The sequence below is a fragment of the Alloalcanivorax sp. C16-1 genome, from assembly GCF_046507805.1.
Lineage (GTDB): Bacteria > Pseudomonadota > Gammaproteobacteria > Pseudomonadales > Alcanivoracaceae > Alloalcanivorax.
This window is the reverse complement of sequence record NZ_JBKFTK010000005.1, coordinates 57,407-114,793: the sequence shown is the minus strand read 5'-3', so window position 1 is coordinate 114,793 and position 57,387 is coordinate 57,407. Positions and strand designations below refer to the sequence as shown.

General features: G+C 65.8%; 50 protein-coding genes and 2 tRNA genes (2 of these 52 only partly in view). 30 read left to right on the top strand and 22 right to left on the bottom strand.

The features are described from left to right. Positions 1-1,817 carry the 3' portion of a transporter substrate-binding domain-containing protein gene (locus ACLD0W_RS15875; protein WP_410308459.1) on the top strand. The gene continues 262 nt to the left of window position 1, outside the view, so 1,817 of the gene's 2,079 nt are visible here — the last part of the coding sequence; its start codon lies off the left edge, out of view; the stop codon is at positions 1,815-1,817. Positions 1,818-1,826: 9 nt separating this feature from the next. Here the strand turns inward: ACLD0W_RS15875 and ACLD0W_RS15870 are convergent, their stop codons facing one another. Further along, positions 1,827-2,741: an alpha/beta fold hydrolase gene (locus ACLD0W_RS15870; protein ID WP_410308458.1), complete on the bottom strand. Its 915-nt coding sequence runs from the start codon at positions 2,739-2,741 to the stop codon at positions 1,827-1,829. An 86-nt stretch (positions 2,742-2,827) separates the two neighbouring features. Between ACLD0W_RS15870 and ACLD0W_RS15865 the strand changes: the two genes are divergently transcribed. From ACLD0W_RS15865 to ACLD0W_RS15835, 7 genes are all read left to right on the top strand, one after another. Further along, positions 2,828-4,633, top strand: coding sequence for a M61 family metallopeptidase (locus ACLD0W_RS15865; RefSeq protein ID WP_410308457.1), 1,806 nt, complete (start codon positions 2,828-2,830; stop codon positions 4,631-4,633). Between the two features lie 11 nt (positions 4,634-4,644). Next, entirely contained in the window at positions 4,645-8,511 is a 3,867-nt protein-coding gene (gene hrpA, locus ACLD0W_RS15860) for an ATP-dependent RNA helicase HrpA (RefSeq protein WP_410308456.1), read from the top strand. Between the two features lie 86 nt (positions 8,512-8,597). Next, positions 8,598-9,728 (top strand): beta-ketoacyl-ACP synthase III, encoded by a 1,131-nt coding sequence (locus ACLD0W_RS15855; protein ID WP_410308455.1) that lies wholly within the window; start codon positions 8,598-8,600, stop codon positions 9,726-9,728. Between the two features lie 140 nt (positions 9,729-9,868). Beyond that, a complete protein-coding gene (locus tag ACLD0W_RS15850; protein ID WP_410308454.1) occupies positions 9,869-10,129 on the top strand; it encodes a hypothetical protein in 261 nt (86 codons plus the stop codon). A gap of 11 nt (positions 10,130-10,140) precedes the next feature. Further along, the gene (locus ACLD0W_RS15845; RefSeq protein ID WP_410308453.1) at positions 10,141-11,001 is read left to right on the top strand and encodes a DUF692 domain-containing protein; all 861 of its coding nucleotides are present in this window, start codon (positions 10,141-10,143) and stop codon (positions 10,999-11,001) included. Then, positions 11,001-11,792 carry a DUF2063 domain-containing protein gene (locus tag ACLD0W_RS15840; RefSeq protein ID WP_410308452.1) on the top strand — a complete coding sequence of 264 codons (792 nt, stop codon included), beginning with the start codon at positions 11,001-11,003 and terminating at the stop codon, positions 11,790-11,792. The genes ACLD0W_RS15845 and ACLD0W_RS15840 overlap by 1 nt, the downstream gene beginning before the upstream one ends. 105 nt (positions 11,793-11,897) lie before the next feature. Continuing rightward, entirely contained in the window at positions 11,898-12,770 is an 873-nt protein-coding gene (locus ACLD0W_RS15835; protein WP_410308451.1) for a VacJ family lipoprotein, read from the top strand. A 24-nt stretch (positions 12,771-12,794) separates the two neighbouring features. Here the strand turns inward: ACLD0W_RS15835 and ACLD0W_RS15830 are convergent, their stop codons facing one another. Genes ACLD0W_RS15830 through dusA form a run of 3 tightly spaced genes read right to left on the bottom strand, consistent with a single transcriptional unit; the run spans position 12,795 to position 15,249 of the window. Continuing rightward, positions 12,795-13,238: a TerB family tellurite resistance protein gene (locus ACLD0W_RS15830; RefSeq protein WP_410308450.1), complete on the bottom strand. Its 444-nt coding sequence runs from the start codon at positions 13,236-13,238 to the stop codon at positions 12,795-12,797. Further along, complete coding sequence (locus tag ACLD0W_RS15825; RefSeq protein ID WP_410308449.1) at positions 13,235-14,191, bottom strand: transaldolase; 957 nt, start codon at positions 14,189-14,191, stop codon at positions 13,235-13,237. The genes ACLD0W_RS15830 and ACLD0W_RS15825 overlap by 4 nt, the downstream gene beginning before the upstream one ends. Positions 14,192-14,229: 38 nt before the next feature. Then, positions 14,230-15,249: a tRNA dihydrouridine(20/20a) synthase DusA gene (dusA, locus tag ACLD0W_RS15820; RefSeq protein WP_410308448.1), complete on the bottom strand. Its 1,020-nt coding sequence runs from the start codon at positions 15,247-15,249 to the stop codon at positions 14,230-14,232. Between the two features lie 125 nt (positions 15,250-15,374). Here dusA and ACLD0W_RS15815 point away from each other — a divergent pair, with 125 nt between their 5' ends. The 4 genes from ACLD0W_RS15815 (at position 15,375) to ACLD0W_RS15800 (ending at position 17,406) form a co-directional block, all read left to right on the top strand. After that, positions 15,375-15,530, top strand: coding sequence for a DUF1328 domain-containing protein (locus ACLD0W_RS15815; protein ID WP_204427940.1), 156 nt, complete (start codon positions 15,375-15,377; stop codon positions 15,528-15,530). A 113-nt stretch (positions 15,531-15,643) separates the two neighbouring features. Further along, positions 15,644-17,134 carry a glutamate--tRNA ligase gene (gltX, locus tag ACLD0W_RS15810; RefSeq protein WP_410308447.1) on the top strand — a complete coding sequence of 497 codons (1,491 nt, stop codon included), beginning with the start codon at positions 15,644-15,646 and terminating at the stop codon, positions 17,132-17,134. A gap of 115 nt (positions 17,135-17,249) precedes the next feature. Beyond that, positions 17,250-17,325 (top strand) — tRNA-Ala (locus ACLD0W_RS15805). A 5-nt stretch (positions 17,326-17,330) separates the two neighbouring features. Beyond that, positions 17,331-17,406, top strand: a tRNA-Glu gene (locus tag ACLD0W_RS15800). 256 nt (positions 17,407-17,662) lie between these two features. Here the strand turns inward: ACLD0W_RS15800 and ACLD0W_RS15795 are convergent. Next, complete coding sequence (locus ACLD0W_RS15795; RefSeq protein ID WP_410308446.1) at positions 17,663-18,361, bottom strand: RES family NAD+ phosphorylase; 699 nt, start codon at positions 18,359-18,361, stop codon at positions 17,663-17,665. Continuing rightward, positions 18,358-18,756, bottom strand: a complete 399-nt coding sequence (locus ACLD0W_RS15790; RefSeq protein ID WP_410308445.1) for an antitoxin Xre-like helix-turn-helix domain-containing protein — start codon at positions 18,754-18,756, stop codon at positions 18,358-18,360. The genes ACLD0W_RS15795 and ACLD0W_RS15790 overlap by 4 nt, the downstream gene beginning before the upstream one ends. Before the next feature lie 276 nt (positions 18,757-19,032). On the opposite strand from ACLD0W_RS15790, the gene ACLD0W_RS15785 reads away from it, so the two are divergent. Beyond that, positions 19,033-20,079, top strand: coding sequence for an amidohydrolase family protein (locus ACLD0W_RS15785; protein WP_410308444.1), 1,047 nt, complete (start codon positions 19,033-19,035; stop codon positions 20,077-20,079). Here the strand turns inward: ACLD0W_RS15785 and ACLD0W_RS15780 are convergent, their stop codons facing one another. From ACLD0W_RS15780 to gltA, 3 genes are all read right to left on the bottom strand, one after another. Beyond that, on the bottom strand, positions 20,080-20,955 hold the full coding sequence (locus ACLD0W_RS15780; protein ID WP_410308443.1) for an NAD(P)-dependent oxidoreductase: 876 nt from the start codon (positions 20,953-20,955) through the stop codon (positions 20,080-20,082). A 4-nt stretch (positions 20,956-20,959) separates the two neighbouring features. After that, entirely contained in the window at positions 20,960-22,033 is a 1,074-nt protein-coding gene (locus ACLD0W_RS15775; RefSeq protein WP_410308442.1) for an SMP-30/gluconolactonase/LRE family protein, read from the bottom strand. A 123-nt stretch (positions 22,034-22,156) separates the two neighbouring features. Further along, positions 22,157-23,443 carry a citrate synthase gene (gltA, locus tag ACLD0W_RS15770; RefSeq protein ID WP_410308441.1) on the bottom strand — a complete coding sequence of 429 codons (1,287 nt, stop codon included), beginning with the start codon at positions 23,441-23,443 and terminating at the stop codon, positions 22,157-22,159. 573 nt (positions 23,444-24,016) lie between these two features. Here gltA and sdhC point away from each other — a divergent pair. From sdhC to sucD, 9 genes are all read left to right on the top strand, one after another. After that, a complete protein-coding gene (sdhC, locus tag ACLD0W_RS15765) occupies positions 24,017-24,391 on the top strand; it encodes a succinate dehydrogenase, cytochrome b556 subunit (RefSeq protein ID WP_410308440.1) in 375 nt (124 codons plus the stop codon). Further along, complete coding sequence (gene sdhD / locus ACLD0W_RS15760) at positions 24,385-24,756, top strand: succinate dehydrogenase, hydrophobic membrane anchor protein (protein WP_410308439.1); 372 nt, start codon at positions 24,385-24,387, stop codon at positions 24,754-24,756. The genes sdhC and sdhD overlap by 7 nt, the downstream gene beginning before the upstream one ends. Positions 24,757-24,759: 3 nt before the next feature. Continuing rightward, entirely contained in the window at positions 24,760-26,535 is a 1,776-nt protein-coding gene (sdhA, locus tag ACLD0W_RS15755) for a succinate dehydrogenase flavoprotein subunit (protein ID WP_410308438.1), read from the top strand. A 16-nt stretch (positions 26,536-26,551) separates the two neighbouring features. Next, complete coding sequence (locus ACLD0W_RS15750) at positions 26,552-27,268, top strand: succinate dehydrogenase iron-sulfur subunit (RefSeq protein ID WP_410308437.1); 717 nt, start codon at positions 26,552-26,554, stop codon at positions 27,266-27,268. A gap of 416 nt (positions 27,269-27,684) precedes the next feature. Further along, positions 27,685-30,522: a 2-oxoglutarate dehydrogenase E1 component gene (locus tag ACLD0W_RS15745; protein ID WP_410308436.1), complete on the top strand. Its 2,838-nt coding sequence runs from the start codon at positions 27,685-27,687 to the stop codon at positions 30,520-30,522. A gap of 35 nt (positions 30,523-30,557) precedes the next feature. After that, positions 30,558-31,817 (top strand): 2-oxoglutarate dehydrogenase complex dihydrolipoyllysine-residue succinyltransferase, encoded by a 1,260-nt coding sequence (gene odhB / locus ACLD0W_RS15740; RefSeq protein ID WP_410308435.1) that lies wholly within the window; start codon positions 30,558-30,560, stop codon positions 31,815-31,817. A gap of 15 nt (positions 31,818-31,832) precedes the next feature. Beyond that, complete coding sequence (lpdA, locus tag ACLD0W_RS15735; protein ID WP_410308434.1) at positions 31,833-33,272, top strand: dihydrolipoyl dehydrogenase; 1,440 nt, start codon at positions 31,833-31,835, stop codon at positions 33,270-33,272. Positions 33,273-33,368: 96 nt separating this feature from the next. Beyond that, entirely contained in the window at positions 33,369-34,538 is a 1,170-nt protein-coding gene (sucC, locus tag ACLD0W_RS15730) for an ADP-forming succinate--CoA ligase subunit beta (protein ID WP_204427923.1), read from the top strand. Further along, the gene (sucD, locus tag ACLD0W_RS15725) at positions 34,535-35,410 is read left to right on the top strand and encodes a succinate--CoA ligase subunit alpha (RefSeq protein ID WP_138771890.1); all 876 of its coding nucleotides are present in this window, start codon (positions 34,535-34,537) and stop codon (positions 35,408-35,410) included. The genes sucC and sucD overlap by 4 nt, the downstream gene beginning before the upstream one ends. Positions 35,411-35,502: 92 nt before the next feature. Here the strand turns inward: sucD and ACLD0W_RS15720 are convergent, their stop codons facing one another. The 6 genes from ACLD0W_RS15720 to ACLD0W_RS15695 all read right to left on the bottom strand — a co-directional run bounded on the left by ACLD0W_RS15720 (position 35,503) and on the right by ACLD0W_RS15695 (position 41,442). Continuing rightward, positions 35,503-37,197: a carbon-nitrogen hydrolase family protein gene (locus ACLD0W_RS15720; RefSeq protein ID WP_410308433.1), complete on the bottom strand. Its 1,695-nt coding sequence runs from the start codon at positions 37,195-37,197 to the stop codon at positions 35,503-35,505. Continuing rightward, positions 37,194-38,027: an ABC transporter ATP-binding protein gene (locus ACLD0W_RS15715; protein WP_410308432.1), complete on the bottom strand. Its 834-nt coding sequence runs from the start codon at positions 38,025-38,027 to the stop codon at positions 37,194-37,196. Before ACLD0W_RS15715 ends, ACLD0W_RS15720 begins: the two co-directional genes overlap by 4 nt. A gap of 14 nt (positions 38,028-38,041) precedes the next feature. Next, complete coding sequence (locus ACLD0W_RS15710) at positions 38,042-39,037, bottom strand: ABC transporter substrate-binding protein (protein ID WP_410308431.1); 996 nt, start codon at positions 39,035-39,037, stop codon at positions 38,042-38,044. Between the two features lie 45 nt (positions 39,038-39,082). Then, entirely contained in the window at positions 39,083-39,862 is a 780-nt protein-coding gene (locus ACLD0W_RS15705; RefSeq protein WP_410308430.1) for an ABC transporter permease, read from the bottom strand. 248 nt (positions 39,863-40,110) lie between these two features. Next, complete coding sequence (locus ACLD0W_RS15700) at positions 40,111-41,028, bottom strand: LysR family transcriptional regulator (RefSeq protein ID WP_410308429.1); 918 nt, start codon at positions 41,026-41,028, stop codon at positions 40,111-40,113. A 222-nt stretch (positions 41,029-41,250) separates the two neighbouring features. Continuing rightward, positions 41,251-41,442 (bottom strand): PA3496 family putative envelope integrity protein, encoded by a 192-nt coding sequence (locus ACLD0W_RS15695; RefSeq protein ID WP_410308428.1) that lies wholly within the window; start codon positions 41,440-41,442, stop codon positions 41,251-41,253. 408 nt (positions 41,443-41,850) lie between these two features. On the opposite strand from ACLD0W_RS15695, the gene ACLD0W_RS15690 reads away from it, so the two are divergent. From ACLD0W_RS15690 to sixA, 5 genes are all read left to right on the top strand, one after another. Continuing rightward, positions 41,851-43,407: a hypothetical protein gene (locus ACLD0W_RS15690; RefSeq protein WP_410308427.1), complete on the top strand. Its 1,557-nt coding sequence runs from the start codon at positions 41,851-41,853 to the stop codon at positions 43,405-43,407. Then, complete coding sequence (locus ACLD0W_RS15685; RefSeq protein ID WP_410308426.1) at positions 43,404-44,309, top strand: TIGR01777 family oxidoreductase; 906 nt, start codon at positions 43,404-43,406, stop codon at positions 44,307-44,309. Before ACLD0W_RS15690 ends, ACLD0W_RS15685 begins: the two co-directional genes overlap by 4 nt. Positions 44,310-44,376: 67 nt before the next feature. Beyond that, complete coding sequence (gene htpG, locus ACLD0W_RS15680) at positions 44,377-46,257, top strand: molecular chaperone HtpG (RefSeq protein WP_410308425.1); 1,881 nt, start codon at positions 44,377-44,379, stop codon at positions 46,255-46,257. Between the two features lie 100 nt (positions 46,258-46,357). Continuing rightward, on the top strand, positions 46,358-47,392 hold the full coding sequence (locus ACLD0W_RS15675; protein WP_410308424.1) for an NAD(P)H-dependent glycerol-3-phosphate dehydrogenase: 1,035 nt from the start codon (positions 46,358-46,360) through the stop codon (positions 47,390-47,392). Next, a complete protein-coding gene (sixA, locus tag ACLD0W_RS15670; RefSeq protein ID WP_410308423.1) occupies positions 47,389-47,850 on the top strand; it encodes a phosphohistidine phosphatase SixA in 462 nt (153 codons plus the stop codon). Before ACLD0W_RS15675 ends, sixA begins: the two co-directional genes overlap by 4 nt. Here sixA and ACLD0W_RS15665 read toward each other — a convergent pair. Both ACLD0W_RS15665 and xthA read right to left on the bottom strand, forming a co-directional pair. Further along, positions 47,847-48,857 (bottom strand): ion transporter, encoded by a 1,011-nt coding sequence (locus tag ACLD0W_RS15665; protein ID WP_410308422.1) that lies wholly within the window; start codon positions 48,855-48,857, stop codon positions 47,847-47,849. The two genes, sixA and ACLD0W_RS15665, sit on opposite strands and share 4 nt — an antisense overlap. Next, a complete protein-coding gene (gene xthA / locus ACLD0W_RS15660; RefSeq protein ID WP_410308421.1) occupies positions 48,854-49,678 on the bottom strand; it encodes an exodeoxyribonuclease III in 825 nt (274 codons plus the stop codon). Before xthA ends, ACLD0W_RS15665 begins: the two co-directional genes overlap by 4 nt. Before the next feature lie 114 nt (positions 49,679-49,792). Here xthA and ACLD0W_RS15655 point away from each other — a divergent pair, with 114 nt between their 5' ends. Continuing rightward, on the top strand, positions 49,793-50,635 hold the full coding sequence (locus ACLD0W_RS15655; RefSeq protein WP_410308420.1) for an alpha/beta fold hydrolase: 843 nt from the start codon (positions 49,793-49,795) through the stop codon (positions 50,633-50,635). After that, the gene (locus ACLD0W_RS15650; RefSeq protein ID WP_410308419.1) at positions 50,622-51,473 is read left to right on the top strand and encodes an alpha/beta fold hydrolase; all 852 of its coding nucleotides are present in this window, start codon (positions 50,622-50,624) and stop codon (positions 51,471-51,473) included. Before ACLD0W_RS15655 ends, ACLD0W_RS15650 begins: the two co-directional genes overlap by 14 nt. On the opposite strand, the gene ACLD0W_RS15645 is transcribed toward ACLD0W_RS15650, so the two are convergent. After that, on the bottom strand, positions 51,474-52,655 hold the full coding sequence (locus ACLD0W_RS15645; RefSeq protein WP_410308418.1) for a saccharopine dehydrogenase family protein: 1,182 nt from the start codon (positions 52,653-52,655) through the stop codon (positions 51,474-51,476). 136 nt (positions 52,656-52,791) lie between these two features. Here ACLD0W_RS15645 and ACLD0W_RS15640 point away from each other — a divergent pair, with 136 nt between their 5' ends. Next, positions 52,792-53,298 carry a DUF2505 domain-containing protein gene (locus ACLD0W_RS15640; RefSeq protein ID WP_410308417.1) on the top strand — a complete coding sequence of 169 codons (507 nt, stop codon included), beginning with the start codon at positions 52,792-52,794 and terminating at the stop codon, positions 53,296-53,298. 15 nt (positions 53,299-53,313) lie between these two features. Here ACLD0W_RS15640 and ACLD0W_RS15635 read toward each other — a convergent pair whose 3' ends face one another. From ACLD0W_RS15635 to ACLD0W_RS15620, 4 genes are all read right to left on the bottom strand, one after another. Further along, positions 53,314-54,120 carry an SDR family NAD(P)-dependent oxidoreductase gene (locus tag ACLD0W_RS15635; RefSeq protein ID WP_410308416.1) on the bottom strand — a complete coding sequence of 269 codons (807 nt, stop codon included), beginning with the start codon at positions 54,118-54,120 and terminating at the stop codon, positions 53,314-53,316. After that, a complete protein-coding gene (locus tag ACLD0W_RS15630) occupies positions 54,121-55,410 on the bottom strand; it encodes a dicarboxylate/amino acid:cation symporter (protein ID WP_410308415.1) in 1,290 nt (429 codons plus the stop codon). Positions 55,411-55,481: 71 nt separating this feature from the next. After that, positions 55,482-56,102 (bottom strand): hypothetical protein, encoded by a 621-nt coding sequence (locus tag ACLD0W_RS15625; protein WP_410308414.1) that lies wholly within the window; start codon positions 56,100-56,102, stop codon positions 55,482-55,484. Continuing rightward, a protein-coding gene (locus tag ACLD0W_RS15620; RefSeq protein WP_410308413.1) for an ammonium transporter crosses the window boundary here: on the bottom strand, positions 56,099-57,387 show its 3' portion. It continues 34 nt past the right edge of the window; the window shows 1,289 of its 1,323 coding nt (coding positions 35-1,323); its start codon lies off the right edge, out of view — the gene reads right to left on this strand; its stop codon occupies positions 56,099-56,101. The genes ACLD0W_RS15625 and ACLD0W_RS15620 overlap by 4 nt, the downstream gene beginning before the upstream one ends.

Sequence of the window (57,387 nt, the reverse complement as noted above, 5' to 3'; positions counted from 1 at the left end):
GCACCGGCGAGCTGGCGGACCTGGTCAACGACGGCGGCGCGGACATGATCGTCAGCAACTATTCGGTCACCGAGGCCCGTGGCGAGGCGCTGGCGTTCTGTACGCCGGTGGCGGTGATCGACGAGTACCTGGTGGTGCCGGACAGCCGTGAGGGCGACGACCTGGCCGACCTCGGCGCCATGACCCTGGCGGTACCGGAGGGCACCGCCTATGCGGAGACCGCCGAGGAACTGGCCGACCGATTCGACACCATCAAGGTGGAAACCCTGCCCGGCGACACCTCCGACGCCGGCCTGCTGGAGGCGGTGGCGGACGGGCGCTACGGCGCCACCATCGTGGACGGCAACATGCTCGAGAGCCTGCTGCTGGACTACGACGGCCTGCGCCGCGGGCCGGTGGTCAAGGAGCGCCGCCGCATCGCCTGGGCGGTACGCCAGGACAATCCGGTGCTGCGCGCGGCGATCAACGAATTCATCGTCAGCCATCATGTGAGCGCCTCGGTGCAGACCCGGGTGCAGCGCGACTGGGCCGCCATCAAGGAGGAAGGCGTGCTGCGCGTGATCACCTCCAACAACCCGGCCAGCTACTTTCTGTGGCGCGGCGAGCTGATGGGCTTCGACTACGATCTGATCCGCCACTTCGCCAAGCAGCACGGTCTGCGGGTGCGCATGGTGGTGCGCAACAGCGCCTCGGAAATGTTCCAGGCCCTGGAGGAGGGCGCCGGCGATGTGATCGCCGCCTCCATGACCGTCACCGAGGAACGGCAGCGGGCCGGCTGGCACTTCAGCAAGCGCTATCTGGAGGTGCGGGAGCAGATCATCGGCCCGGCCGACGAAGACCCGCTGGAATCGGTGGAAGAGCTGGCCGGACGCACCGTGGCGGTGGCCGCCGACAGCGCCTTCGTGGACTCCCTGGAACGGCTGCGCGAGCGCGGCATCGACGTGACCGTGCGTCGGGAAGAGGGCGCCACCTCGGAAATGCTGATCCAGCAGGTGGCCGACGGCGAGGTGGACCTGACCCTGGTGGACAGCCATCTGGCGGCGCTGGAAAGTACCTACCGGGACGACATCCAGCCGCTCTGGACCCTGGAGGGCGACCGCGACATCGCCTGGGGCCTGCGCGCCAACCAGCCGCGACTCAAGAAGCAGTTGGACGCTTACATCAGCCGCCATTACAAGGGCCTGTTCTACAACGTCACTTTCAACCGCTATTTCAAGGAACCCAAGACCATCCGCCTGCACGAGGAATACCGGGTGGAGGCGGGCAAGGAAATCTCTCCCTACGACGATCTGATCAAGGAATACGCGCTGGAGTACGGCTTCGACTGGCGTCTGGTGGTGTCGCAGATGTACCAGGAAAGCCGCTTCAACCCGGACGCGCGCTCCTTCGCCGGCGCCCAGGGGCTGATGCAGGTGATGCCGCGCACCGCCCGCCAGTTCGGCTTCAGCGACCCCCACGATCCGGAGCAGGGCATCGCCGCCGGCATGGCCTATCTGCAATGGCTGGAGGACCGTTTTCCACAGCGGCTGGAACTGGCCCAGAAACTGTATTTCGGCCTGGCCGCCTACAACGCCGGCGCCGGCCATGTGGAAGACGCCCGACGTCTGGCCCAGCGCCTGGGCAAGGACCCGGACGTCTGGTTCGACAATGTGGAAACCGCCATGCTGCTGCTATCCCGCCCGCAGTACGCCCGCCAGGCGCGGTTCGGGTATGTGCGCGGTTCCGAGCCGGTCAAATACGTGCGCGAGATCCGCAACCGGTATCTGGGCTACGTGGAATTCACGGTGGAAAACAACATTTCCGCGCAGCCGGATTGAACGGCGCCGCTAGAGCCGCCGATTCAACCACTCCAGCAACGTCTGCCGCACCTCCGGGGCGCAATAGTCGTTGAGGATTTCATGTCGCCCTTCCGGGCAGTCCAGGCGCCGCAGCGGCAGGCCGCGCCGGCGCAGGGCGTTTTCCAGCCGGTCCATGCCCTTGCCGAAATTGCTCATCGGGTCCTGGCGACCGCCCAGCAGCAGCACCGGCAGGCCGGCGGGCAGGGCGGCCAGGCCGCGCTTGCCCTGCACCCGGGCCAGTGCCGCTACCAGCGCCACCCAGGTGGCGTTGGTGCATTGGAAGCCGCAGAGGGGGTCGTCGATATAGGCGTCCACCTGGTCCTGGTCGTGGCTGAGCCAGTCGAAGTCGGTGCGCGCGTCACGGACGCTGCGCGCCCAGGCGCCGAAGGTGAGCTTGTCGATCAGGGCGCTCTGGCCGCGCGGGCCCTGGCGCCGTTGCTGCCAGCGGATCACCGGCAGCAGGCTGCGGTAGTACCCGGCGGAATGGTAGTCGCTGCCGCACAGCACCAGGCCGTCCAGCCGTTCGCCGAAGCGCTCGGCGCCGGCCAGGGCGATGAACGAGCCCATGCTGTGGCCGCCCAGCACCAGCGGCCCGGGATCACGCTCGGCCACCGCTTCCACCACCCGCTGTACATCCCCGATCACCTTGTCCCAGCCGTCCTGGTCGCCGAAGTGGCCCGGCGGCTGGTCCGCGTCCTGGCTGATGCCATGGCCGCGATGGTCCGGGCAGTACAGATTCCAGCCGTGCTCGGCGAGGATTTCGCCCAGCGCCTGGTAGCGGGCGCCGTGCTCGCCCATGCCGTGCAGCCAGATCAAGGTGCCGATGGGATCGGCGGCGCGCCATTCGTGCACGCCGATGCGGTGGCCGTCGCCGGCGTCGAGTACGAAACAATCCGAAGTCATCGTGGATGGGGTCCCCTGAAAACGTGCTGAACATGTATCATGATGGGCTTCCAGTGACCAGCTTCCCCGCCAGTTAAGGAGTCGGTGTGATTCACTATCGGATTGGTCCGCTCAGACCGGAAGCCCATCTTTTCCAGGTAACCCTGACGGTGGCCGAGCCCACCCCGGAAGGGCAGGGCCTGACCCTGCCGGCCTGGATTCCGGGCAGCTACATGATTCGCGATTTCGCCCGCCACATCGTCAGCCTGGAGGCGCGCGCCGGCGACCGGGCCCTGGACGTGGCCAAGATCGACAAACAGACCTGGCAGCTGCCGCCGGTGGACGGCCCGGTGACCGTGGAGTATCAGGTGTACGCCTGGGACCTGTCGGTGCGCGGCGCCCACCTGGATACCACCCACGGCTATTTCAACGGGCCCTGTGTGTTCCTGGCCGCCATGGGGTTCGAGGACCAGCCCTGCGAGGTGGACATCGAAGCGCCGGCGGGCGCCGCCTACGGCACCTGGAAACTGGCCACCGGGCTGGAGCGGGTAAGTGGCGCGGAGCTGGGCTTCGGCCGTTTCCGCGCCGACGACTACGACGCCCTGCTGGACCACCCGGTGGAGATGGGCGACTTCGAGCACGCCGAATTCGAAGCCTGCGGCGTGCCCCATCAGGTGGTGCTCAGCGGCCGCCAGCGGGCCGACATGGCGCGCCTGTGCCGGGACCTGAAACCGATCTGCGAGCACCATATCAAACTGTTTGGCGAACCGGCGCCGATGGACCGCTATGTGTTCATGACCCTGGTCACCAACGGCTACGGCGGGCTGGAGCACCGCAACTCCACCAGCCTGATGAGCCCGCGCACCGATCTGCCGCTGCGCACCGACGCCCCGGACCGGGTCCGCGACGGCTACCGCAGCTACCTGGGCCTGTGCAGCCACGAGTACTTCCACACCTGGAACGTGAAGCGCATCAAGCCGGCGGCGTTCACACCCTTCGACCTGCGCGGCGAGGTGCACACCGAACTGCTGTGGGCGTTCGAGGGCATCACCAGCTATTACGACGATCTGTCCCTGGCGCGCACCGGGCTGATCACTCCGCAGAGTTATCTGGAGCTGCTCGGCCAGACCCTGACCCGCGTCTATCGCGGCCAGGGCCGCTTCAAGCAGACCGTCACCGAATCCAGCTTCGATGCCTGGACGCGTTTCTACCAGCAGGACGAGAACGCGCCCAACGCCATTGTCAGCTATTACGCCAAGGGCGCTCTGATCGCCCTGGCTCTGGACCTGACCCTGCGCCGCGAGACCAACGATGAGAAGAGCCTGGACGATCTGATGCGGCTGCTGTGGCGGCGCCACGGCCAGACCGGTGAGGGCGTGCCGGAGCAGGGCATCCGGTCGTTGGCCGAGGAGATCGCCGGCGTCGATCTGGGCGACTTCTTCGAGCAGGCGCTGTACGGCACCGAGGATCTGCCGCTGGCGGAACTGCTGGCGGAGCGCGGCGTGATCCTGCATTGGCGCCCGGCGAATGGCCACGGCGACAATGGCGGAAAACCGGGTGGCAAAGCCGGCGCCGAACCGGCCCCGGTGAACCTGGGCGTACGGGTGGCCGCGGACCCGGCAGGCGCCCGGGTGCAGGTGGCCTACGAGCAGGGCGCCGCCATGGCCGCCGGCCTGTCCGCCGGTGATGTGATCATCGCGGTGGACGGCCTCAAGGTGGACGCGGGCAGCCTGGACACGGTGCTGGCCGCCTACCGCGAGGGCGAGCGGGTGGAGGTGCACGCCTTCCGCCGTGACGAGCTGATGCGCTTCACCGTGGACCTGGCGCCGTCGGAGCCGACCACCGCCTGGCTGAGCCTGGACGGTGACGTGCTCAATGAAAAAGGCCGGGCCTGGCTGCTCAACCGCCGCTGACACGGATCTTCATGACCGAGACCGCATTACAGGATCTTTATCAGCGGCTGCGGCAGGCCCGCGCCGGTGACCGGCCGCGCCTGAAAAAACGCCTGGACGGCCTGGCCCGGCGTTTCAGTGAAGGCGGCCGCGACAAGGTGGCCGCCGCCATTGAAACCTCCGTGGCCGCCCGGGCGCGGCGTCGTACGCTGCTGGAGGCGCCCCTGGAATGGCCGGACCTGCCGGTGGTGCGCCACCGGGAGGAGCTGGCGGCGGCGATCCGTGACCATCAGGTGGTGGTGGTGGCCGGCGAAACCGGCTCCGGCAAGACCACCCAGCTGCCCAAGATCTGTCTGCAGCTGGGGCGCGGCGTGGACGGTTACATCGGCCACACCCAGCCGCGCCGTTTGGCGGCGCGCTCGGTGGCGGCGCGGCTGGCCGAGGAACTGCACACGCGGGTCGGCGAGAAGGTCGGCTACAAGGTGCGTTTCAGCGAACAGGTGGGCGAGGACAGCCTGATCAAGCTGATGACCGATGGCATGCTGCTCAGCGAGATCCAGAACGACCGCTTTCTCAATCAGTACGACACCCTGATCATCGACGAGGCCCACGAGCGCAGCCTCAACATCGATTTCCTGCTGGGCTATCTCAAGCAACTGCTGCCGCGCCGTCCGGACCTGAAGGTGATCATCACCTCGGCGACCATCGACCATGAGCGCTTCGCCGCCCACTTCGGCGAGGCGCCGGTGTTCGAGGTGTCCGGGCGTACCTTCCCGGTGGAGATCCGCTACCGGCCGCCGGAGGCGGACCGGGATCTGGCGCTGCAGGTGGAGGACGTGCTCCGCGAGATCCAGCGCGAGGAACGCCAGAGCGGCCCGCCCACCGCCCGCGATGTGCTGGTGTTTCTCAGTGGCGAGCGCGACATCCGCGACGTGCACCATCACCTCAAGCGCTGCGAGTTCCGCGACACGGAACTGCTGCCGCTGTACGCGCGGCTGAGCGGCGCCGAGCAGCAGCGCGTATTTTCCAGCCACCGGGGCCGGCGGGTGGTGCTCAGCACCAACGTGGCGGAGACCTCCCTGACGGTGCCCGGCATTCGCTATGTGATCGACGCCGGCACCGCCCGCATCAGCCGCTACAGCGTGCATTCCAAGGTGCAGCGGCTGCCGGTGGAGCCGGTGTCCCAGGCCAGCGCCAACCAGCGCGCCGGGCGCAGTGGCCGGCTGATGCCCGGCGTCTGTTTCCGGCTCTATGAGGAAGACGATTTTCTGCAGCGTCCGGTGTTCACCGATCCGGAAATCCAGCGCACCAATCTGGCGGCGGTGATTCTGCAGATGGCGGATCTGCGCCTGGGCGCGGTGGAGGACTTTCCCTTCATGGAGCCGCCGGACGGTCGCTTTATCCGCGACGGTTATCGGCTGCTGGAGGAACTGGGGGCCCTGGACAAGGGCCGCCGGCCCACCGCCCTGGGACGGCAACTGGCGCGCTTTCCCCTGGACCCGACCCTGGCGCGCATGGTGGTGGGCGGCGCCGACAAGAAAGCGCTGCGCGAGGTGCTGGTGATCGTCGCCGCCCTGGCGGTGCAGGACCCCCGCGAGCGGCCCCGGGACAAGCAGCAGCAGGCCGACCAGGCGCACCAGCCGTTCGAGGACAAGGACAGCGACTTCCTCTGGTTTCTCAATCTCTGGCGGTGGGCGGAGGAACAGCGCGAGGCGCTGTCCCGGGCCCAGTTCGAAAAGACCCTGAAAAAAACCTTTCTGGCGCCGTCGCGGATGCGCGAGTGGCGCGACACTCATCGCCAGCTGTTGCTGCTGGCCCGGGAGCAGGGCTGGGCCCTGAACGCGGAGCCGGCGGAGTATGAGTCGGTGCACCGGGCCATGCTCACCGGCCTGCTCGGCAATGTGATGCAGCGCGGCGAGGAAGGCGAGTGGCTGTCCACCCGCAACCGCAAGCCGTTGATCTGGCCCGGCTCGTCGCTGAGCAAGAGCGCCAACCGCAAGAACGGTGCCCGCTGGCTGATGGCCGCCGAGCAGGTGGAAACCAGCCGGCTGTTCGCCCGCTGCGTGGCGCGCATCGAGCCGCACTGGGTGGAGCAGGAAGCGGCGCATCTGATCAAGCGCCAGTACTTCGAGCCGCACTGGTCGAAAAAGCGCGGCTGCGTGATGGCCAAGGAGCAGGTCAACCTGTTCGGCCTGATCCTGGCGTCCGGCCGGCGGGTGAACTACGGCCCGCTGGATCCGCCCCTGGCCCGGGAACTGATGATCCGCGAGGGCCTGGTGGCCGGTCAGCTGAGCCGCGAGCCGGCCTTCGTGAAGGCCAACCGGGAGCGCCTGGAGCGGCTCGAGGCGATGGAGCACAAGCTGCGTCGCCGGGACATTCTTGTGGATGAGGAGGCCCGGGTGGCGTTCTACGACGAGCGCCTGCCGGAGGACCTGTACAGCCTCACGCACCTGGAAACCTGGTATCGCAAAACCGCCTCCGAGGCGCAGCGCCGGACGCTGCTGATGGACGACGATTTCCTGCTGTCGCGCAGCCCGGACCTGCGCGAGGACGCCTTTCCCGACCGGCTTGATCTGGACGGCCTGAGTCTGCCGTTGGAATACAGTTTCGACCCCACCGGCGACACCGACGGCGTCACCCTGGTGGTGCCGGTGGCGGCCCTGGGGCAGGTGCCCGACCAGCGGCTGGACTGGCTGGTGCCCGGCCTGCTCCGTGAAAAGCTGGAAGCGCTGATTCGTGGTCTGCCCAAGGCACGCCGGCGTCATTTCGTGCCGGTACCGGATTTCGTCAACGCGCTGATGGAGGCGTTGTCCCCGGACCAGCCGCTGCTGCCGGCCATGACCCGGGAGCTGCAGCGCATGACCGGCGTGCGGGTGGAGCAGGAAGAATGGCCGGTGGATCGCATCCCGGACCATCTGCGCATGAATGTGCGGGTGGTGGACGGCGAGGGCGCCGCCCTGCGGGAAAGTCGGGACCCGGCCGCCCTGCGCCGGGCCCTGGCGGAGCAGGTGGCGGCGGCGCCGGTGGTCCGTGACGAGCCGGACCCGGAAGGCCGTGACTGGTGTTTCGGCGCGGTGCCGGCCAGCGAGGAGCGGGAGCAGGGCGGCCTGCGGCTGCGCCATTATCCGGCCCTGGAAGACCTGGGCGACCGGGTGGCGCTGCGGCGCCGGGCGGACCCGGACGATGCCGCCTGGCACCACGGCTACGGCTGCGCGCGCCTGGCGCTGCTGGCGCTGGGCGATCAGGTGCGCGCCCTGAAGCGCTTCGCCGGCCAGCGTCCCGGTTTCCAGAAACTCAAGGCGGACAAATCCGAGCTGGGCCGGCACGGTCTGGAGCGGGTGCTGTTGCGGTTCGCCGCCGACCATTTCCGTTTTCATGCCGAGCCGGTGCGTGACGGTGACGCCTGGCGGACCCGCTTCGACGCCGGCCGTGGCGACTTCGTAAGCGCGGCGGAGAAGGCGCTCACCGGCTACGGCGAACTGTTCGTGGCCTATCGCGATACCATGGCGCGCCTGGAGAAAAATTTTCCGCTGGCCTGGGCCCACGCCCACCGGGATTTGAAGACCCAGCTCGGCGGACTGTTCAGCGATGCCTTTCCGCTGGCGGTGGAGGGGGAATGGCTGAGCGAGTACCCCCGCTATCTGACGGCGGTGGCCCAGCGTCTGGAAAAGATGGGCGGCCAGATCGGCCGCGACCGCGCCGTGGTGGCCGAGCTGGAGGATTACCAGGAGCGCTTCCTGCGCCGCGCCGGCGACACGCCTCCCTGGCGGCAGCCGGCGCCGCTGCGCCTGTTCCGCTGGATGATCGAGGAGTACCGGGTCAGCCTGTTCGCGCAGCCTCTGGGCACCAAGGTGCCGGTGTCCGCCAAGCGACTTAACAAGCAGTGGGAGGTCTGTTGAGCGCCGCGCCGCTTGCGCCCTTTGCGCCGGACCTGTCATATCCGGATAATTGACCTATTTACCGCCCTTTGCGCGAGGACAGGCTTGTGACCCATTCCGTAGTGATCAGCGGGACCGGACTCTGGACCCCTGAGCAATCCATCACCAACGACGAACTGGTGGCCTCCTTCAACGAGTACGTGGAGCGGCACAACCGTGAGCACGCGGCCGCCATCGAGGCCGGCGAGCGGGAAGCGCTGACCCCGTCCAACAGCGCCTTTATCGAAAAGGCGTCCGGCATCAAGCAGCGTTACGTGCTGGACAAGGAAGGCATTCTCGACCCGGACCGTCTGTGCCCGAGCATTCCCGAGCGCGGCGACGATGAGCTGTCGGTGCAGGCGGAGATCGCCGTCAAGGCGGCCCGCCAGGCGCTCGACAACGCCGGCCTGGGCCCGGACGACCTGGACGCGGTGCTGGTGGCCTGTTCCAACATGCAGCGCGCCTACCCGGCCATGGCCGTGGAAGTGCAGCAGGCGCTGGGCATGGAACACGGCTGGGGTTACGACATGAACGTGGCCTGTTCCAGCGCCACCTTCGGCATCCAGGCCGGCGTGGACGCCATCCGCAACGGCTCCGCCCGTCGCGTGCTGATGGTCAATCCGGAAATCTGTTCCGGCCATCTGGCCTGGCAGGATCGGGATTGCCATTTTATTTTCGGTGACGTGGCCACGGCGGTGATTCTGGAGCGCGCCGAGGACGCCACCAGCGCCACCCAGTGGGAAGTGCTGGGCACCCGTTTGCAGACCCGTTTTTCCAACAATATCCGCAATAATTTCGGCTTCCTGAACCGCGCCGATCCGTCCGGCGTGGGCGCCCGCGATAAATTGTTCCGCCAGGAAGGGCGCAAGGTATTCAAGGAAGTGTGCCCGATGGTGGCGGAACAGATCACCTCCCACCTGAGCGATCTCCAGGTGCCGGTGAGCGACGTGAAACGCATGTGGCTGCACCAGGCCAACCTGAGCATGAACGAGTTTATCGCCCGCCGCGTGCTGGGCCGGGACGCCAGCCGCGAGGAAGCGCCGGTGATTCTGGACGATTACGCCAACACCAGCTCGGCCGGTTCGATCATCGCGTTTCACAAGCACAACACCGATCTGGAAGCGGGCACCCACGGGGTGATTTGCTCCTTTGGCGCCGGTTATTCCATCGGCAGCGTGGTGGTCAATCGGGTGCGCTGAAAAAAAAAGATTTCGATCTCCACGTGATCTTTACCTGATCCGTGCATCCATAGGGTCACGGCGCCCAAGGTGCCGTCGACAATAAGTTTCATACAGTTCGAGCATACAGTTCGATAATGATGCGTTTCAGGAGATCGATCATGGCTAAAGAAAGCAAAATGAACCCGCTGGCCGCCACCCTGGGTGCCGCCGTCGTGGCTTCCGCGATGTCCATCCCGGCGGTACACGCCGCCGACAATCCGTTCGGCGCCACCGATCTGCAAAGCGGGTATCAACTCGCCGGCGATCACTCCAAGGACGGTGAAGGCAAGTGCGGCGAAGGCAGCTGCGGCGACAAGAAAGGTGAAGGCAGCTGCGGCGGCGACAAGAAGTCCGAAGGCAGCTGCGGCGGCCAGGGCTGACAGGCCGTTCCATGAAGACGTTCCCCGTGACCGGTACCGGTCTGGGGCTGAGGCGGGCCCTGATGGGCCCGCTGTCCCAAGCCCCGTCGCCGCCGGTGGATTTTCTGGAAGTGGCGCCGGAGAACTGGATTCCCATGGGCGGTCGGCTGGGTCGCGAGTTTCGCGCCTTCACCGAACGCTTCCCCTTCGTCAGTCACGGTCTGAGCCTGTCCCTGGGCGGCCCGGAGCCGCTGGATTTCGATCTGCTCGGACGGATCAAAACCTTTCTCGCCGAACACCGCATCCGCTGCTATACCGAGCACCTGAGCTATTGCGGTGACCACGGCCATCTTTACGATTTGATGCCGATTCCCTTCACCGAGGAAGCCGTGCACCACGCGGCGGAGCGTATCCGCCAGGTGCAGGATTTTCTTGGCCAGCGTATCGGCATCGAACATGTGAGCTACTACGCGGCGCCGCCGGTGCGCGAAAGCGCCGCCTTGAGCGAGCTGGACTTCGTGCGCGCGGTGCTGGAAGAGGCCGACTGTGGGTTGCTTCTGGATGTGAACAATGCCTATGTGAACGGCATCAATCACGGCTACGACGCCGCCGACTTCATTCGCGGCCTGCCCGGCGAGCGCATTTTTTATGTGCACGTGGCCGGCCATTTCGACGAGGCCGAGGACCTGAAAGTGGACACCCATGGCGCCGAGGTCATCGACCCGGTGTGGCGCCTGCTGGAGGTGGCTTACCAGGAATTCGGCGTGCTGCCCACCTTGCTGGAACGGGACTTCAATTTCCCGCCGTTCGACACCCTGTGCGATGAGCTGCGCCACATCGGCGCGCTGCAGCACACCCACGGCGGCGCCCGACCGGCGCTGCGGAGCGCCTGATGGCGGCCCCGGACCGGGACAGGGAACCGGAGTTCCAGCGTATCCAACGACGGTTCGCCGCCCACCTGCGCGATCCGGACCGGCACCCGGCCCCGGAGGGCATCGAGGAGCGGCGTCTGGCGGTCTATCGCAATCTGTTTTTCAACAACATCAACGGTTTTCTGGAAAAGGGCTTTCCGGTCCTCCGGGCGCTCCACGACGAGCCCGCCTGGCGGCGACTGGTGCGTACCTTCTTTGAGGCCCACACTTCCCGCTCACCCTATTTTCTCGAGATCGGCGCGGAATTCGTGACCTTTCTGGCGGAGGAGTACAGGCCGGAGGAGGGCGCCCCGCCGTTTCTGGCCGAGCTGGCCCATTACGAGTGGATGGAGGTGGTGCTGGAAACCGCCGACGCGCCGGCCCTGGACGGGACCACGGTGGACGGCGATCCGCTGTCCGGCGTGCCCTGCCTGTCGCCCTTGCACGCGGTGTTGCAATACCGCTGGCCGGTGCACCGCATCGGCCCGGAGCACCGGCCCACCGAGCCACCGCCGCGGCCGGTCTGGCTGCTGATCTACCGGGGCGCCGACGAGCGGGTGGCCTTCATGGAGATCAACGCGGCCACCGCCCGGCTGCTGGCGCTGATCGGCGAACATCCGACGGACAGCGGCGAGCGGCTGCTGGCCCGGCTGGGGGAGGAGATCGGGCATCCGGACCCGGCCGCCCTGCGTGCCTTCGGCGCCGATCTGCTGGCCGGACTGCGCCAGCGGGGACTGATTCTCGGCATCCGCGAGGGCCGCTCCGCGAATTGACTGGCTGGCGCAACCGCCAGGCCCGGCCAGGGAGCGGTTGCTCTGCCCACCGGGCGCGCCGCTATAATGCGCCGACGATAAAATCACGAAGAAAGGACTTTGCCCGTGCGCGTATGGATTCCTGCTCTGTTATGGATCGCCCTGGCCGGCTGTGCTCATTCCCCTTCCCAGACCCCGGCGGACGACGCCCCGCCGGCGGACGCCCCGGCCCGTAATGACCCCCGTGCCGCCGCCAGCGAGCAGGCCGACACCGACGCCGGCGACGATGACGAATGGGGCGAGGCGTCCACCCCCTTTGATCGCGGCGGCGCCGCCGCCTTCGAGGAGCGCGACCCCTGGAAGGGCTTCAACCGCAAAATCTTCGGCTTCAACGAATTCGTCGACCGCTATGCCATCAAGCCGGCGGCCAAGGGGTATCGCTGGATCACGCCGCAATGGCTGGACGACACCGTGACGCGCTTCTTCAGCAACCTGGGCGACATCGGTGACTCGATCAACTACGCGCTGCAATGGCAGTGGGGCGACGCCGGGCAGAACCTGGGGCGCTTCACGGTCAACACCACCCTGGGCCTGGCCGGGCTGTTCGACGTGGCCAGCGACATGAATCTGCACAACAGCGATACCAATCTGGACGTCACCCTGGGCCGCTGGGGCGTGCCCTCCGGGCCGTACCTGGTGCTGCCGATCTTCGGGCCGTCCTCGGTGCGCGACGCCGGTACCCTGTACCCGCGCTCCTACCTGTGGCCGCCCACCTATATCGAGGACGACCTGACCCGCTATGGCGTGGCGGCGCTGTACGGCGTGGACCTGCGCGCCGACCTGCTGGATCTGGAAAAGAACATCGTCGGTGACCGCTACACCTTTATCCGCAACGCCTATCTGCAGCGCCGGCTGATTCAGATCGAGGGGCCGGACGCGGCGGCGCCGCCGCTGCCGGACGAGGACCCGGCCCTGGAAGAGGACGACGGCTGGGAGTAACCCCGGCGCCCGGCGAGGCGGCGTTCAGCCGTCCTCGCCCAGGGCCGCCAGTTTGCCGCGGATGTAGTCGCCGTGGGAGACGTACAGCAGATCGGAAACCCGCCGGATCAGCTGCTCTTCGTGGACGTCCGCCTTGCCGTCGGCGGCGGCGATGGCCCACATGTCATAGATCAGCCGGACCCGGGTCTCCGGGTCCCAGCGTTCGCGCAGAGGCAGGGTGAACTCGAACAGGTCGGTGGCGGCTTCCACCCGTTCGCGCAGTTCCGCCACGATGTCATCCATCTCCGTCTGGTCCAGTTGCCAGTGCCGTTTTACCGCCTCCACCAGCAGGCGTTCTTCCTGTTCATCCACCTTGCCGTCGGTGCGCGCCACCTCCATCAGCAGGGCGGCGGCGGCACGGTGCAGGTCATCGGTACTGGTTTCGTTGTCGCGGTGGTCGGTGGGAAACAGGCGGGCAAGCCATTTCACGCGGCGATCTCCTCCTCGGTGAGCCGTTGTTCCAGGGCCCGCTGATCGGCGGCGAAGCGCCGGATGCCGTCGCTGAGCAGATCGCTGGCCATGGGGTTCTCATTCAGGGACCAGCGGAACGCCGCTTCGTTCACCGGCTGCCAGTCGGTTTCCGGTTCCACGTTGGTGTCTTCCAGGCGCCGTTCCAGGGTGCCGTCGTCGTTGCCCAGTTCATCCAGCAGGGCGGGGCTGATGGTCAGGCGGTCGCAGCCGGCCAGCGCCTCGATCTCGGCGGCGTTGCGGAAGCTGGCGCCCATCACGATGGTTTCCAGCCCGCGGGCCTTGAACAGGTGGAAGATGCGGCGCACCGACTGCACGCCGGGGTCCTGGTCGACGTGGTTGATCTCCAGGCCCTGCTTCACGTGCCAGTCGCGGATCCGGCCCACGAACGGCGAGATCAGGGTGGCGCCGGCCTCGGCGGCGGCCAGCGCCTGCTCCACCGCGAACACCAGGGTCAGGTTGCAGTGGATGCCTTCCTCTTCCAGGATGCGCGCCGCCTGGATGCCTTCCCAGGTGGCGGCGGCCTTGATCAGCACCCGGTCGCCGCCCACGCCCAGCTCCCGGTACAGCGCCATCAGCCGGCGCGCCTTGGCCACGGTGGCGGCGGTGTCGAACGACAGACGCGCGTCCACCTCGGTGGAGACCAGCCCCGGGATGTGTTCCAGCACCGCCTGGCCGGCGACGCAGGCGAAGGCGTCGCAGCACCAGGCCAGATCGTCGCCGTGTCCCATTTCCCGGGCCAGCTCGCGGGCCTGATCGAGCAGGTAGCGGAACCGTTCGTCGCGGGCCGCGGCGAGCAGCAGGGACGGGTTGGTGGTGGCGTCGTGGGGACGCAGAGCGGCGATCTTCTCCAGATCGCCGGTATCCGCCACCACGGTGGTCCACTGTTCCAGTTGTTGCCGTTTGCTCGTCATGATGTCCACCTTCCTGTTGGCCTGCTTCGCATGAATGTTCAGCAAGCAGCATAGCCAACGGTGGCCGCATCCAAAAGGGCCAACGCCTCTTCGAACACCTTTGGCGTGGCATCGCGGCGATGGGCGTTCTCGCTGAGATGACGGCGATAGGCGCGGGCGCCGGGCACCGCCTGGAACAGATTGAGCGCGTGGCGCAGCACGTGTTTGGGGTGCACCCCCTGGGCGTAGCGGCGCTGCAGATAGGGCAAAAAGGCCTCGGCCACGGCACGCCGGTCCGGGGCCGGCCCGGGTTCGCCGAACACGCGACGGTCCACGTCGGCCAGGAACCAGGGATTCATGTACGCCTCGCGGCCCACCATCAGGCCGTCCACCTGGCCCAGATGGGCGAGCATGCCGTCGATGTCCTTGAGCCCGCCGTTGAGGATGATCTCCAGGTGCGGAAACTCCGCTTTCACGGCATAGGCCCGGTCATAAATCAACGGTGGGATGTCACGGTTTTCCTTCGGCGACAGGCCGGAGAGGATCGCCTTGCGGGCATGAATGGTCAGGCTGCGGCAGCCGGCCCCGTCCATGTGCGTGACGAAGCGTTGCAGGAAGGCATAGTCGTCCTGGTCGTCGATGCCGATGCGGGTCTTCACCGTCACCGGCACCTCGGTGGCGGCGGCCATGGCGTCCACGCAGCGCGCCACCTGGTCCGGCTCCGCCATCAGCACGGCGCCGATCTTGCCCTGCTGCACCCGGTCCGACGGGCAGCCCACGTTGAGATTGATCTCGTCGTAGCCGTAGTCGGCACACACCCGCGCCGCCTCCGCCAACTGGGCCGGGTCACTGCCGCCCAGCTGCACCGCCAGCGGGTGCTCGGCGGCGTCGAAGCCCAGCAGCCGGTCGCGGTCGCCGTGGATCACCGCCGGCGCCACCACCATCTCGGTGTAGAGCAGGGTGCGCCGGGTGATCAGCCGGGCCAGGTAACGGAAGTCGCGGGTGGTATAGGCCATCATCGGCGCGATGGAGAAACGCCGGGACAGCGGAGCGGGGTGCGGAGAGGGGGCAATGGACATGGCGCCGATTATCGTGAAAACCGCAAAACACCGCAAACAAAGGTATATTCGTGTAAAAGCACCTTGCCGCGTTTCGCTGCTTCGTTTTTCATAAAAGCCACCTAAAACGAAGCAGGGAGAAAACCATGTTGGGATGGAGTCTGATTTTCCTGGTTATCGCCATCATCGCCGGGGTACTGGGTTTCGGCGGTATCGCCGGCACGGCGGCTGGCATCGCCAAGATTCTGTTTGTGGTCTTTTTGGTCATCTGGATCATCAGCTTGGTATTGGGACGACGCTGACGCGTCGGCTGTTCCCCGAACCGTGGCCGGTGGTTCGCTGACCGGCTGATAAGAGGGCCCGCATCTTCTATACTGCGGGCCCTCTTGTTTTTGTTTCCGGCCACGGAGTCAGCATGACCGTTCGCACCCGGGTGGCGCCTTCGCCCACCGGCGACCCCCACGTGGGCACCGCCTATATCGCTCTGTTCAATCTCTGCTACGCCCGTCAGCACGGCGGCCAGTTCATTCTGCGCATCGAGGACACCGACCAGAGCCGTTCCACCGACGCCTCCGAGCAGGCGATCCTGGATTCCCTGCGCTGGCTCGGCCTGAACTGGGACGAGGGCCCGGACGTGGGCGGCCCCCACGGTCCCTATCGCCAGAGCGAGCGGGCCCACCTGTACCGGGAGTACGCGGACAAGCTGCTGGCCGCCGGCCACGCCTTCAAGTGCTACCGCACCGCCGGCGAGCTGGACGAACTGCGCGCCGCCCTCAAGGAGGCCGGCGAAAACCGTGCCCTGAAGCCCTCGGACCTGGAACTGGACGCGGACGAACAGGCCCGCCGGGAAGCCGACGGCGCGCCCTATGTGGTGCGCATGCGCGTGCCCCTCGACGGCCGGTGCGAGATCCACGACCTGCTGCGCGGGCCGGTGGAACTGGACTGGGCCCTGGTGGACGCGCAGATCCTGCTCAAATCCGACGGCATGCCCACCTACCATCTGGCCAACGTGGTCGACGACCATCTGATGGGCATCACCCATGTGCTGCGCGGCGAGGAATGGCTCAACTCCGCGCCCAAGCACAAGCTGCTTTATGAGTACTTCGGCTGGGACTTGCCGGTGCTGTGTCATATGCCGCTGCTGCGCAACCCGGACAAGTCCAAGCTCAGCAAGCGCAAGAACCCCACCAGCATCAACTTCTACCGCCGCATGGGGTTCCTGCCCGAGGCGGTGGTCAACTATCTGGGCCGCATGGGCTGGTCGATGCCCGACGAGCGCGAGCGCTTCACCCTGGACGAGATGCAGGCGGCGTTCGATATCCAACGGGTGTCCCTGGGCGGCCCGGTGTTCGACGTGGAAAAACTCAGCTGGCTCAACGGGCAATGGTTGCGCGACCTGTCCGACGAGCAGTTTCTCGAGCAGCTGGTGCAGTGGGCGTTCAACCGCGACTACGCCATGCAGGTGCTGCCGCACATCAAGCAGCGGGTGGAGACCTTTGGCGAGGTGGTGGACAAGGCCGGCTTCTGCTTCTCCGGCCAGGTCACCGTACGCGAAGCGGATTTCGACCATCCCAAGATCGACCTGGACACGCAGAAGCAATGGCTGCAGTTCTATCTGTGGGCCTGCGAGGCACAGCGCGACTGGCGCCGCGACGCGCTGTTCGGCGACGCCAAGGCCCTGGCCGATGCGCTGGAAGTGAAGATCAAGGATTTCCTGTTCCCGGTGTTCGTCGCCATCGCCGGCACCAGCGCCAGCTTCTCGGTGGTGGACAGCATGGAACTGCTCGGCTCCGACATCAGCCGCGCCCGCCTGCGCCATGCCATCGAGGTGCTGGGGGGCGTGTCCAAGAAGCAGACCAAGAAGCTGGAGAAGGAATTCAGTGCACTTTTTCCGCAAACTGATTAAGCGTTGAACAGACGGACACCGAACCGTCAAAAACCGCCGGCGAGTGCTTGACAGGGTAGGGCCGCTGCGTAAAATACGCGGCTCCACACAGGGCATGACCCGGTGGGACAGTTTTGGGGCCATAGCTCAGCTGGGAGAGCGCTACAATGGCATTGTAGAGGTCGGCGGTTCGATCCCGCCTGGCTCCACCAAATACGTCCCCTTCGTCTAGTGGCCTAGGACACCGCCCTTTCACGGCGGTAACAGGGGTTCGACTCCCCTAGGGGACGCCACATAAAAAGGCCCCGGCTCTTTTGAGCCGGGGCTTTTTTATGTGGCGTTCATCCTCTAGGGGGGGGGGCCACTCCCCTAGGGGGTGAGCCGGGAATTCGCGAAGCACCGCTTCGCGCCGGCGAACGCCGGAAATCTGTGATTTCCGGCCGGACCGCCCCAGGATACTTGTCGTTGCCCCTCGACGAAGCCGAAATCCCAGGCTGGCACGCTCTTTTGAGCCGGGGCTTTTTTATGTGGCGTTCTTTCTCCCTACCCCTACGACAGCCGCCGGATCGTCAACACATGGGCGATCCGCTCCCCGTCCCACACATACTCATAATGGGTCGCCGGCGTCACCGACGCGATCAGATGCGGAGAGAGCAGGGCGAAGCACAGGGCGCCGCCGTGGCGCACCGACGCGTAGGCCAGACCGTGTTCATCGGCGTCGAACAGCCGCTGCCCCAGGGCCCGCCCCGGGCCGTAGTCGTCCGGCCGGTACCAGCCGCTGTCGTCGCGGTAGGGCGTGTGAATGTCCCGCAGCCGGGCGCTGAACCGCACCCGCAGCCCGCGCATCACGATGCGGTCGTATTTCAGCCCCGGCACTTTGCGAAAGTACTGCTCCTGATGGAAGCGGGTCTCGGCGAGGGCGGTGGCCATGCGCTCGGCGCAATAGAACACGCCGTAGCCGCCATCGGAAAACCGCGAGCCCTGCGGGCTCAGGTGCACGAACGGGCCGAGCGCGTAGTTGCAACCGGGGATGCCCCAGGGGCGCCGATGCGGCGGTACCCGGTGCAGTTCGCCCACCAGCATTTGCAAACGGGGGTTGGTCAGCGCCTGAACCGCGTAAAGCGCCTCGAAATCCGCCTGGTCGGCCACGTCGTCGAAGATGTCGATGGGCGGGTACTTGCCGTTCACCAACCGGTAGGCGTCCTGCTCCGGAAAGGCGCGCAGGGGCAGGTCGTCCGGATCCGTCACCACTGCCCCCCGCGCAGGCCGTCCAGTTGCCGGTGCACCTCATAAAGGCTGGCCACCCGGCCGTTGCTCATCACTTCCATCGGGCTGGCGCCGTTGAAGAAGGGGTTGTGATTGGGCAGCCGCACGAACCCGTACACGTTCTCCTTGTTGCCGAACAGGGTGCGCAGCGCCTGATGGATATTAAGCAGATAGCTGAGCCGCTCCAGGAGATCGTTGCCGATCCGGGCGCTGTCCGGGCGGCTCTGGTACTTATGCAGAGTGGAGCGCCCGACGCCGAGCAGCGCCATCTTCTCCTTCTCCGAACACTGCCAGTGGTCAAACAGGCGCAACACCGCCCGCAGGGCGGCGTGACGGGCTGAATCGTCCAGTGGCGGGGACGCCGGAAGCGCTTGCATCGCATCTCTCCTCTTGATGGCCCGTTTTTCTCTTCATGGCCTTGGTTCATGGACCTGGTATCGGTCGATACTGAAACGGGCCCTGGTAACGGGTCCATGATAAACACATTAGCCATTATAAGTCCATTTATGGACATCCCGACCGGGCGCTGTCCGTGGCCCGCCGCCACGGACTGTCAAAAAATGTTCAAAGCCCGCCAAAGCCGGAAACCGCCGTTGACCGGCGGGGTCTCTTTACCGAGTCTTTGCCAACCGAACAGGGAAAGGGAGAAGGGAATGCGCGTGGTTGTGATGTTGGCGCTGGTGGCCGGCGGTTTGTTGAGCGCCGGGCCCGGTCGGGCCGGACAGGAAGAGCCGGAGGGGCCCGCCTGGGTGGACGCTCATCTGCACTATGTGGACTTCATGCAGGAAGGCGAGGGCACCGCCGCCATGTTGAAGGCAATGGACCGGGCCGGGGTGGAGCAGGCCTGGCTGTTCGGCATGCCGGTCATGAAGAAATGGGAGGTCAGCGCGCCGCGACGTCCCCGTTATTATCTGGGGGACGAGGCGCCTCTGTACTACTACAGCGCCACCGACGACATCGTGGCCCAGGCGGTCCTGTCGATGCCGGAAAAGGAGCGGCGGCGGCTGATTCCCTTTATCAGCGGCTTCAACCCCACCGATATGAACGCGGCCCGCCAGGTGGAGGCGCTGATCCGGCGTTACCCGGGCCTGTGGCGCGGCATCGGCGAGGTGATCACGCGGCATGACGACCTGACCGCGCTCACCAATGGCGAGACGCCCCGCGCCAATCACCCGGCGCTGATGAAGGTGTACGCCCTGGCCGGCCGTTATCATCTGCCGGTGCTGTTGCACAGCAACCTGACCTCGCTGCGCGAGGAAACGCCGATTTACCTGCAGGAACTGGAGGAGGCGCTGGCCGCCCATCCGGACACCCGCTTCGTGCTGGCCCACGCCGGCACCAGCGGTGGGGTGGAGAAGCGCCAGGCGCCGCTGGATACGCTGCCGGAAATCATCCGCGCGCTGTTGGACCGCTACGACAACCTTTATATCGATCTGTCCTGGAGTGTGCGCGAGCACTACCTGCTGGACGACGACGAGCCCAGCGATACCTGGCTGGCGCTGATCGAGGACCACCCGGACCGCTTTACCCTGGGCACGGACCTGGTGGGCCATTTCGACAGTATGAAGAAGATTCTCGACGCCTACCGGCCGTTGCTGGACGCACTGCCGGAGGATGTGGCCCGGGCCCTGGCCCGGGACAACGCCCTGGCGCTGGTGCCGGAGCGGGGCGTCCGGCCGCAGGCCGAACGCGAGGACTGATCAATCCCGGTCGCGGCGCAGCCGGCGCAACAGGCTGGAGGTGTCCCAGCGGCCGCCGCCCATGGCCTGCACTTCCTTGTAGAACTCGTTGATCAGGGCGGTGGCCGGCAGGCTGGTGCCCAGGCGGGTGGCCTCGGCCAGGCAGATGTCCAGGTCCTTGCGCATCCAGTCCACCGCGAAACCGTGCTCGTATTCATCGTCGAGCATGGTGCGGTGGCGGTTGACCAGTTGCCAGGAGCCGCCGGCGCCGGCGCCGATCACCTGCATGGCCTTTTCCGCGTCCAGTCCGGCGTCGCGGGCGAAGGAGAGGGCCTCGGCCACCCCTTCGATGACGCTGGCCACGCAGATCTGATTGGCCATCTTGGTCAGCTGCCCCTGGCCCACCGGGCCCATGTGCACCACGGTCTTGCCGTAGTGGGCGAGCGCCGGTGACAGCCGCTCGAAGGTGGCCGGCTCGGCGCCGCACATGATCGACAGCTGGCCGTTTTCGGCGCCTTGCTGGCCGCCGGACACCGGTGCGTCCATGAAGTGCGCGCCCTGTTCGCGGCAGGCCGCGTCCAGGGTTTCCGCCATGGTGGCGCTGGCGGTGGTGTGGTCCACCAGTACCGCCTCCCGGGCCAGCGTGTGCACCGCGCCGTTGTCTTCCAGGGTGACCTGGCGCAGGTCCCGGTCGTTGCCCACGCACACGAACACGAACTCGGCGTCGCGGGCGGCCAGAGCCGGGGTGCGGGCGGTGCGCCCGCCAAACTCTCCGGCCCAGCGGGCGGCTTTGTCCTGGCTGCGATTGTAGACGGTGACCTCGAGCCCGGCGCGGGCCAGGTGGCCGGCCATGGGATAACCCATGTTGCCCAGTCCGATAAAGGCGGCGGTGGTCATGGCGTTACTCCTTGGGGGGAAGCGGGTAAACGGCGAAGCTGTCCCGGGTCAGGCTGCCCAGGTAGAGGCGCTGGCCGTACTGCTCCACGCTGGTGATGGGGGCGAAGGCGCCCTCGTCCTGATGCTGCAGGTTATCGGTGACCTGGCCCTGCTCGTCCAGGCCCAGCACGAAGGCGTGGCGCGCCGGCTGCGGCTGCATGAAGGCGGGCAGGCGGTAGACCACCTCGCGCAGCAGGGGCTTGTCGGACATGGCGTCCAGGGCGGCATTGCGCGGCGCGAACAGGGCCACCCAGAAGGTGCCGTCACCGTTGGCGGAGATGCCGTCCGGGATGCCCGGCAGGTTGTCGAGGAACACCTCGTGCTCGCCGGCCCGCTCGCCCTTGAGCCAGTAACGCACGATGTTGTAGCTGCCGGTCTGGGTCACCACCACGAAGTCCTCGTCGCGGGACAGGGCCACGCCGTTGGCGAACTGCAGACCGTCGATCAACACCGTGGTGGTGCCGTTAGCCGGGTCGTAGCGCAGAAAGCGGCCGTGGCCGCCGTGCTCGATAATGTCGTCGCGGGCGTGCATGGCCGGCCCGAACTTGGAGGACGCATCGGTGAAATAGACGGTGCCGTCGCTGGCCACGTCCACATCGTCGGTGAAGCGGAACGGCACACCGCCGGCGCTGTCCGCGAGCACCGTCAGGGCGCCGGAAGCCGGGTTCACCCGCAGCAGGCCCCGGTAGCCATCGGCCACCACCAGGGTGCCGTCCGGCGCGAAGTCCAGGCCCAGGGGGCGACCGTCGGTGTTGGCGATCAGGTCCGGATCGGTGCCGTTCGGATCAAAGCGCACCAGTCGGCCGTCCTGGTAGCCCACGTAGAGGTTGCCGTCCGCGTCGATGGCCACGTCCTCGGGGCCCACGCCCTCTCCCACGGCCAGTCGGTGGGCGCCGTCCAGGGCATCATTGACGGCGAAGCGGCCTTCCAGGGCCGGTGCCGCCGGCGCCTTCCAGGCCACCGGTTGCACCGGCACCGGCCAGAACAGCAGGTAGGCCCCCAGCGCCACGATGATCAGCAGGGCGATGATTTTTTTCATTGTGATTCCCTATTGGTCCGATCCATAAAAATGTCCGCGATGGCCGCCAGAAGTGTAGGCACTCGCCGGCCATAAAAAAAGGCCGCCCGGAGGCGGCCTTTCTGATCGGCACGAGGCGCGGTTTTACTTGCGCTCGTTGAGCGGCACCAGGTGACGCTCTTTCTCGCCGGTGTAGAGCTGGCGGGGACGGCCGATCTTGTAGGGATTGGAGATCATCTCGTTCCAGTGCGCGATCCAGCCCACGGTGCGGGACAGGGCGAAGATCACGGTGAACATGGAGGTCGGGATGCCGATCGCCTTGAGGATGATGCCGGAGTAGAAGTCCACGTTCGGGAACAGCTTCTTCTCCTTGAAGTAGGGGTCGCTCAGGGCGATCTCTTCCAGCTTCATGGCCAGCTCGAGCTTGGGATCGTTGACGCCCAGCTCGTTGAGCACCTCGTGGCAGGACTCGCGCATCACGGTGGCGCGCGGGTCGTAGTTCTTGTACACCCGGTGACCGAAGCCCATCAGCTTGAAGGGATCGTTCTTGTCCTTCGCCTTGGCCACGTAGGTCTCGATCTGGCTGATGTCGCCGATCTCGTCGAGCATGTTCAGCACCGCTTCGTTGGCACCGCCGTGGGCGGGGCCCCACAGGGCGGAAATGCCGGCGGCGATGCAGGCGAACGGGTTGGCACCGGAGGAGCCGGCCAGGCGCACCGTGGAGGTGGAGGCGTTCTGCTCATGATCGGCATGGAGGATGAAGATCTTATCCATGGCCCGCGCCAGGGTGGGGCTGACCTGGGTTTCCTCGCACGGATTACCAAACATCATGTGCAGGAAGTTTTCCGCGTAGCCGAGGTCGTTGCGCGGGTACATCAGCGGCTGGCCGAGGCCGTACTTGTAGCACATGGCCGCGATGGTCGGCATCTTCGCGATCAGCCGGTAGGCGGTGATCTCGCGGTGCTCGGGATTGGTGATGTCCAGGGAGTCGTGATAGAACGCGGACAGGGCACCGACCACGCCGCACATGATCGCCATCGGGTGCGCGTCACGGCGGAAGCCGTTGAAGAAATTGCGGATCTGTTCGTGCACCATGGTGTGGTTTTTCACGGTGCCGACGAACGCCTCTTTCTGCTCGGCATTGGGCAGCTCGCCGTTGAGCAGGAGGTAGCACACCTCAAGGTAGTCGGACTTGGCGGCCAGTTCCTCGATGGAATAGCCCCGGTGCAACAGCTTGCCGACTTCACCGTCGATATAGGTGATCTTGGATTCGCAGGAGGCGGTGGACGTGAAGCCCGGGTCGAAGGTAAACAGGCCGTTGGCGGTCAGGGAGGAAACGTCGATCTCGTCGCGGCCCAGGGTGGGCGTCAGGATCGGCAATTCCAGATCGTCGCGGCCCTCTACCTTGAGAATGGCTTTCTTCTCGGTCATGGGAATTTCTCCTCGGTGTATAGAGGGTACACCCGCCGGGCGCGCGATTAATATCGTGGCTTAACCGCCGTGGGTCCCGTGGGGAAGGTCCTCCAGAGCGCGGGGGACGTTAAAGTTTTGGTGGGTCTTTGTCAACGAGAAGCCCGCCCGCGCGCCGGCCACTTTTGTAGGGTAAACAGGCGATTACGCGCACCGCGACGGGGCGCGCCGCCCCGGCGGACGTCGCTCGCCGGCGGCAAAGCGCTTTGGAAAACAAGCGATTAACGGCGGGGGAGCGGAGCGGCACGGGGGGTCTTCACGATCCGCCCACCCGGGTTCTCGCTACTATAAAAACAGGTGGTTGACGTTTGTTTTGCCGCAGGCGCGGCGATATACTGCCGCCCGCGACGAAGTCTCCCGCCTGCGCCGCCCGGACCCCTGGCCCGGTTTGGCGTGGTTTCAGGCTTCAGTGGGCTCCACCCCGGCCCGGGCAGCAGCGGCCAAACCTCACAGGTGTTACGACGCCGCCGTTGGTGCCAAGTTCCCGACAACCGCTCCGGTCACCGCCGGAGCCCGGCAAAAGTGTAGGCTACCGTGAACGACAAGAGACCCGTTAACCTCGATCTGACGACGATCAAGTTCCCGGTCACCGCCATTGCGTCCATCACCCACCGCATTACCGGTGTGGCCATTTTCGTGGCCCTGCCCGTGTTGCTGTGGATGATGGATCGCTCCCTGGCGTCCCCCGAGAGCTTTGCGGACCTGAAACAACTGATGACCTCACCACTGGCCAAGCTGGTGCTGTGGGCGATCCTGTCCTTTATTTCCTATCACCTGGTGGCCGGTATCCGCCACCTGATCATGGACACCGGCGTGGGTGAAACCCTCGAAGGCGGCCGACGGGGCGCCAAGCTCACGTTCATCGTCACCGCGGTGCTGATTCTGCTGGCAGGAGCCTGGGTATGGTAACGAGCGTAACGAGCCTTGGCCGTAACGGCCTGTATGACTGGCTGATCCAACGGGTCTCCGCCGTGGTGATCGCGGTGTACGTGATCGGCATGGTCGGCTACCTGATCTGCAACAGCGACCTGGACTACGCCACCTGGAGCGCGTTCATGGGGTCGGTGCCGATGCGCATCGCCAATACCCTGATGCTGTTCTCCGTGGCCGCCCACACCTGGATCGGCCTGTGGAGCGTAACCACCGACTACCTGACCGGTCTGACCTTCGGCAAGGCCGCCACCAGCGTTCGTCTGGTGGTACAGATGGCCATCGCCCTGCTGCTGCTGGTCTACATCCTTTGGGGTCTGCTGATGATCTGGGGAGGCGCATAACCCATGTCCATTCGTACCATTACCTTTGACGCGATCGTCGTCGGCGGCGGGGGCGCGGGCATGCGTGCCTCCCTGCAGATGGCCCAGTCCGGTTTCAAGACCGCGCTGATCTCCAAAGTGTTCCCGACCCGTTCGCACACCGTGTCCGCCCAAGGCGGCATCACCTGTGCCATCGCCTCCGCCGATCCCAATGACGATTGGCGCTGGCACATGTACGACACCGTCAAGGGCTCCGACTATATCGGTGACCAGGACGCCATCGAGTACATGTGCCAGGTGGGCCCGGAAGCGGTGTTCGAGCTGGACCATATGGGTCTGCCGTTCTCCCGTACCGAGGAAGGCCGCATTTACCAGCGTCCTTTCGGGGGCCAGTCCAAGAACTTCGGTGAAGGTGGCCAGGCCGCCCGCACCTGTGCCGCCGCCGACCGTACCGGCCACGCTCTGCTGCACACCCTGTATCAGCAGAACCTGAAGAACGGCACCCAGTTCTATAATGAGTGGTACGCCGCCGAGCTGGTGAAGGACGCCAACGAGAACGTCTGTGGCGTGATCGCGTTCAGCATCGAAACCGGCGAGACGGTGTTCTTCAAGGCCAAGGCCACGGTGTTCGCCACCGGCGGTTCCGGCCGCATTTACTCGTCCACCACCAATGCCCTGATCAACACCGGTGACGGCGTGGGCATGGCCCTGCGCGCCGGCGTGCCGGTGCAGGACATCGAAATGTGGCAGTTCCACCCCACCGGCATCGCCGGCGCCGGGGTGCTGGTCACCGAAGGGTGCCGGGGCGAGGGTGGCTACCTGATCAACAAGGACGGCGAGCGCTTCATGGAGCGTTATGCCCCCAACGCGAAGGACCTGGCGTCCCGCGACGTGGTGGCCCGTTCCATGATGATGGAAATCCTCGACGGTCGCGGCGACGGCCCGGACGGCAGCTACGTCTACCTGAAGCTCGACCACCTGGGTGAGGAAGTGCTGCACAGCCGCCTGCCGGGCATCTGTGAGCTGGCCATCACCTTCGCCGGGACCGACCCGGTCAAGGAACCGATCCCGGTGGTGCCGACCTGCCACTATATGATGGGCGGCATCCCCACCAACGTTCACGGCCAGGCGCTGAAGATGAGCGGCGGCCACGAAGGCGAGGATCAGATCGTTAACGGCCTGTTCGCGGTGGGTGAGGTAGCCTGCGTATCCGTGCACGGCGCCAACCGTCTCGGCGGCAACTCGCTGCTCGACCTGGTGGTGTTCGGTCGCGCCGCCGGCCTCTATATCGAGGACGCGCTGCGCCAGGGCATGACCCAGTACGAGCCCAGCAACGACGACATCGACGCCGCGCTGGCCCGGGTCAACCGCTGGAACGACTCCAAGGGCGGCGAATCCGTGCACAGCCTGCGCAAGGAGTTGCAAACCACCATGCAGAACCACTTCGGTGTGTTCCGCAAGGGCGACCTGATGGAAGAGGGCGTCGAGAAGCTGGCCGACCTGCGCGGCCGCATCGCCCAGGCCCATCTGGACGACAAGAGCAGCGCCTTCAACATGGCCCGCGTGGAAGCCCTGGAGCTGGACAACCTGCTGGAAGTGGCGGAAGCCACCGCGATCGCGGCCTACAACCGCACCGAAAGTCGCGGCGCGCACTCCCGCTACGACTACCCGGACCGGGACGATGAGAACTGGCTGTGCCATTCCATCTACGACCCGCGCACCAAGCAGTTGGGCAAGCGCGAAGTGAACTTCAAGCCGAAGACCGTGGACACCTTCCAGCCCAAGGTCCGGACCTACTAATCGGAGACGTGTAGCCATGAAAGTCAGTATCTACCGCTACAACCCGGACACCGACCGCGAGCCGACCATGAAGGAGTACGAGGTCGACACCCAGGGCAAGGACCTGATGGTGCTCGATATCCTCGCACTGGTGAAGGAGCAGGACGAGAGCCTGTCCTACCGCCGCTCCTGCCGCGAAGGCGTGTGCGGTTCCGACGGCATGAACATCAACGGCAAGAACGGCCTGGCCTGCATCACCCCGCTGTCCGAAGTGGCGCCGGGCGTGAAGGAAGGCAAGAAGCCGCTGGTGCTGCGTCCGCTGCCCGGTCTGCCGGTGATCCGCGACCTGGTCGTGGACATGGGCGTGTTCTATCAGCAGTACGAAAAAGTGCAGCCCTACCTGCAGAACCAGTCGCCGGCGCCGGCCATTGAGCGCCTGCAGACTCCGGAAGAGCGGGCCAAGCTGGACGGTCTGTACGAGTGCATCCTGTGCGCGTGCTGCTCCACCAGCTGTCCGAGCTTCTGGTGGAACCCGGAGAAGTTCCTGGGCCCGGCGGCCTTGTTGCAGAGCTACCGCTTCCTGGCGGACAGCCGCGACGATGCCACCGAGGAGCGTCTGTCCCGGCTGGACGATCCGTTCAGCCTGTTCCGGTGCCACGGCATCATGAACTGTGTCAGTGTTTGTCCGAAGGGGCTCAACCCCACCCGGGCAATCGGGCATATCCGCTCCATGCTCCTTGAGCGGGGCGTGTGAGAGAAGAGAGGCGGCCTGCGGGCCGCCTTTTTTTGGCCTGCCGTAAGCCGGGCAGGCCGAGCCCATCAGTAAAGTTGTTTCCGAATGCGACGGGGTGGGGCCGTGACCGGCGGGTTTCGATAAGCTTGACGGTGTTTCCGGGCGATTCAGGGCATTTTGCCAGGGTAGACGTGCCGTATCGGGGCAAATTGCCCCCTACCATGGTCTTGTAGTGCCTAACAATGGCCCCATAAACGTATTACACTACCGGGCGTTTCCGGCAACCCCGGGAGCGCGACAAAGCAGGGTGGGGGCGGTGCTTAAAAGGCGCCGTTTCCGTAAACAGCGATAAGCACGGGTAACAGGGTCGCGGCCCTGTGGACAGAAGCAAGCATGCCCACAGGCGTGACGTTCGCCCGGCTAAGGAACGAGCGACGATGCAAGACAGTTCCATGCACCGCCAATGGCAGTCCTCCCACATCGGGGGCGCCAACGCGGCCTATGTTGATGAACTGTACGAATCCTACCTGACCGATCCCAATTCCGTGCCGGAAGACTGGCGCGCCTACTTCGAGAAACTCCCCAGCGTCAATGGCGCCGTGGAATCCGACGTTCCCCATTCCGCGGTACGCGAACATTTTCTGCTGGAAGCCAAGAACCGCTCCCGGGTTCAGAAAATGGGCGCCAGCGCCGTCAGTTCCGAGCACGAGCGCCGTCAGGTGCGGGTGCTGCACCTGATCGCCGCCTACCGCAACCGTGGCCACCAGGTGGCCAAGCTGGACCCGCTGGGTCTGATGGAGCGCGAAGCGGTACCGGATCTGGAACTGGCCCACCACGGACTGAGCAAGTCCGATCTGGACACCGTGTTCCAGACCGGCAACCTGTTCCTGGGCAAGCCGGAAGCCACCCTCCGTGAGATCATGGACTGCCTGCAGGGCAGCTACTGTTCCACGGTGGGCACGGAATACATGCACATCGTCAACACCGCGGAGAAGCGGTGGATCCAGCAACGGCTGGAAGGCGTGCGCAGTCATCCGCAGTACGGCGCCGACATCAAACAGCATATTCTCGAACGGCTCACCGCCGCCGAGGGGCTGGAAAAATACCTGGGCAGCCGCTACCCCGGCACCAAGCGCTTCGGCCTGGAAGGGGGCGAGTCGCTGATTCCGCTGATGGACGAGATGATTCAGCGGGTCGGCAGCTACGGCGCCAAGGAAATGGTGCTCGGCATGGCCCACCGGGGCCGCCTCAACGTGCTGGTCAACACCCTCGGCAAGAGCCCGCGGGACCTGTTCGGCGAGTTCGAGGGCAAGAGCTTCAACGAGAACGGCTCCGGCGACGTGAAATATCACCAGGGCTTCTCGTCCAACGTGCAGACCTCCGGCGGTGAGGTGCATCTGGCGATGGCCTTCAACCCCTCCCACCTGGAGATCGTGTCTCCGGTGGTGGAAGGTTCGGTGCGCGCCCGCCAGGACCGCCGCGACGACAGCGGCGGCGACCAGGTGGTGCCGATCCTGATCCACGGTGACGCCGCCTTCGCCGGCCAGGGCGTGGTGATGGAAACCTTCCAGATGTCGCAGACCCGTGCCTACCACACCGGCGGCACCCTGCACATCATCATCAACAACCAGGTGGGCTTCACCACCAGCCGTCGTGACGACGCCCGTTCCACCGAGTACTGCACCGACGTGGCCAAGATGGTCCAGGCGCCGATCTTCCACGTTAACGCGGACGATCCGGAGGCGGTCTACTTCGTCACCCAGCTGGCGGTGGACTACCGCATGCAGTTCAAGAAGGACGTGGTGATCGACCTGATCTGTTACCGCCGTCTGGGCCATAACGAGGCGGACGAGCCGTCCTCCACCCAGCCGCTGATGTACAAGAAGATCAAGTCCCATCCGTCCAGCCGTACCCTGTACGCGGAGCGGCTGATCAACGAGCAGGTGCTGTCCGAGCAGGACGCCCAGAAGATGGTCGACGACTACCGGGACGCCCTCGACGAGGGCAACCACGTGGTCAAGGCCCTGGTGCGCGAGCCCAACAAGGCCCTGTTCGTGGACTGGTCCCCGTTCATCGGCCATCAGGTCGAGGACGACTGGGACACCGGTTACCCGCTGAAGAAACTTCAGGATCTGGCCAGCCGCCTGGAGACCCTGCCCGAGGGCGTGGTCACCCAGCGTCAGGTCAAGAAGATCCTGGAAGACCGCCGCAAGATGACCGCCGGCGCCATGTCCCTGAACTGGGGCTACGGCGAGACCCTGGCCTATGCCACGCTGCTGGACCAGGGTTACATGGTGCGCCTCACCGGCCAGGACTCCGGCCGGGGCACCTTCTCCCACCGGCACGCGGTGATTCACAACCAGAAGAACGGCGACAACTATGTGCCGCTGGAGCACCTCTATGAGGACCAGCCGCGCATGGACATCTACGATTCCCTGCTGTCCGAGGAAGCGGTGCTGGCGTTCGAATACGGCTACGCCACCACCACGCCCAAGGCGCTGATCCTGTGGGAAGCCCAGTTCGGCGATTTCGTCAACGGCGCCCAGGTGGTGATCGACCAGTTCATCTCTTCCGGTGAAGCCAAGTGGGGCCGTCTGTGCGGCCTGACCATGCTGCTGCCGCACGGTTACGAAGGGCAGGGCCCGGAGCACTCTTCCGCGCGTCTGGAGCGCTTCCTGCAACTGTGCGCCGAGCACAACATGCAGGTGTGCGTGCCGACCACGCCGGCGCAGATTTTCCATCTGCTGCGCCGTCAGGCGGTCCGCCCGCTGCGCAAGCCGCTGGTGGTGATGACGCCGAAGAGCCTGCTGCGTCACAAGCGCGCCACGTCCTCCCTGGAGGATCTGGCCGAGGGTCGCTTCCAGACCGTGATCGACGAGCAGCCGGAGTTTGACCGCAAGGCCGTCAAGCGGGTGGTCATGTGCGCCGGCAAGGTCTACTACGACCTGCTGGAGAAGCGCGAAAGCGACGACCTCAACGACACCGCCGTGGTGCGTATCGAGCAGCTCTATCCGTTCCCGGAGAAACGTCTCACCGAGATTCTGGAGAGCTACCCGAACCTGGAGACCCTGGTCTGGTGCCAGGAAGAGCCCATGAACCAGGGCGCCTGGTTCAGCTCCCAGCATCACTTCCTGCGCGTGGCGCGGGCGGTCAAGGACAACCTCCCGGTGCACTACGCCGGCCGCGACATGGCGGCGGCACCGGCGGCGGGCTCCATGTCCCTGCACGTTGAACAGCAGCAGCGTCTGGTCGAAGACGCATTCCAGATCAAATGAGCGAAAGCGAACCGAAAAGGGTTTAAGGAATCAGCATGGCGACAGAAATCAAAGCCCCACAGTTTCCGGAATCCGTGGCGGACGGCACCGTGGCCACCTGGCACAAGAAAGAAGGCGAGGCGGTCAAACGTGACGAGCTGCTGGTGGACATCGAAACCGACAAGGTGGTCCTCGAGGTAGTGGCCCCCAGCGACGGCGTGGTGGGCAAGATCCTCAAGGACGAAGGCGACACCGTGGAAAGCCAGGAAGTCCTGGGCTCCCTGGAAGCCGGCAGCGGCGCCGGCGGCGGTGACGCCAAGCAGGAAGAGAGCAAGGACGACGGCAAGGACGACGCCAAAGCCGACCAGCAGAAGGCGGAAGCCAAGAGCGAGCCCGCCGACGCCGGGGGCGGTGACGACGACGCCCAGGCCGGCCCGGCCGCGCGCAAGATGATGAGCGAGCACGGTCTGTCCGCCGGTGACGTGAAAGGCACCGGCCGCGACGGCCGCATCACCAAGGAAGACGTGGAGAAGGCCCTGGCCAACCGCCAGGAGAAGCCGGCGTCCTCTTCTTCCGAATCGAAAGCGGCGCCGATCCCCGAGGCGGAGCCCGGCGAGCGCGAAGAGCGCCGCGTGCCGATGACCCGTCTGCGCAAGCGCATCGCCGAGCGGCTGGTGTCCGCCCAGCAGAACGCGGCCATGTTGACCACCTTCAACGAGGTCAACATGAAGCCGATCATGGACATGCGCAAGAACTACAAGGACGCCTTCGAGAAGGCCCACGGCGTGCGTCTGGGCTTCATGGGCTTCTTTACCCGCGCCTGCGTGGAAGCGCTCAAGCGCTACCCGGAAGTGAACGCCTCCATCGACGGTGACGACGTGGTCTACCACGGTTACTACGACGTGGGCGTGGCGGTGTCCACCGAGCGCGGCCTGGTGGTACCGGTGGTGCGCGACGCCGACCAGAAGGGTCTGGCGGAAGTGGAGTCCCAGATCATCGACTACGGCCAGAAAGCCCAGAAGGGCAAGCTGTCCATCGACGAGATGACCGGCGGCACCTTCACCATCTCCAACGGCGGGGTGTTCGGCTCGCTGATGTCCATGCCGATTCTCAATCCGCCGCAGACCGCCATCCTGGGCATGCACAAGATCCAGGAACGGCCCATGGCCGTGGACGGCAAGGTGGAGATTCTGCCGATGATGTATCTGGCGCTGTCCTATGACCACCGCCTGATCGACGGCAAGCAAGCGGTGCAGTTCCTGGTCACCGTGAAGAACTTCATCGAGGATCCGGCCCGTCTGCTGCTGGACATCTGAACAAAGGGATAGGTTATGAGTGACAAATACGACGTCATCGTCATCGGCGGTGGACCGGGCGGCTACGTGGCCGCGATCCGCGCCGCGCAGCTCGGTTACAAAACCGCCTGCATCGAAAAGCGCATCAACAAGCAGGGCAAGCCGGCCCTGGGCGGCACCTGCCTGAACGTGGGCTGCATTCCGTCCAAGGCGCTGCTGGATTCGTCCTGGAAGTACCACGAAGCCGAAGGCGCCTTCGCCGATCACGGCATCAAGGTGGGCAAGCTGGACATCGACGTGAAGGCCATGCAGGAGCGCAAGGACAAAGTGGTCCTGCAGCTCACCGGTGGCGTGGCGTCCCTGTTCCAGGCCAACAAGGTGACCTGGCTGCAGGGTTCCGGCCAGCTCAAGGCCAACAAGCAGGTGGTGTTCACCCCCAACGAGGGCGACGAGCAGACCCTGGAAGCGGACAACGTGATTCTCGCCGCCGGCTCCGTGCCGGTGGAGATTCCCCCCGCCGAGGTGGACCAGAAGATCATCGTTGATTCCACCGGTGCCCTGGAATTCGATTCCGTGCCCAAGAAACTGGGCGTGATCGGCGCCGGTATCATCGGCCTGGAACTGGGCAGCGTCTGGTCGCGCCTGGGCAGCGAAGTGACCGTGCTGGAAGCGGTCGATACCTTCCTGCCGGCGGTGGACAAGCAGATCTCCAAGGAAGCCCAGAAACTGTTTACCAAGCAGGGACTCGACATCAAGCTCGGTGCCCGGGTCACTGCGTCCAAGAAAAACAAGAACTCCGTGCGCGTCACCTATACAGATAAAGACGGAGAGCACGAGGAAACCTTCGATCGTTTGATCGTGGCGGTGGGCCGCCGTCCGTACACCGAGGGCCTGCTCAGCCAGGACGCCGGTGTCACCCTGGACGAGCGTAATTTCATTTACGTGGACAACCAGTGCCGCACCGATGTGCCCGGCGTTTACGCCATCGGCGATCTGGTGCGCGGTCCCGCCCTGGCTCACAAGGCCATCGAAGAGGGCGTGATGGTGGCGGAAGTGATCGCCGGGGAACATACCCAGGTGAATTACGATGCCGTGCCCGGCGTCATTTATACCCATCCGGAAGTGGCCTGGGTGGGTAAAACCGAGGAAGAGGTGAAGGAATCCGGCGAACCGTACAAGATCGGTGCCGTGCCCTTCGCCGCCAATGGCCGTGCGCTGGCCGCCGGCGAACCGGCCGGGCTGGTGAAGTTCGTGGTGGACGAGAAGACCGACCGCGTGCTGGGCATGCATGTGCTCGGCCCGCAGGCTTCCGAGCTGATTCAACAAGGTGTGGTGGCGATGGAATTCGGCGCCAGCATCGAGGATCTGCAGCTCATGGTATTCGGCCACCCGAGCCTCTCCGAGACCGTCCACGAGGCCGCTCTGGCCGCGGACTACAAAGCCATTCACGTAGCGCAACGCCGCCGCAAGAAGTAAGGCCCGCGTGCACGGGCCCTGATCCGGTCGGGGCCCGGCGCGGCCCCGATTTTGCGCCGGGAGCGCTATCCACAGACATTTGATGGAAGTTAAGGCATGAATCTCCACGAGTATCAGTCTAAACAGCTGTTTGCTGATTACGGCCTGCCGGTTTCCAAGGGATTCGCCTGCGACACCCCTGAAGAGGTGGCCGCCAAGGCGAAGGAAATCGGTGGCGACAAATGGGTCGTCAAGGCCCAGGTACACGCTGGTGGCCGTGGTAAGGCCGGCGGTGTGAAGCTGGTCGACAGCCCCGAGGAAGCGGCGGAATTCGCCAAGAAATGGCTGGGCCAGCGTCTGGTCACGTTCCAGACCGATGAGCACGGTCAGCCGGTCTCCAAGATCCTGGTGGAAACCTGCACCGACATCGCCCGGGAACTGTACCTGAGCGCGGTACTCGACCGCGCCACCCGCCGGGTGGTGTTCATGGCGTCCACCGAGGGCGGCGTGGAAATCGAGAAAGTCGCCGAGGAAACCCCGGAAAAAATTCTCAAGGCGGAAGTGGACCCGCTGGTCGGCGCGCAGCCCTACCAGGCCCGTCAGATCGCGTTCCAGCTGGGCCTGGAAGGCAAGCAGGTCGGTCAGTTCGCCAAGATCTTCACCGGTCTGGCCAAACTGTTCGACGATAAAGACCTGGCGCTGATCGAAGTGAACCCGCTGGTGATCACCGAGCAGGGCGATCTGCACTGCCTGGACGCCAAGATCAACGTGGACGGCAGCGCGCTGTTCCGTCACCCGGACATCAAGGCTCTGGAAGACCCCTCCCAGGAAGACGAGCGCGAGCGTCGCGCCGCCGAGTGGGAACTGAACTACGTGGCTCTGGAAGGCAACATCGGTTGCATGGTCAACGGCGCCGGCCTGGCCATGGGCACGATGGACCTGGTCAAGCTGAAAGGCGGCCAGCCCGCCAACTTCCTGGACGTGGGCGGTGGCGCCACCAAGGAGCGCGTCACCGAAGCGTTCAAGATCATCCTCTCCGACGACCAGGTGCAAGCGGTTCTGGTCAACATCTTCGGCGGTATCGTCCGTTGTGACCTGATCGCCGAAGGCATCATCGGCGCCGTGGAAGAAGTGGGCGTCGAAGTGCCGGTGGTGGTGCGTCTGGAAGGCAACAACGCCGAACTGGGCGCCAAGAAGCTGGCCGACAGCGGCATGAACATCATTGCCGCCAAGAGTTTTGACGACGCCGCCGAACAGGTGGTGAAAGCCGCGGGAGGTGCCAAATGAGCGTATTGATCGACAAGAACACCAAGGTGATCTGCCAGGGTTTCACCGGCAGCCAGGGCACCTTCCACTCCGAACAGGCCATTGAGTACGGTACCAAGATGGTCGGCGGCGTGACCCCGGGCAAGGGCGGCCAGACCCATCTGGGCCTGCCGGTCTTCAACACCGTGGCCGACGCGGTCAAGGAAACCGGCGCCACCGCTTCCGTGATCTACGTACCGGCGGCGTTTTGCAAGGACTCCATCATCGAGGCCGCCGACGCCGGCATCGAGCTGATCGTCTGCATCACCGAGGGCATTCCCGCCCTGGACATGCTGTACGTGAAGGAATACATCGTCCGCAAGGGCAATGTGCGCCTCATCGGCCCGAACTGCCCCGGTGTGATCACCCCCGGTGAATGCAAGATCGGCATCATGCCCGGTCACATTCACAAGCCGGGCAAGGTGGGCATCGTGTCCCGCTCCGGCACCCTGACCTACGAGGCGGTCAACCAGACCACCAAACTGGGTTACGGTCAGTCCACCTGCATCGGTATCGGCGGCGACCCGATCCCGGGCACCACCTTCATCGACGCGCTGGAAATGTTCCAGAACGATCCGCAGACCGAAGCCATCGTCATGGTGGGTGAGATCGGCGGTACCGCGGAAGATGAAGCGGCGGCCTACATCAAGGAGCACGTGACCAAGCCGGTGGTCAGCTACATCGCCGGTGTCACCGCGCCCCCGGGCAAACGCATGGGCCACGCCGGCGCGATCATCGCCGGTGGCAAGGGCACCGCGGACGAGAAGTTCGCCGCCCTGGAAGCGGCCGGTGTGGTCACCGTCCGTAACCCCGCCGAAATCGGCGAGGGCGTGAAGAAGGCCACTGGCTGGTAAGTCAGCACCTTCCTCACCATAAAAAAGCCCGCCATCCGGCGGGCTTTTTTTGTGGGCGGAGATGCTTGCCGCGAGTATCAAAGCCCGGGTTGTCAGGCACCGGCCACGATTGGGCCATAGGTTTCCACCAACCGATTGGCGAACATGTCCACTTTGGGAATCATCTGCTTTTGCCGGCACACCGCCAGGTCGACGTGCATGGGCATCACCACGCCGAGTTTGCCGACCCGGGGCGCCACCTGATTGATATCCCACAGCGGAAAGCCGGTGGCCGGGATGACCAGACTGCCGCCGGGGTAGGGGCTGTCACAGCGATTGGCCAGTACCACCACCACCCGGTTGTCCTCGGCCCGCGGAATGGCGATAAGCTCCCGTTCCTGGGGCTCGCGCAGACTGGCCGGCCAGAGAATAATGTCGGCGCCGTCGATGGCCAGGCAGCGCGAGGATTCCGGAAAGAGGGCGTCGTAGCCGGCCATGATGCCCAGGCGCCCGAACCGGGTCTCGAACACCGGGTAGTCAGTGCCGGGCTCGGCCCACTCGCGTTCCTCGGCACTTAAATGCACCTTGCGATACTTCCCGGCCACCTGGCCATCGGTGCCAATCAAGAAGGTGGTGGAATAGAGCCTGTCGCCCTCCCGTTCCACGGTGGGCAGGGCGACCATGCAGCCGTAGGCCGTGGTGATGGCGCCGATGGCCTTGATCGCGGCATCGGTTTGGTCGGCCAGCAGCCGCGCATGCTCAGCGGTGGGCAGCCACTGCTCACAGAGCGCGTATTCCGGCAGCACCATGACATTGATGCCCAGCTTGGCGCCATGGCTGACCATATCCAGGGTGTCCCGCAACGACGCGGTGTCACCGTTACGGCCCGGGCGGGTGACGTGCATCTGCACCGCGGCCACCTTACTGGTGGCCTTGGAGGGCACGATCGGCGTTTCGGCGAGCCTGGCCACCGATGATTCCGCATACGGCAGGGTCATGCGCCCATAGGTATCGGGACGGCGGTCGGCGATTTTATCGTTGCGGCTGTAGATCGCCTTGTTACGGGCGGCGGACGGTTCAATGGTGGCGACCGCCAGGCCATGGGTGTCGTAGGGCACCTTGGAAACCACACGGCCATTCGGGTCGGCGATCATGCTGCCGCCGGGGTAGTAGATTGATCGTTCGTAGCCGGCTTTGGTGGCGGCCACCAGCCAGAGCCCGTTTTCGTAAGCTCGAGCGGGGCCCCAGACATCGGCCTGGTCCATGGTGAAGAAATTGGCCATGTCGACGATGATTTCAGCGCCTTGCAGAGCCATGGACCGGAAAATCTCCGGAATGCGCCCATCGAAGCAGATCAACAGGCCGATACGGCCCAGGTCGGTGTCCACCACCGGACAGCCGCGCTCGCCGAACTCGAACCAGTTCTGGTCGTGGGTGGCGAGAAACTGTTTTTGGTAGTGGCAGACCAGTTCTCCCTGGCGGTCAAACATCACGCCGGAATTGAACACGCGCTCACTGACCGGATCCCATTCGGTGATGCCGCTGGCGATATAGACACCATGTTCCCTGGCCAGCGATGAAAGCGCCGAAACAAAGGGGCCATCGGTCACGGTTTCCGCCAGTTCCCGGGCGTGCTCCGCGCTGTCGAACAGATAGCCGGTGTCCATGCACTCCGGGAAGACGATCAACTCCGCGCCTTGCCGGACCGCCTCTTCCACATAGTGCGTGGCGATTTCAATATTGCTTTTATAGTCGCCGAGGACCGCCAGGGTCTGGACCGCGGCGGCGCGAAAGCAGCCTTTACTCATTGTGTTTCTCTCCGCTTCGAAGGGGCTTGTTGAGGGGCACTTGATACCTCGCGCCAGAACACGTCCAGGCAGTGGCGCTTCAGGTCGACAAAGGCGGGGTCCGTGGTCAGCGCGGTGGTGCGGGGCCAGGGCAGATTGATGTCGACGATCTCCGCCACCTGGGTGGGGCGGCGGGTCAGCAGGATCACCTTGTCGGAAAGCTGGATCGCTTCCTCGAGGTCATGGGACACCAGCAAAGTGGTGGTGCCGGTCTTCATATAGATCTTCTGAATCTGCTCGCGCATGAACAGCGTCATTTCGTAGTCGAGGGCGGAAAACGGCTCATCGAGGAACAGAATTTCCGGATTGGTCACCAGGGCGCGCAGAATCGACACGGTCTGCTGCTGGCCGCCGGAAAGCTGATAGGGATAGGCATTGAGATCGATGCGAATATCGAACTCCGCCAGCAGCTTCTCGACCCGCTCATCGCGCTGGCGCTTTCCCATCCTCATGACCTTGAGGGGATAGTGAATGTTGTCGATGGCCCTCAGCCAGGGGAACAGGGCTTCCCGATAGTTCTGGAACACATACGAAATACGGGTCTCACGGATGGTCTGGCCGTCGTACAACACCCGGCCGGCGTCCATGGGTAAAAGGCCGGAGATCATATTGATCAGCGTGCTTTTGCCGCAGCCGTTGGGGCCGAAGATCGAGATGAACTGTCCCTGGGGCAGGGTCAGGTCCAGACCGTCGTAGACGGTGGCGGCGCCGAACGATTTGCGCAGACCCTCGATGGTGATCAGCTTACGGCGCCCGGGCGATTGCCCCGGGGCGCTTGATGGATTGTTCATGGCGACCGATCCGCTCACGGTTTGCCCGCCAGGTCCGCCGGCTTGAGCATCTTTTCGCGAATATCCATGGGCTCCTTGAGCACGCCTTCCTGAACGAACACATCAACAAAGGCCTGGTAGGAATTCAGGTCCGTTTCGTTGAGGTCGTGGAAGGGGCGCAGATAGGGTTGAGCGAGAAGATCCAATTGCGAATCCCGGATGGCGGTGTACTTCGGCAGAATCGCCTTGTACTTATCGAAGTCCGCGTTGACCAGATCGGTGGCCTGATCAATCACTTCGACCACCTTGCGGGCCACTTCCGGACGTTGTTCGATAAACCGGGTGGTGAGGACCGCGGCACCGGAATAGAAGGGGTCGGCGATCACCGACGCCACCGGATTGGTCACGGCGCGTTTTGCTTTCCCGGAGGCCACCGCGATGGAGCCCACCGGCTCGAGCGAAAGGGTGGCGTCCACGCTGCCGCCGGCCACGGCCGGAACCTGCATGGCCACGGCCAGATCCGTCAGTTGCACGTCCTTGTCCGGGTCGAGGCCGGCCGCCCTGACCATATGCCGGGAGATGGTGCGCCATTGGATACCGGGAACATGGCCCAGGCTTTTGCCTTTCAGGTCGGCGAAGCCGCTGATGTCGCTATCCGGGGCCACGATCAGGCCGTCATTGATGCGGTTGACGGCGATACCGCCGCCCTGCAGACCGAACACCTTGAAGGTGCCGGGAAACCTGGATTCGGCCAGCATGGCGATGCCGGCCGCCGCGCCGGGAGGACCGAAGTCGGCACGTCCGCCCACCAGCGCATCAATGATGTGGTTGGGCGATTCCATTTTCTGGGAGTCGATGTCGATGCAGGCCTTCTCAAACAGGCCCTCTTCCAACGCCACGTAGTAAGCGGTGGTCTGCATGATCGGCAGCCAGGCCGCGGTGACTTTCTCCATCTTGTCGCAGGCGGCCTGGGCGTTCGCCGCGAGCAGGGCAAGGACGGAGGAGGTGGCTATAACAAGAAGCTTGTTCATGGTCCGGATTCTCCAGATGGTTGGCGTGGGGTTCTTCAATAAGGATCAGCGGCCCGACCAGTGCACCACGGCTCGCTCAATCAGCAGCAACGCCAGATTAAGTCCGTAGCCCATGGCGCCGGCGATCAGGATCGAGCCGTACATGTCGGTCAGTTGGTAGGAAATCTGTGCGTCGATGATGCGATGCCCCAGCCCGTCCACGGCGCCGATGAACATTTCCGCGACGATGATGACCACCAGGGCGATGGAAACGCTGTTGCGCAGGCCGACAAAGGTTTGCGGCAGGGTTTCAAAGAAGATGACGTCGAGAAAAATACGGCCCGTCGATGCACCCATGGAGCGCGCTGCCTGAATACGGGTCTGACGTGCGTTCATGACCCCATAGGCCACATTGAAAATGATCACCAGGCAGGCGGCGAACGCCGCCACGGCGATCTTGGCGATATCGCCGAGGCCGAACAGCAGCAGAAACAGGGGGAACATGGCGGTGGCCGGCATGGAACGGAAGAAGTCGACCAGGAATTCCACGGACTGGTAGAGCTTTTTGTTGGATCCCAGCACGATGCCGATGGGCAGGCCCAGCACGATGGCGATGCCGATGGAGTAGCACACCCGAATCAGCGTCTGGGTGAAGTCGTGCACCATGTCGCCGTGGGCAATGGCCACGCCGGTGTCCGCCAGGGTCGCGAAGGGTGAAGGCAGCAGGTCGTTGGTCACCAGATCGCCGGCGAAGGCCAGCCACCAGATCAGCAACAACAGCGCCGGTCCCACGGCGGGGCGAAGCAGCTGTCGGGAACGGGGGCCCGGGAAGGAAGGGAATTTCATTGCCATATCGGTTGCCTGTCTTCTCATGGGGGACGCCGGAATAGGTGCGTGGCGGCCTGGTAAGAACGCTATAGGTTGCAATTACATATTTAAATGGCGAATGTTGCAGATGAACCTGTAAAAATGCACAGATGGCCGCGACGGTGCGTTTGGCGCAACCTGTGGTTCACCTCAAATGTTAATATGCAAAACGCCGGCCAGATCGGGACCGGCTGGATCGTCAGGTGGGACGGGGGAGGTTGTCTTGGTCAGGGCGTACCGGGGGCGACACCGGGCATAAGCAGGTCCTTGTCCTGATTCACCCGGCTTTCAAGGAAGGCCATGACCGCCTTGATGCGTGCCACGTGAAGAAAATCCTCGTGGGCGGAGAGCCAGATATCCCGAACCGCGAACAGCTTGGGCAGAATCGGTACCAGGTCGCGGTTACCGGCGGCGATGAACGAGGGGAGCATGGCGATGCCCAGGCCATTGCAAACGCTCATGTACTGGGCCACCAGACTGGTTGATCGGAACGCCAGATGGTGGGGCCGGAAAATATCGGACAGCCAGCGATTCTCGCTGACCTGTACCAGTTCGTCGATGAAGTCGATAAAGACATGGTCGTTCAGGGCGGCGATGCTGGTGGGCATGCCCTGCCGGTCCAGATAGTCGCGCGCGGCGAACAGCGACACCTTGAACTCCCCGATCTTGCGGATCGATAACCTGCGCCCGGTGGGTTTGGAAAAGGTGACGAACAGGTCGGCCTCGCGGCGGCTGAGATCCAACAGCAGGGAGTCGGTGATCAGATCGATCTGGATCGATGGATGGCGGCTCCGCAGGTCCGGCAGACACTGGGTCAGATAGAAGCTGCCCAACCCTTCCATGGTGGCGATGCGCACCGAACCGCTGGCGTCGGCGCCGGTAATGCCGATTTCCTCGGCGATGGCGTTGGCCTGAGCCTCCATCCCTTCCGCGTAGCGCAACAAACGGTAGCCGGTTTCGGTCAGCTTGAAGCCGGTTTTACTGCGCGTGAACAGGCTGGCGTTGAGGCGCGTTTCCAGCTCACGAATGCGCCGGCTCACCGTGGTGTGGTCGACACGCAATTTCTCCGCCGCCCGCACCAGACTGCGTTCCCGGGCCACGGCGAGAAAATAGGTGATGTCGTTCCAATTATAACGGTGTCGCAAGGCGGCGGGTTCGTATCGGGGTCGGAATGCACAACGTTAAGTGACCAGGGCGGGCAGCGCAATGCTTGCCCGCCGGTGTTCCTCGGGTCGGGCCGTTGGCGATAAAGAAAAAAAGACGGCGGCGTGGCAGCGTAAACCGGGTATCGCTCGGAGACGCCGGGCCCCGGGCGACATTTTCAGCATCAGCGGCGGGTGAGCGCCACTGATGCTTTCAGGAAACCGTCAGTGCAACACGTCCTCGTCATCCTCCAGCCCGAAGAAATCGTAGTCGTTCAGCTCGCGCTTGAGACGACGTTCCTCCAACCGATCCTCGATGCGATGGCGCATGTCCATATTGAAACCGCGGGCACGGGTCGCCTTTTCCTCCTGGACATCCTCTTCCAGGTCGTCATCCACTTCATAGTCATCATTCATCAGTAGTTCATCCGACTCATAGTCTGTCTCAGCGCGTCGGTTACTCATGGTCGCCTCCTTCGGGAAATGGGGGAACGGCCTCAAACAACCGGGTGCCAAGGAGCCGAACCGGACGGCGCGGTGCTGAGTGCCTTCGTCGCCGGTCGTTTTCCTGATCACCTCAGCGCCTATATAACGTCTGATTTTCGTCCAGACAAGCCTTTTTTGATGAAATCCGATGACTGGAAAAGCGGCTCCGGTCACGCCCGTGCGCCGGCCCGCGCCGCCCGTGGCCGGCGCCATTGTGACCGCCGTCAAAGCCCGGCGCGCGGGGGCGGCCGACGGCCGGTGAAACGGTGGATTGCGCCCGTTGCCCTTTGTAAGCTGGGCCGGGAGCGTCGCCGGGCGCAGTGGGGAGAACAGAACAACATGTCCGAATGGCTTATCGTGGTCGGCCTCAGCCTGTTGATCATGGCCACGGCGGGGCTGGTCAGACGGGCCGCGTCCCAGGGCCACAGTACGCTGCTGTTTCTGCTGCCGCTGGCCGGCTGGCGCCAGGTTCAGGGGCACTGGGACAGCTACGGCCTGCTGGCACTGCTGCGGGTGTTGGGGCTGGTGTGCCTGCTCAGCGGCGCCGGCCTGTTCTATCTGCAGCGGGTGGTGCTGGCGCCGGCGGTGGCGCCGGGGCAGGTATTGCGCGGCGCCAAGGAGACGTCGGCCAGCGCCTTCGTGCAATCCCCCCAGGCCAGCCTGTTGATCGCCCGGGGCGAGGGCCGGCCGCTGAGCGGGCGCCTGCACGGCACCGCACTGGATCCCACCGCCCGGGTGACGCTGATCAATGGCGTGCTGAGCGTGCAGGAAGGGGAGGGTTTTCTTCCCGAACGCTCGCTGAGCGTTCTGCTGGGCTGGCAGGGGGAAGACATCGACGAGCGTCGCACCCTGCTGGTGGACCCGGGCCAGACCGACGGCCCGGCGCTGCATCTGTCCTGGACCCCGGAGGGCCGTCGCTATCCGGAGACCCGTATCTTCCACGGTGGTTACCGGCTGGAGCTGGCCCTGGCGCCCCTCGGCGAGGGCCGCTTCAGCGGCACCCTGCAACTGCTGCTGCCGGACGCCCGGCAGAGCTATCTGGTGGGCAACTTCACCGCCCACGCCGATCACCTGCGCTACCGGGACGGCGCCGTGGATCTGTTCTTCGACCATCCGGACACCCTGGCCTGGGTGGCCCGGCAGTACCTGCGCACCCAGTATCCCGATGGCGCGGTGGAGCGGGTGGTGGTGGAAAACGTCAATCTGCGTCGCGCCGACGGCCACGGCCAGGTGCAGGCCCGGGTGGTGCTGCGCGGCGGCACCGTGGAGCGGCGCCGTATGACCCTGGAAGAAAGCCCGGCGGGCTGGGCGGTGACCCCCGGGACCCTGGACCGCCAGGTGCTCGACGATCAGAGCGGCGAGGCCGCCGATTCCGGCGGTGCCGGCGCCACTTCCCCGGACCGCTCGGCACCGTCGACGGAGCGCCGGCTGGCCCGCTTTGACGAGCTTTCCGCGCACATCGGTGAGTCGGTGACGGTGATCGAAGCGGGCGGGCAGACCCATGACGGGCAACTGGTCCGGGTGGCCGAGGACCGGTTGTGGCTGAGCCGCCGGATCGGCGCCGGGCAGGTGGAGCTGACCCTGGCGGCGGAGCGGGTGGCGGCGGTGCGCCTCGGCGACGGCACCCGGCTGGTGGCGCCGCACGACGAACCGGTGGGCGAGGGCGACCCGGTGTCCCCGGACAGTGACGGCGCCGACGGCCCGGCCACCCTGGCCGGCGCCGAACAGTGGATCGGCCGCCGGGTCACGGTCACCCTGACCAGCGGCGAGCGTCGCCAGGGAATATTGCGGGCGCTGGATCAGCGGCGGCTGACCTTGGCGGTGCCGATGGGAGCGGGCAGTATGGAGTACTTCTTCCCCATCGAGGACATCGAGACCCTCAAGGAGACGCCATGAAGGTTCTGGTCACCGGCGGCAGCGGCTTTATCGGCAGCGCGCTGTGCGCCCGATTGGTCCGTCAGGGCCACCAACCGGTGGTGCTGAGCCGCCGCCCGGCCCGGGCCCGCCCGCTGTTGCCGCCGGACACCCGGGTGGTGGCCTCCCTGGACGAGATCGACCGGGGCGAGATCCTGGGCGGTATCGTCAATCTGGCCGGCGAGAACCTGTTCGCCGGCCGCTGGACGGCGCCGCGCAAGGACCGCCTGATGGCGTCGCGCATCCACACCACCCGGGCGGTGGTGTCCCTTTGCCGGCGGCTGGAGCACACCCCGCCGGTGCTGGTCAGCGGTTCCGCGGTGGGCTTCTACGGCGACGCCGGCGACGCCGAGCTCACCGAGCACAGTTCCGCCCGCCGCAAGGATTTCGGCTACCGGCTCTGCGATACCTGGGAACAAACCGCCCGCGAGGCCCAGCGCCTGGAGATGCGCCTGTGCCTGATCCGTACCGGGGTGGTGCTGGGCCGCGACGGCGGCATGCTCGCCAAGCTGCTGCCGGTCTACCGGCTGGGGCTGGGCGCCCGGCTGGGCAACGGCGCCCAGTGGCTGAGCTGGATCCACCTGCACGACATGACCACCATCCTGCTGCGCGCCCTGGAGAACCCGGCGGTGGAGGGCGTGTTCAACGCCACCGCGCCGCACCCCGTGACCCAGCGGCATTTCCACCGGGCCCTGGCCGCCGCCGTGCACCGGCCCGCCCCCTGGGTGGCCCCGGCGCCGCTGCTCAAGCTGGCCCTGGGCGAGCTGTCCGGCATGCTGCTGGGCGGTCAGCGGGTCTACCCCCGGCGCCTGGAGGACCAGGGCTTCAGTTTCCGTTACCCGCGGCTGGAAGACGCCCTGGCCGATCTGGTCGGCGACTCTTGAAATCCGGCGCCGCGGGCCAATCTTTGCAGCCAGCCGTACACACTGATTTCTGGTGGAGAACAAAACGATGAGTCAGGACCGCGAAACCCGTGGTTTCCAGGCGGAAGTATCCCGCCTGCTGCACCTGATGGTGCATTCCCTCTACAGCAACCGGGAAATCTTCCTGCGTGAGCTGATTTCCAATGCCTCCGATGCCTGCGACAAACTGCGCTTCCAGGCGCTCGACGACGACAGCCTGATGGAAAACGATCCGGCGCCCTGGATCCGGCTCACGGTGAACCCGGACGCCGGCACCCTCACCATCGCCGATAATGGCATCGGCATGTCCCGCGAGGACGCGGTGGACAACCTGGGCACCATCGCCCGCTCCGGCACCGAGAAATTCCTGGCCAGCCTCACCGGCGACCGCAAAAAAGACGCCCAGCTGATCGGTCAGTTCGGGGTCGGGTTCTATTCCGCCTTTATCGTCGCCGATCGGGTGGAAGTGTTCAGCCGCCGGGCCGGCGAGCCGGCGGAGCAGGGCGTGCGCTGGGAGAGCGACGGCCAGGGTGAGTTCACCGTGGAAACGGTGACCCGCGAGCAGCGCGGCACCGCCGTGGTGCTGCATCTGCGCGAGGACGCCCGCGAGTTTCTGGACGCCGGCAAGGTGCGCTCGGTGGTGCAGCAGTACTCCGACCATGTGGCGTTCCCGATCCTCATGGCCAGCGAAGCGAAAACCGGCGAGGACGGCGAGCAGGGCGAAAGCGAATGGCAGACCATCAACTCCGCCACCGCCCTTTGGCAGCGCCCGCGCAGCGAGGTCAGCGACGAGGAATACCAGAATTTCTACCGCCACATCAGCCACGATTTCCAGGACGCCCTGACCTGGAGCCACAACAAGGTGGAGGGGGCGCTGGAATACACCAGCCTGCTGTACGTACCGGCCCGGGCGCCCTTTGATCTGTACCACCGGGAAGCGAGCCGCGGGCTCAAGTTGTACGTGCAACGCGTGTTCATCATGGACGACGCGGAACAGTTCCTGCCCATGTACCTGCGCTTTATCAAGGGCGTGATCGACGCGCCCAACCTGCCGCTCAACGTGAGCCGCGAACTGCTGCAGGACTACGGCCCGGTGCGCAAGATCCGCGCCGCGCTCACCAAGCGGGTGCTGCAGATGCTCAAGAAACTGGGCAACGACGATGAGCAATACGCCACCTTCTGGGCCCAGTTCGGCGAAGTGCTGAAAGAGGGCATCGGCGAGGACCCGGACAACCGGGAAGCGATCGCCGCGCTGCTGCGTTTCCCGTCCACCGAGGACACCACCCCCGGCGCGGTCTCCCTGGACCGCTACCTGGAGCGGGCCGGCGAGGGCCAGGACAAAATCTACTACCTGCTCGCCGACAATCTGGACGCGGCGCGCAACAGCCCCCATCTGGAGGTGTTCCGCAAGAAGGGCCGTGAGGTGTTGCTGCTCACCGGCCGGGTGGACGAGTGGATGGTCAACTACCTGGACGAGTACCAGGGCAGAAAGCTGGTCAACGCCGCCCGTGGTCAGCTCGACATGGACGACCGGGAGGAGGAGGCCAAGGCCGCCGAACAGGACAACCCGCTGATCGAACGGCTGGCCGCCAGCCTCGGCGACCGGGTCACCGAGGTACGGCCCACCGGTCGTCTGGTGGAATCCCCGGCCTGCCTGGTGCTCGGCGAGGACGAACTGGGGCCGCAGCTGCGCCAGATGCTGGAGGCCGCCGGCCAAACGGTGCCGGAGAGCAAGCCGGCCCTGGAGGTGAACCTGAGCCATCCGCTGCTGGAACGGCTGCAGGGCATCGAGGACCCGGCCGGTTTCGATGAGATCGCGGAACTGCTGCTGGACCAGGCGCTGCTCGCCGAGGGCCGCCTGCCCAAGGACCCGGCGGCCACCGCCCGGCGCCTGAACCGGCTGCTGCAGGCCCAGGCGGAGCGCGCCTGATCGCATTTTGTTCCGGCAGGTCCTATGATGCCGGAAATTTTCCGCGCGCCGTGGCCCGTTGTCAGGGCGCGGCGCGCGTCGGATTCGAGGGGCATCGCCCGTGAAGCAGCATCAGCCACACACCGCCGCGATCCTGGGCGGCGGCAGTTTCGGCACCGCCATGGCCAGCATCCTGGCCGAGAACGGCCACCGTACCCGGCTCTGGGTGCGCGACCCGGAAACCGCCGCCGCCATCAACGAGGACCGGGAGAACCCCCGCTATCTGCCGGGCCAGTCCCTGCCCGAGGGGGTGCACGCCACGGAAAGCCTGGACGAGGTACTGGATGGCGCCGACCTGGTGTTCGTGGCGGTGCCGTCCAGCGCCTTCGTGGAAGTGCTGCGTCAGGCCCGCCCCAAGGTGGCCGAGGGCACCCTGGTGGTCAGTTGCACCAAGGGCATCCACGAAGACGGCTTCCTGCTGATGAGCCAGCTGCTCAAACGGGAATGGGACCAGGCGCGCATCGGCGTGCTCAGCGGCCCCAACCTGGCCCGCGAGATCGTCGAGCGCAAATTCACCGGCACGGTGATCGCCAGCCCCGACGAAGCGCTCTGCCAGACCGTGCAGAAAGCACTCAGCTGTGACTACTTCCGGGTCTATGACAATCCGGATATTTACGGGGTGGAACTGGGCGGCGCCCTCAAGAACATTTACGCGGTGGCGTCCGGCATGGCCGCCGCCATCGGCATCGGCGAAAACAGCCGCAGCTTCATGCTCACCCGGGCCCTGGCGGAGATGAGCCGCTTCGCCGTGGAGCTGGGCGCCAACCCGCTTACCTTCCTGGGACTGTCCGGGGTGGGCGACCTGATCGCCACCTGCTCGTCGTCGCTGTCCCGCAACTACCGCCTCGGCCATGCCCTGGGCAGCGGCCAGGACCTGAACCAGGCGCTGGATGCCCTGGGGCAGACCGCCGAGGGCCTCAACACCATCCGGCTGGTGGCGACCCGGGCCCGGCAACTGAACGTTTATATGCCCCTGGCCACCGCGCTCTATGAGATCATCTACGAGGGCAAGCCGCTGGACACCATGATCGCCCGGCTGATGAGTGGCGAGCACAAGCACGATGTGGAGTTCAGCTTTCACGGGGGAACCGCTTGAGAGTCTATCTGTGCCGTCACGGCGAGGCCGTGGCGCAGGCGCCCACCGACGCGGAACGACCGCTCACCGAACGCGGTCGGCTGGAGGTGATGGCGCTGTGGCAGGACCTGCGCGCGGAAGGGGTACGCATGGAACGGCTGATCGCCAGCCCGTACCGGCGCGCCCAGCAGACCGCCCTGTGCATCGCCCGCGCCTTTGGTGGCCAGGAACAGGAAGCCTGTGGCTGGCTGGTGCCGGAAGCCCGGCCCCAGGCGTTTCTGGATTGGCTGATTCAGCAGCCGGAGCAGGACAACACGGTGTTGGTCAGCCACATGCCGCTGGTGTCCCTGCTCACCGCCGCCTGGATCGGTGAGCCCACCGCGCGGCCGGCTTTTCGCGTCGGCACGGTGGCGGCCCTGGACGTGGAGGTGGCGGCCCCCGGCGGCGCCCGCCTGCTGTGGATGCGCGGCCCCGGCTAGAACTGTTCGTCTTCCTTCCAGTGCTGCACCGCCACCTGGGCTTTCACATGGTCCAGAATTTCCAGCAGCGTCTGTTTCACCATCTCGTTGAGCTGTTCACCGCCGCCGCCGGAGGCACTGATGATGTCGTCGATCAGGGCGTCCAGGCGCGGCCGGTTGGCCGGTGAGCTGATGTCCTCCACCAGTTGATCCACCAGGGCGGTGCCGCTGTCGCGCACGGTGTCGCCGAGCAGGGCGATGGCGCGCGGGCCGGCCACCGGCATCTGCGCCAGACGCCGGCCGGCGGCGGTGCGCTGCACCGCCTCGTCGGTCAGGTAGACCAGATACTCGCCGAGCCGGTCCCGGTACTGGTCGTGGCTGCGGCGGGTGGCGGCGGCGACGCGCCCGGCCAGGTAATCCACCAGTTGCTCGCGCCGGGGCGCCAGCACTTCCCGTTCGATGCGGTGCATCATCGGGCCGCCGGTGCGGATTTCCCGCTGCGCGCCTTCCAGCACATTGATCACCACCCGATCGGAGATTTCCTCCATCAGCACCTTGTAGTACTTGATCACGGTGCGGCCCGGATAGGTGTCGCGGAAGTCCACCACGCCCATCTTTTGCAGCCGGAACATCAGGCTTACCACGCGCAGGATCCGCAGCCAGCGGAAGCTGCCCACCGGGATGCAGCCGAGCAGGTCATACCAATGCACAAACGGGTAGAAGAACCAGCGGTGATAGGTGCGCCGGGCGATGGCGAAGCCCCAGCGGATCACGAATTCGGTCAGATAGACGGTGACGAAGGCCAGATCGATTTCAAAGAAATTGGCGTGGATCTGTTCCTTGTAGAAGGTGTGGAAATCCGGCACCCAGGTTTGCAGCAGGGCCTGCACCGATTCCACCCGAAAGGCCCAGTCGAAGATGATCAGTGCCAGGTTGACGATCACCAGCACGATCATCAGCACATCGATCAGAAAGCCCAGGGAATCGAGCCCCGGGCGCAGCTTCTTCAGGTGGACATGGACACTCATGAGGGCAGGTTATCGAACCGGCTCCACACCGGACAGTGGTCCGAGGGCCGTTCCATGCCACGAATGTCGTAATCCACGCCGGTATCGGTGAGGCGTTCCAGCAGGGCCGGGGTGGCCAGCACGGTGTCGATGCGCAGGCCCCGGCGCGGGTCCCGATCGAAGCCCTTGGAGCGATAATCGAACCAGGAGAACACGTCGTCGGTGTCCGGGAAACGGTGGCGGAAGGTGTCCACCAGGCCCCAATTCACCAGCCGCTGCCACCATTCCCGTTCCTCGGGCAGGAAGCTGGTTTTGCCCTCGCGCAGCCAGCGCTTGCGGTTGTCCTCGCCGATGCCGATGTCCCGGTCGGTGGAGGAGATATTGAAGTCGCCCATGATCGCCAGCTGTTCATCCGGGCGATGGTGCTGCTCCAGGTAGTCCTGCAGATCCTGGTAGAACTTTTCCTTGGCCGGAAACTTGACCGGGTGCTCGCGGTTTTCGCCCTGGGGAAAATAACCGTTGAGCACCGTCACCGGTTTGCCGTCGGCGTCGTTGAAACGGCCGATGATCATGCGCTTCTGTGCATCCTCGCCGTCGCCGGGGAAGCCGTAGCGTACTTCTTCCAGCGGTTCGCGGGTGAGCAGGGCGACGCCGTAGTGACCTTTCTGCCCGAAATAGTACGGGTGGTAGCCCAGATCGCGCACCGCCTGTTCCGGGAACTCGCTGTCCTGCACCTTGGTTTCCTGCAGACCCAGCAGCGTCGGGCGGTATTTTTCCAGCAACGTCTCCAACTGGTGGAGACGGGCGCGAATGCCATTGATGTTGAATGAAATCAGCGTCATATCACCTCCGTTTGCGGCGCATTGTACACCACCGCATGGCCGCTGGTTGAATCGATCCATGAGTTTGGCCGGCGGGGAGGTTATCATCCGCGCTCGGATGCGAGGAGACAGACCATGAACGACGCCGCCTTGCGGCCCGGCGCCAAGCCGGTGCTGGCGTTTGCCCACGCCAACGGTGTTCCCGGCCACAGCTACGACACCTTTCTCGACCCCCTGCGGGACTACTACGACGTGCGCGTGGTGGAGTGCCTGGGCCAGGACCCGCGCTACCCGGTGGACGCCAACTGGGAAAGCCTGAGCCTGGAACTGGAAGCCTTTCTTGAGCCCCTGCCCAAACCGATCATCGGCCTGGGCCACTCCATGGGTTCGGTGCTGATGTTCTGGGTGGCCCAACGCCATCCGGACTGGTTCCAGGCGCTGGTGATGCTCGACCCGCCGGTGGCCAACGGCGCCCAGGGCCTGGTTTTTCGTATCGCCAAACGGGTGGGGCTGGGCGACCGTTTCTCGCCGGCGCGCCAGAGCAGAGGGCGCCTGGACTATTGGGCCAACTGGGACGATGTGGAGAGCTACTTCAATTCCCGCGGCTTGTTCAAGGCGTTTGATCCGCGTTCCCTGAAGCATTACCTGGAGCACGGCCTGGAGCGCCACGGTGACGGCTGGCGGCTGCGCTTTCGCCCGGAGGTGGAAGTGGCGGTATTCAACGAGACACCCACCGGTGTCACCTCGCTGCCGCGCCTCAAGGTGCCCGGCGTCCTGGTCACCGGCGAACGGTCGCCGGATCTGTTCCAGAAGGGCGGTGCCCGCCATGCCCGCCGCCACCGCATGACGCGGCTGTTCGCGCCGGGCAGCCATATGTACCCGCTGGAGCGGCCGGAAGGCACCGCCGCCCTGGTGCTGAAGGCGCTCGACGATCTGCTCGGCGCCGACCATCGGGAGCAGCGTGATGTGGCGCTCTGAGCCGCCGGCGGAGCGCCGCTTTCACGTTTACGGCCAGGACCTGGCGGCGCTGCAATGGGAAGGCGAGGGCGTGCCGATTCTGTCTCTGCACGGCTGGCTCGATAACGCCGCCTCGTTCCTGCCACTGGCCGGTAAGCTGCCCAATCCCATGGTGGCGCTGGACTTCGCCGGCCATGGACACTCCGACCACCGGCCGCCGCACCAGGCCACCCATTACGTGGACCATGTACGCGACGTGCTGGCGGTGGCCGACGCCCTGGGCTGGGAGCGGTTCGTACTAATGGGGCACTCCATGGGCGCCGGGGTGGCCTGCCTGTTCGCCGGCACCTTTCCGGAGCGGGTGGAGAAGCTGGTGCTGATCGAGGGCCTGGGCCCGCCGGCCACCGCCGGCGACGACGCCCCGGACACCCTGCGCAAGGCCATTGACCAAATGCAGACCCTGCCGGGCAAGCGCAAACCGGTGTACGCCGACCCGGAACAGGCGGTGGCCGCCCGGCTGCCGGCCCTGGGTGGCCTGGAGGAAGCCTCCGCGCGGCTGCTTTGCGAGCGCGGCCTGGAGCCGGTGGAAGGGGGCTGGACCTGGCGCGCCGACGCGCGCTTGCGGCTGACCTCGTCGCTGCGCCTCACCGAGGAACAGGTGGAGGGCTTCGTGCGCGCGATCCGCGCCCCCACGCTGCTGATCCTGGGCGACCAGGGCCTCGGCGGCGACGGCCGTTTCGACCATCGCATCGCCTGGCTGGCGGACGTCACCGTGGGCCGGCTGCCGGGTCGCCATCATCTGCACATGGACGATCCGGCGCCGGCGGCCACCGAGATCGCGGCCTTTCTCGGCGGCTGATCAGGCTTCGCGCTCGAACACCATGCCGGCGGCTTGCAGTCGCTCGATCAGGCGGTCGCCCAGCGCCATCACCGGCGTCACCACGCCGGTGTGGCGCGGGGCGCCTTCGTCCAGGGCCAGCCCCATCAGCGTCTCCGACAGCATCTTGGCGGTTTCATCGTAGCCCGGGTCGCCGCCGGCCACCCGGCAGCGCACCTCGGTGTCGCCGCAACGTCCACGAAAGCGCACCTGAAACCAGGAGCGGGCGCGGGTTTCCGGGTCCGGCCCGTCGCCGGAGGGGCGGCTTTTCATCAGCCGGCGCCGCAGCGGCCCGATCTGGGCGGCCAGCACCAGGCCGCCGACACCGGCGGCGCCGCCCACCAGTTTCGCCAGGCTGGGCGTGACCAGATAGTGGCCGTAGCGGAAGGCGGGGCCGTAGTCCTCCAGGGCACTGGCGGAGCGCAGCACCACCAGCGGGTCGATGGTGGGCATGGGCGCCAGCCAGCCACCCAGCTCGCCGTCCCTATGGGGCCGGGATGACAGCGCGCCCACCGGACGCGGGTACCATTGTTTGAGCCGCACCCGGGCGTCGCGCAGGCGCTGCTGGTTCTGCCGTGGCCGCGCGAACGCTTCCAGCGCCGACTGCCAGGTGCCACCGGAGAACGAGGCGGAGAACGACACCGCCCCCTCCACGCTCACCGGCGCGGTCAGCCGGCCGCCATGGGCGCGGGCCAGTTCGCGCACGGTGAACAGGGCGCCGGCGTCGTGGGGAATGGAATCGAATCCGCAACAGTTAACGATGGCGCAGCCGGCCTTTTGAGCGGCTTCGTGGTAGCGCGGAATCAGGGTATTCACGAACTCCGGCTCGCCGGTAAGATCGCAATAATGCGTGCCCTGTTCCACGCAGGCCCGCACCAACGGTTCGCCGTGGCGCATATAGGGGCCCACGGTGGTGGCCAGGGCGCGGGTGGCGGCGGCCAGTTCCGCCAGGGCACGGGGGTCGGCGCTGTCCGCCTCCAGCAGGGCCGGCGTATCGGCGTCGCCGGGCAGCCCGGCGGCCACCTGTTCCAGTTTGGCGCGGTTGCGGCCGGCCAGGGCCCAGGGCGTGCCCGGGGGCAGATGGCGGGCCAGATAGTGGGCGGTCAGTCCGCCGGTGAAACCGGTGGCGCCGAACAGTACCAGGGCGTAGGGACGTGTGGTCATGGCATCTCCTTGTTGCCGGGCGGGTCAGTGGCATTGGTACAAGTGGCATGGGTACAAGTGGCATAGGCACAAACGTCAGTGTAGCGTTGCCGGCCAGGTCGGCCCATGACCGTGACGCTTTTCATCAGGAGAGAAAATGGAAGAGATCGTCGAGCGCCGTTATCCGGTGAACGTGGAAGAGCTGTACGGCATCCTGACCAGCAAGGCGTTTTTCGAACAACGCTTCGCCTGGGGCGAGGTGGACGACTACCGGTTCGAGGCGTTCGAGCCCCAGGGCGACGGTTTTCTGATCCGCATTGCCCAGCCGATCGCCATCCGCCTGGACAAGGTGCCGAGCGTGGCCCGCAAATTCCTGCCCGAGCAAGCGGAATTGACCACCGAGTTTCGTTGGCGCCCGGCCGAGGCCGGCTATCAGGCGGACTATCGTTTCGTGCTCGGCAGTGTGCCGGTGAAGGTGGGCGGCACCATGACGCTGCGCTCCGACGGTGACGAGGCCGTGCAGACCACCCGGGTGGCGGTGAAATCCTCGGTGCCGCTGGTGGGGCGCAAGCTGGAGAGTCTGATCGCGGAGCGCTTCGAGCAGGCTCTGGAAGGCGATTACCGGCACACCATCCGTTATATCCGGGAGCACCACCAGGCCTGATCGCGACTGAAGTCGCTAGGTGTGTCGCCGCAGGCGGCGCGCCTTTTCCTTCATCGCGTCCAGAAACCGCGCCGGCCGGCGGCGCTTGCGGCGCCAGGCCCTTTGCGCCTCGCGCTGGGGAAAGACGTGCAGCGGCGCCTTGGGCAGGGCGGCGAGGATCCGCTCCGCCACCAGCCCGGCGCTGTCCGGGGCCCGCCGCAGCGCCCGTTGCAGGCGCGCCCGGCTGAGCGCGTCGGCGCCCACCATGCGCTGGTCCAGATCGCTGGGAAACAGGTCCGGGCAGACCACCGAAACGCGAATGCCGAGCACCGACAGCTCCGCCGCCAGGGCCTCGCTGAAACCGATCAGGGCGGCGTTGCAGGCCACGTAGCTGGCCATGCCCGGCGGCGCGGTGAGACCGGCCAGGGCGGCCACGTTCACCAACTGGCCGTGGCCCTGTCGCTTCATCAGCGTCAGTGCCGCCCGGCAACCGTACACCGCGCCCATCACGTTGACCCGCCAGGGCGCCTCCCAGCTCTGTTCGTCCAGGGCCTCGAACGGTCCGGCGGCGGCTAAACCGGCGTTGTTGATCAGTACGTCCAGGCGGCCCCAACGTCGCTGAATCCGCTCCATGGCCTGGCGCAGATCCCGCTCCCGGGACACGTCGCCGTGCAGAAACAGCACTTCACCGCCGGCCAGCCGCAGCGCCTCGGCGGTGGCGTGGCCGGCGGCCTGGTCCCGGTCGAACAGCGCCACCCGGTGCTCGGCGATGGCTCGCTCCGCCAGCGCCCGACCCAGTCCATGGGCGGCGCCGGTGATCAGCATGACCGGTTTGCCGTTCATTCAGTCCCGTTCCACGCTGAGTTCGCGCATCGGCCCCCGCAGCACCTGGTCCTCGCCTTCGCTGCGCGCCAGCAGCACCGCACAGACACTGTCCCCCCAGATGTTCACGGCGGTGCGGCACATGTCCAGCAGCCGGTCGGTGACCAGAATCAGGCCGATGGCTTCGGCGGGCAGGCCGATCACACCCAGGATCACGGTGATCGCCACCAGGCTGGCGGCGGGAATGCTGGCCACGCCGATGGAGGTGAGCAGGGCGGTGATGACGATCAGGAACTGGGTGGTCAGGGACAGATCCAGCCCGTAGGCCTGGGCGATGAAAATCGCCGCCACGCACTCATACAGGGCGGTGCCGTCCATGTTCACGGTGGCGCCCAGCGGCAACACGAAACTGGCGGTGCGGTTGGAGACGCCGGAGCGCTTTTCCACGCACTCCATGCTCAGCGGCAGGGTGGCGGCGGAACTGGCCGACGAAAACGCGGTGAGCAGGGCGGGGGTCATGGCTTGCAGATGCCGCCAGGGGGACCGTTTGGCCAGCCCCCGGATCAGCAGGGGCATGACCACGAACATATGAATGCCCAGCGCCAGCAGCACGGTGACGAAGAACAGTGCCAGCGGCTCCACCGCGTCCAGGCCGGTGCGGCTCACGGTCACCGCGATCAGACCGAACACGCCCACCGGCGCGAAGCGGATGATCACCATGGTGATGCGCAGGATCACCCGGTAGATGCCCTCGATGGTCTGGCGCAGGTGTTCGCCGGGGGCGCCGGGCAGGGTGCGCAGGAAAAAGCCGAAGAACAGGGAGAACACGATCAGCCCCAGCATCTGCGTTTCCGCCGCCGCCTGGAACAGGTTGGGCGGCAGCATCTGGCGCAGGATCTCGGTGAAATCGGCGGCGCCCCGGCCCTCAATGCTTTGCAGGGTCTGCTCGGTGTCCGCGGACAGACCCAGCAGGTCGCGGGCCGGCTGGCCGTCGATGATGCCCGGGGAAATCACATTCACCACCAGCAGGCCCACCAGCACCGCGATCAGGCTGGTGGTCAGATAGAACGCCACCGTCTTGGCGCCCAGGCGGCCCAGGTTGTCGCCGTCGCCCACATTGATCATGCCGCTGATGATGGCGGTGGTGATCAGGGGCACCACCACCATCTTCAGCGCGTTGATAAAGAGATCGCCGAGCAGGTCGTAGACCGACAGTAACGGCACCCCGGCCAGGGCGGTGCTTTCCGACGTGAAGGCCCCGGCCACGCCGCCGAGTACCATGGCCAGAAAGATCTGGTGATGTAATTTCATTCAGCCGCCCTTTTTATGCTGGAACGGGCAAGCATAATGACCGGTTGGAACCACTGGCAACCCGCTTGCGCTCATAGCAGCCCATTGAGCGCCGGGCCCAGCGCCGGATGCTCCCGCCGTACCCGGTCGCCGGCATCGCGCAGCAGACGGTCGGCGCGCACCGGACCGTAGCGTTCACACAGCAAGATGTAGCTCCGGTTGAGCAGCGTGCGCAGGGTGTCGCGGTCCAGTGCCGCCAGATCCGCGCGCGGGTGATTGAGCCAGTGATCCACCGCCCCGCGCGCCTCGCCGGGCAGACCGGCGCGGCGAAGATCGGTGGACTGGTCGAGTCGCAGGGTGCTGGCTTCGGTCTCGCCGAGCCCGTCCCAGAGGGCCTGCATCAGGGCCTGGAAAGCGCGGGTGGCGGGGTGACGGTCCGCGTCCGCGCCTTCACCAGTGCCGGCCAGCGGGTCGGCGAGCAGTTGCCGGTCCGCCAGGGACATGGCCTGCACCAGGCTCAGATGCAGGTCGTGGCGGCGGTGGGCCAGGTCGAAGCGCCGGCTCACTTCGCTCACGTAGCCCTGTAGGGAGAAGCGCGGGCGGCCGGCGAAGTCGCGCTGCCACAGGGCCACCGCCTCGACCACCTGGTCGGCCTCCAGCCACGGCGCCAGACCGGTGGCCAGCGCCCGGCGGCGCCGCTCCTCCGGCGTCATCGCCGGGACTCCAGGCCGCCGGCCACCTCCGCGTCGTACAGGTGCGGCTGGGAAAACTCCGGGTAGCCCAGTTCGGCGTGTTCGCTCACGTCCAGGCCGCGCTGCTCGTGCAGGGCGGGGGCACGCAGGCCGGCGCTCAGCGACACCAGCATGTACAGGATCAGGGCGGCGAAGAACGCCCAGGCGAACGCCACCACGATGCCCAGCAACTGCACGGTGATGCGCCCCGGGTCGAACAGATCGCCGCTATGGAACAGGCCCGCCGCCAGGGTGCCCCAGGCGCCGGCAAAGGCGTGCACCGGTACCGCCGAGACCACGTCGTCCAGTTTCAGCGCCAGCAGCAGGCGCCCGCCGGGGCCCACCAGCAGACCCGCCACCAGGCCGGTGAGCACCGCGAACCCCGGGCTCATGGTGGCGCAGCCGGCGGTGATGCCCACCAGCCCCGCCAGGCTGCCGTTGACGGTCTCGGTGAGCAGCACCGGACGCCGCGCCGCCAGCCGATAGAGCGCGGAGCCGAGAGCGCCGGCGCTGGCCGCCAGCTGGGTATTGAGATTGATCAGCGCGATATCGACGCTGGCCGCCACCGTGGAGCCGCCGTTGAAGCCGAACCAACCGAACCACAGCAGAAAGCCCCCCAGCGCCACGAACGACAGGTTATGGCCACGGATTTCCCGGGGCTGGCCCTGCTTGTCGAAGCGGCCCAGTCGGGGCCCCACCACCAGAATGCCGGCCAGCGCGCACCAGCCGCCCACGCTGTGGACCACCGTGGAGCCGGCGAAATCCACGAACCCCAGGCGGGCCAGCCAGCCGTCGCTGTTCCAGGCCCAGTTGCCGAACAACGGGTAGATCAGCCCGGTGATCGCCACCGCCCCGCACAGATAGCCCACATAGCGGGTGCGCTCGGCCATGGCGCCGGAAGCGATGGTGGCGGCGGTGGCGGCGAACATCAGCTGGAACAGCAACAGGGTCCACAGGTCGCTGTCGCCCTGGCTGGGGGCGAACAGGCTCTGGCCCAACCAGCCGGAAGGGTTGGCGCCGAACATCAGACCGAAGCCCAGGGCCCAGAATGCCAGGGTGCCCACACACAGGTCCATGTAGTTCTTCATCAGCACGTTGACGGCGTTCTTGGCCCGGCTCAGGCCGCTTTCCAGCAGCGCGAAACCGGCCTGCATCAGGAACACCAGGGCGGCGGCGATCGCCACCCACACCACATCGGCCCCGTCGTATTGCGGCGCCGCCGCCCGCGCCGAGGTGGGCAGCAGGAAAGCCGTGGCGAGTAAAGCGA

Coding starts and splice junctions, on each gene's coding strand:
- ACLD0W_RS15775 (WP_410308442.1), bottom strand. CDS start 22,033: ATGAAAAAAATCATCGCCCTGCTGATCATCGTGGCGCTGGGGGCCTAC.
- odhB (WP_410308435.1), top strand. CDS start 30,558: ATGGCGACAGAAATCAAAGCCCCACAGTTTCCGGAATCCGTGGCGGAC.
- sdhD (WP_410308439.1), top strand. CDS start 24,385: ATGGTAACGAGCGTAACGAGCCTTGGCCGTAACGGCCTGTATGACTGG.
- gltA (WP_410308441.1), bottom strand. CDS start 23,443: ATGACCGAGAAGAAAGCCATTCTCAAGGTAGAGGGCCGCGACGATCTG.
- ACLD0W_RS15685 (WP_410308426.1), top strand. CDS start 43,404: ATGAAGGTTCTGGTCACCGGCGGCAGCGGCTTTATCGGCAGCGCGCTG.
- ACLD0W_RS15695 (WP_410308428.1), bottom strand. CDS start 41,442: ATGAATGATGACTATGAAGTGGATGACGACCTGGAAGAGGATGTCCAG.
- ACLD0W_RS15720 (WP_410308433.1), bottom strand. CDS start 37,197: ATGAGTAAAGGCTGCTTTCGCGCCGCCGCGGTCCAGACCCTGGCGGTC.
- ACLD0W_RS15645 (WP_410308418.1), bottom strand. CDS start 52,655: ATGACCACACGTCCCTACGCCCTGGTACTGTTCGGCGCCACCGGTTTC.
- ACLD0W_RS15845 (WP_410308453.1), top strand. CDS start 10,141: ATGAAGACGTTCCCCGTGACCGGTACCGGTCTGGGGCTGAGGCGGGCC.
- ACLD0W_RS15655 (WP_410308420.1), top strand. CDS start 49,793: ATGAACGACGCCGCCTTGCGGCCCGGCGCCAAGCCGGTGCTGGCGTTT.
- ACLD0W_RS15780 (WP_410308443.1), bottom strand. CDS start 20,955: ATGACCACCGCCGCCTTTATCGGACTGGGCAACATGGGTTATCCCATG.
- sucC (WP_204427923.1), top strand. CDS start 33,369: ATGAATCTCCACGAGTATCAGTCTAAACAGCTGTTTGCTGATTACGGC.
- gltX (WP_410308447.1), top strand. CDS start 15,644: ATGACCGTTCGCACCCGGGTGGCGCCTTCGCCCACCGGCGACCCCCAC.
- ACLD0W_RS15840 (WP_410308452.1), top strand. CDS start 11,001: ATGGCGGCCCCGGACCGGGACAGGGAACCGGAGTTCCAGCGTATCCAA.
- dusA (WP_410308448.1), bottom strand. CDS start 15,249: ATGTCCATTGCCCCCTCTCCGCACCCCGCTCCGCTGTCCCGGCGTTTC.
- ACLD0W_RS15650 (WP_410308419.1), top strand. CDS start 50,622: ATGTGGCGCTCTGAGCCGCCGGCGGAGCGCCGCTTTCACGTTTACGGC.
- ACLD0W_RS15745 (WP_410308436.1), top strand. CDS start 27,685: ATGCAAGACAGTTCCATGCACCGCCAATGGCAGTCCTCCCACATCGGG.
- hrpA (WP_410308456.1), top strand. CDS start 4,645: ATGACCGAGACCGCATTACAGGATCTTTATCAGCGGCTGCGGCAGGCC.
- ACLD0W_RS15710 (WP_410308431.1), bottom strand. CDS start 39,037: ATGAACAAGCTTCTTGTTATAGCCACCTCCTCCGTCCTTGCCCTGCTC.
- ACLD0W_RS15850 (WP_410308454.1), top strand. CDS start 9,869: ATGGCTAAAGAAAGCAAAATGAACCCGCTGGCCGCCACCCTGGGTGCC.
- ACLD0W_RS15790 (WP_410308445.1), bottom strand. CDS start 18,756: ATGCAAGCGCTTCCGGCGTCCCCGCCACTGGACGATTCAGCCCGTCAC.
- xthA (WP_410308421.1), bottom strand. CDS start 49,678: ATGACGCTGATTTCATTCAACATCAATGGCATTCGCGCCCGTCTCCAC.
- ACLD0W_RS15750 (WP_410308437.1), top strand. CDS start 26,552: ATGAAAGTCAGTATCTACCGCTACAACCCGGACACCGACCGCGAGCCG.
- sdhA (WP_410308438.1), top strand. CDS start 24,760: ATGTCCATTCGTACCATTACCTTTGACGCGATCGTCGTCGGCGGCGGG.
- ACLD0W_RS15870 (WP_410308458.1), bottom strand. CDS start 2,741: ATGACTTCGGATTGTTTCGTACTCGACGCCGGCGACGGCCACCGCATC.
- ACLD0W_RS15825 (WP_410308449.1), bottom strand. CDS start 14,191: ATGACGAGCAAACGGCAACAACTGGAACAGTGGACCACCGTGGTGGCG.
- ACLD0W_RS15785 (WP_410308444.1), top strand. CDS start 19,033: ATGCGCGTGGTTGTGATGTTGGCGCTGGTGGCCGGCGGTTTGTTGAGC.
- ACLD0W_RS15625 (WP_410308414.1), bottom strand. CDS start 56,102: ATGACGCCGGAGGAGCGGCGCCGCCGGGCGCTGGCCACCGGTCTGGCG.
- ACLD0W_RS15665 (WP_410308422.1), bottom strand. CDS start 48,857: ATGAGTGTCCATGTCCACCTGAAGAAGCTGCGCCCGGGGCTCGATTCC.
- ACLD0W_RS15815 (WP_204427940.1), top strand. CDS start 15,375: ATGTTGGGATGGAGTCTGATTTTCCTGGTTATCGCCATCATCGCCGGG.
- sucD (WP_138771890.1), top strand. CDS start 34,535: ATGAGCGTATTGATCGACAAGAACACCAAGGTGATCTGCCAGGGTTTC.
- htpG (WP_410308425.1), top strand. CDS start 44,377: ATGAGTCAGGACCGCGAAACCCGTGGTTTCCAGGCGGAAGTATCCCGC.
- ACLD0W_RS15690 (WP_410308427.1), top strand. CDS start 41,851: ATGTCCGAATGGCTTATCGTGGTCGGCCTCAGCCTGTTGATCATGGCC.
- ACLD0W_RS15715 (WP_410308432.1), bottom strand. CDS start 38,027: ATGAACAATCCATCAAGCGCCCCGGGGCAATCGCCCGGGCGCCGTAAG.
- ACLD0W_RS15635 (WP_410308416.1), bottom strand. CDS start 54,120: ATGAACGGCAAACCGGTCATGCTGATCACCGGCGCCGCCCATGGACTG.
- ACLD0W_RS15705 (WP_410308430.1), bottom strand. CDS start 39,862: ATGAAATTCCCTTCCTTCCCGGGCCCCCGTTCCCGACAGCTGCTTCGC.
- ACLD0W_RS15640 (WP_410308417.1), top strand. CDS start 52,792: ATGGAAGAGATCGTCGAGCGCCGTTATCCGGTGAACGTGGAAGAGCTG.
- lpdA (WP_410308434.1), top strand. CDS start 31,833: ATGAGTGACAAATACGACGTCATCGTCATCGGCGGTGGACCGGGCGGC.
- ACLD0W_RS15630 (WP_410308415.1), bottom strand. CDS start 55,410: ATGAAATTACATCACCAGATCTTTCTGGCCATGGTACTCGGCGGCGTG.